The sequence below is a fragment of the Streptosporangium sp. NPDC000239 genome, from assembly GCF_040300765.1.
GTDB lineage: Bacteria > Actinomycetota > Actinomycetes > Streptosporangiales > Streptosporangiaceae > Streptosporangium.
This window is the reverse complement of the sequence record NZ_JBEPEI010000022.1, coordinates 90,022-131,524: the sequence shown is the minus strand read 5'-3', so window position 1 is coordinate 131,524 and position 41,503 is coordinate 90,022. Positions and strand designations below refer to the sequence as shown.

The following is a 41,503-nucleotide window of genomic DNA, read 5'->3' as shown; positions in this document are numbered from 1 at the left end:
GCGTCCTGGAACAACGGTGGCACGCTGTCCACTGCGGTTTATCTCTCTGATGGTTCGCGGTTTCCGGGGTGGAGTCAGTGGAGTAACAGCGATGGCGGTTGGATCGACGCGCCCAGTCAGAAGTGGGTTGCCGGTGACTTCAACGGTGACAGGAAGGCCGATATCGCGGCTATCTGGAACGATGGTGGCACGAATACGATCACGGTGAGTCAGTCGACTGGTTCGAGTTTTACGCGTAGGCATTGGGCGACGCATGCGGGTGGTTGGGCCGACTCCACGGCGTGGCTGGCGGGGGACTTCAACAACGACGGCAAGGCCGACCTCGCCGCGTCCTGGAACAGCGGTAGCTAGTGCGGTGACCGGAAACGTTCACCGGATCGGGTGATCACGCAGCGTGTGGCAGAGGGCGTCCGCCGAGGCGGACGCCCTTTTCGCTGCGGCCCCGGGCGCGTTCGCGGCGCTGGTCGGTCAGCCCGCGCACCCCGAGGGGTTCTGCCACCAGGACTCCCTGCGCCGAGCCGGATCTGATCACTCATGTCCAATCCGCCCAGGCCCTAGCGTCCCTCCAGGGCGTCCTCGACCGAGTCGGCCAGCTCGAAGAACGTCAGCAGTCCCGTGACGGCCAGCATGTGGCGCAGGGTACGGTTCGCACCGGCCAGGACGAGCCGGGTCTTCGCCTCCCTGCTGCGCTGGAGCACCCACAACAGCTCGGCCAGCCCGGTCGAGTCGCAGAAGGTGAGCCCGCTGAGATCGATGACGAGACAGGGGGCGGGGGAGGTGCCCCAGAGCTCGGCGAGCTGCCGCCGGAACACCGGCGCGTAGTCGTAGTCGAGATCGCCGACCGCGCGGACCACCACGGCGTCCCCGTGGGAGCCCGACGATACGGACAGTGCGCTCGTGCTCTCCGGTGACATCGGAACTCCTCTTAGGCCCGCTGCTCACAGGCGGACGTTCCCCCTGTCCTACCAGGTATTCGGAACCACCGCCTCCACGGACCCCGCCCAAGCCCGGACTTCCCGGGATCGGCGGTCCCTGGACGACGAGTCCACTGGTCGACCGTACGGCGGGGCCCGAGCATGGGGGCATGACGACAACGCTGATCACCGGAGCGAACAAGGGACTCGGCCTGGAGACCGCACGCCGGCTCGTCGCGGCAGGTCACACCGTCTACATCGGCAGCCGGGACGCAGGACGAGGACGCCGGGCCGCGGAGGAACTGGGCGCGCGGACGGTTCTCATCGACGTCACCGACGAGGCGTCCGTCACGGCCGCGGCGAAGGTCGTCGAGGCCGAGGGCGGGCTGGACGTACTGGTCAACAACGCCGGTGTCGAAGGGCGGTTGCCGGACGGCGGCGTGGTCGGTACCGCGGACACCACCGGCGACATGACACGGACGGTGTTCGAGACGAACGTCTTCGGCGTGGTGCGGGTCACTCACGCGTTCCTGCCGTCGCTGCGGCGTTCGTCCGCCCCGGTCGTGGTCAACGTCAGCAGCGGCCTGGCCTCGCTGAGCGGCGTCGCCACCCCGGGCACACCGCTGTACGCCTACCCGGGACTCGCCTACCCGGCCTCGAAGGCCGCGGTCAACATGATCACTGTGCAGTTCGCGAAGGCGTTCCCCTGGATGCGGGTCAACGCGGTCGAACCGGGCTACACCGCGACCGACCTGAACGGGCGCACCGGCCACCAGACCGTCGAGGAGGGGGCCGAGATCATCGTCCGCATGGCCCAGGTGGGCCCCGAGGGACCGACCGGCGGCTACTTCGACATCGACGGCCCCCTGCCCTGGTGACGCCGCCCTGGTGACGCTGCCCTGGTGACGCGCGCCCGGCGTCACGTCCGGCAGGGCCGGTGACCGGGGTCTCGGGGATGCCCCGGTCACCGGCCCGCCGTAAGCCGCCGCCACGGCAGGAGCCGCCGTGATGACGGGAGCCGCTGCCACGACGGGGGCGCTGTCGCGGCGGTGAGAGCGAACAGAGCGAGTCCACGGGAAGGCGTCATCGCTTTTCCTTTCGTCCCCCGGAATGTCTTCGTCACCGGAATGGACGTGTCAGGAAAACGAAAAGTTGCGTTGCGGGTGAACGACACGCCATCGAGAAACCGAAACGGTGGATTTGTTCCGGTGCTTTTCCGGTGTCCTTCCGGCGTTCTTTCGGGGCCGCAGAAGGTTCTCCCGGACCGGTGGGACGCTTTCCCGGCCCGGGAAACAAACAGGGAGCGGTCAGCGCAGGGTGTGGGCCCGTTCGAGGACCTCGGCCGGGGCCTTGGCCACAGAACCGGTGTCGAAGGGCGGCTGCGGGTCGTACTCGGTGTAGAGCTGGATCGCCTGGGCGGTCACCTCGTCGGAGAGCAGGGCGGCCAGCCGTACGGCCATGTCGATGCCGGAGGAGACCCCGGCTGAGGTGATCACCCGGCCCTGCCTGACCACCCGTTCGGAGGTGTAGGTCGCGCCGTACGACTCCAGGGCGGCGGTCGCGGCCCAGTGGGTGGTGGCGGTCAGGCCGTCGAGCAGGCCCGCCGCGCCGAGCACCAGGGCGCCGGTGCAGACGGAGGTGGTGAAGCGGGTCCCGGCGTGGATCCGGCGCACCCAGTCGAGGAAGGCGGCGTCGGCCACCATGGCCTGGAAGCTTCCCCCGCCCGGAACCAGCAGGACGTCGCAGCGCTCGACCTCGGCGTATCCGGTCGGGACGTGCACCGGGAGGGATCCCAGCACGTCCCGCACCAGCCCGGGTTCCGCCGTGACGAACCGCACGGTCGCGCCGGGCACGTAAGCGAGGATTTCATACGGTCCAATCGCGTCGAGCGGCTCGAAGCCGTCGAAAAGCGGGATCACGATGTCCATGCGCCGCAGCATAGCCATCACCCGCTCGGGGATTTCCCCGGGGCCGGGTGGCGCAGCCGTAAAAAATCGTTTTTTCGCGGTACGGCGGGAAAGGGAGCGCGGGCCGGGCCGGAATCCAAGCGCGGTATGACAGGGCCGGAGTGTCAACTTTCGTTAGCGGAAACGTCCACTTTCTCGGGCAGACCGGGTGGGACGGCGTCCCTAGCGTGGGGCGGCATGATCACACGATGGATGTCCGGCGCCACGGTCGCGCTGACGATCGCCACGGCGCTCCCGGCCTCGACGGCACTTCCCACGGCGGCCTCGGCGGGGCTTCCTGCGGTGGGCTCGGCGGGGCTTCCTGCGGTGGGCTCGGCGGCGCTTTCGGAGACGCTCCCGACGGCGGCCTCGGTGCGTGGGGCCGCTCTTGAATGGCGGTCCTGCCCCGGTGAGAAGAGCGAACTGGAGTGCGCCGACCTCGCGGTCCCCCTCGACTGGGACGAACCCGACGGACGCAAGATCACACTACGGCTCGGTCGCCTGCCCGCGACCGGCACCGCCGAAGGTTCGGTCCTCATCGCGTACGGCGGGCCAGGCGGCCCCGGCATCGCCACGACCCAGGCCCATGCGGAGATCTGGGCGAACCTGCGCACCCGCATGAACGTCGTCACCTGGGACACCCGGGGGTACGGCGAGCAGTTCGGCGGCCGGAGCGACGGCCTGCCGTGCGTCTGGACCCGCGTTCCCTACCCGGAGTTCCCGGCCGACGACGCCGACTTCGGCAGGCTCTCCGACACCAACCGTGGATACGCCCAGGCCTGCCGCCACGGCGACCCGGAGTTCTTCGCCCACATGAGCTCGGCCGACCACGCCCGTGACATGGAGGCGATCAGGCAGGCCCTCGGCGAGGAGGGACTCAACTTCTACGGCGCCTCCTACGCCGGCCTGTACGCCCAGGCCTACGCCCGCCTTTTCCCCGCCCGGGTACGCACGATGGTGCTCGACGGCACCGTGAACCACAGTGAAGCCGACTGGCTGAAGGAGGTCGGTGAGTCCGCCCGCGACAACCAGGCGGCGATGCGGCGCTTCTTCGACTGGTGTGACGGCGAGGACACCTGCCCCCTGGGTGACGCGGCCCGCGACTGGCGCAGACTGCTCGCGAAGGCGGAACACGCGCCGATCGCGGCCCGCCGGGTCGAGGCGTCCTACGACGCCCAGGACCTGCGGAGCTTCGCGCTCGGCCTCGCCAGGGCGGGGGAGGAGCAGTGGCCCGCCCTCGGCAGGGCCGTCCAGGACGCCCTCAGGGGTGACGCCTCGGGCTTCGCCCCGCTGCGGGGCGCCCGCTATCCGGACCTCACGACCCCCGTCACCGAATGCCTCGACTGGCCACGCTTCCGCGACCGCGCGGAGACGGCGGCGGCGCTGACCAGGCTACGCCGGATCGCACCGGACACCGGGGCTGCCTTCACCCTGGCGGCGGGGGCGCTGGCCTGCGTCGGCTGGCCGGTGGAAACGACCAACCCGCCGAAGCCCCTGCCGAGTGGCCTGCCGCCGCTGCTGGGCGCGGGCGCGTGGGTGGAGTCCGCCATGACCGCCCGGGTCGTACGGCAGGTGCCGGGCAGCGTCACCATCCGCCACGAGGGACCGGGACACACGCTCTACCCCTTCAACGCCTGCGCCCGCGACCACATCGACCGTTACCTCACAGACCGCAGGACGCCCCCGCGGAACACGGTCTGCTGACCTCCTTTCACGGTCCGTTCGCCGGAACCGGGGAGGCACGGAAGGCGAGCACCGCCGCCACGAGCAGCAACACCCCGCACACAGCCTGCTCCACGACCATCCAGGCCGGCAGCGCCAGGAACAGCACGACCCCGCCCAGGGCGACGAGGATCACGACGAGCACGATCCGCAGGCGCAGGAGCGCCCGGCCACCCCCCTGCTGGGCGCGACGGGCGAACACGAAGGTGAGGACCGACGTCGCCGCCACGATGACACCGCGCACCCACGCCTGCGGTGTGACGAGGGACGGGGCCACGGAGGACAGGACGGCGATCGCCGCGACGGTCAGCACGCTCAACACGGCGTAGGCGACGACCAGGAACTTGGCCGTGCGCAGCGGGGAGACAGGCATGGTCATTCCTCCGAATCGGCGGTGGGAGCGGCTGGAACCGGCCTGACAGACCGCAGGAAGAGCGCGACGATCTCGCTGATGTAGTGATCGAGGTCCAACTCGGGACGCGCGAGGAAGTAGAACGCCGCCCCGTCGATGACGGTGCGGATCGACAGGGCGGTGACCTCGGCGTCGAACACGGTGAACTCGCCACTGGCCTGGCCGGACTCCAGCAGCCGCCGAAGCGGGGCGGCGGCGTCCTCGACCTGGACGACCTGGACGGCGCCGGAGTTCTCGATGATCCGCTGGGTCGCTCCGGCGTGCGCGGGATTGAGCGTGATGAAGCGCAGGTTGGTCTCGATGTAGGTGCGGAGCTTCTCGGTCGGGGTCTTCGCGGCCCGCAGCCGCTCCGCCATGAACGCCGCTCCGTCCTCGAACAGCGTCGTGACGACCGCCTGGTAGAGCTCCTCCTTCGAGGCGAAGTGATACAGCGCGGTGCCCTTGCTGGTCCCCGCCTCCCGCGCGATCCGCTCCAACGAGGCGGCCGGGTAACCGTCCTGGCTGATCACCCGGACGGCGGCGGCGATCAGATCCTCCCGCCGAGCCCGCCGCGTACGAGAAGGACTCCCCGATTCTTTCGACCTCATGGTCCAAAGTTAGACCGAACGGTCGAAAAAACCAACAGGACCGGGAAGGAGATCCGAGACGTACTGTCGGCGGAAGCGGTACGGCCCCACCGGTTCCTTCGAGCTAGAGGACGGCCAGCTGGCCGTACAGGACCTCCTCCGACAGGGAGCCGCCGTTGAGCGCGGGCTTGCCGTCGAAGCGGAACACCGGAACGGCAGTGACGTCACGAGCCCAGAGCACGGGGACCGTCTCGTTCCATCGCACACCGAGTTCCGCCGCCAGTGCGCGCAGGACGCCGAGGTCGCCGATGTGGGCTCCGTCCACGAAGTGGGCCTGGAACAGCCGCGCGGTCACGACCTCGGCCAGGCCCTGGTCGGCGGCCATGGCGATCAGGTGGTGGGCGTGGCGGGTGTCGGCCGTCACCGCCTTGGCGAAGGCCAGCGGGACGCCCTCGGCCGCGGCCAGGGCGTTGACCCGGGCCACCCCGCTCTCACCGAATCGGTCCAGGCTCTGGTCGAGCTTGGACCGGCCGCCCACGGCCCCCGGCTCCACCTGCCAGGAACGGATCGTCAGATCGACGTGCCCGCCCTCCGCGCGGAAGCGGGCGGCAGCTCGTCGGTACCGGGTGAAGGCCAGATAGGACCAGATGCAGATGACGTCGAGGGTGATGTCCACACGTGCCGTGTTCTTCATGGTGTTCAGCCTTGTCGCTGCCCTGACCTGCGACAACGACGGCTTTCGCAACGATCGCTAACCTGTGGGTTATGGAACGGCGTGACATCGAGATCTTCCTGACCCTGGCCGAGGAACTGCACTTCGCCCGTACGGCCGAGCGGCTGGGCGTCAGCGGTGCCCGGGTGAGTCAGACGATCAAGCAGCTGGAGCGCCGGTTCGGCGTCGCGCTGTTCCAGCGGACCAGCCGTCAGGTGGCGCTCACACCGGTCGGCAACGCGCTGCGAGAGGACGTGCAGGCCGGATACCAACGCATTCAGGAGGGCATCGCCAAGGCGGTCGCCGCCGGGCGTGGCTTCACCGGCACCCTGCGGGTGGGCTTCTCCAGCCCCCTGGTCGGAGAGGCCATCATGGCCGCCGGGGAGGCGTTCCGCGCCCGCCATCCGGACTGCGAGGTGCGCATCCGCGAGGTGCACCTGTCGGAGGCGTTCCGCGCGCTGCGAGACGACGAACTCGACCTGCAGATCACCGAGCTGCCCGTCCAGGAGAACGACCTGTCCAGCGGGCCCGCGCTGCTGCACGACCCCCGCATGCTGGCCGTCTCCGCCAGGCACCCCTTCGCCCGCCGCGACAGCGTCACCGTGGAGGACCTCGCCAGGGACACCGTGCTCGTGCCCGCCGACGCCCCCGCCTACCTGCTGGACACGCTCATCCCGCCGCAGACCCCCGGCGGGCGTCCGATCCAGCGCGAGAAGGTGCTGACCTCACGGCAGGAACTGCTGACGCTGGTCAGCGGCGGCGCGGGAATGGCCGTCGTGGGCGGCCAGGCCACGCGGTACCACGCCCGGCCGGACATCGTCTACGTGCCCATCGCCGACATGCCGCCGATCGAGTACGGGCCCGTCTGGCCGGTCGGCGGCCAGACCAGCAGGGTGCGGTCCTTCCTCGCACTCCTCCTGGCCGAACTCGATCGCCAATCGTTTCTCCTGACCGGGCTCGATCGATAACCCAGGGGTTAGCGACCGTTTCGGATCTCGTCGTTGTCGCAGGTCGGCGCGGTGCCAAGGATGGAGTCATGACAACGACGAAGCAGAACCCCATCCCCGAGGAGTACAGGGGCGGCGTCCCCTACCTCAACGTGCACGACGCCAAGGCGGCGATCGCCTTCTACAAGGAAGCCTTCGACGCCGACGTGCGCATCGAGATCCCCCGCCAGGGCGGCAAGGTCGCCCACGCCGAGTTCCGGATCGGCGACGCGGTCTTCATGCTGCGTGACGAGTACCCCGAATACCGCTTCCGCAGCCCGAAGACGATCGGCGGCACCCCGATCAACCTGATGGTCTTCGTGACGGACGTCGAGACGTTCGCCGAACGGGCCGTCGCCGCGGGCGCACGCGTCATCCGGCCGGTGGAGATGCAGTTCCACGGCGACCTGCAGGTCGAACTGGAGGATCCCTTCGGCCACTCCTGGTTCTTCACCAGCCGGGTCGCGCACATGGACGAGACGGAGTTGAAGGAGACCGCGTCAGCGGTGAACCTCTGAACGGGCCGAGTACGGCGCGCGACAGGGGGTGGGACCGAGAAGGCCATAGCGCAGCGACGGCAGCCGACGTGGACCATCCCCGCGTGCGCGGGGAGCACAACAGGCCACCACGGGCGCCACCGGCCGGGTTGGGACCATCCCCGCGTGCGCGGGGATTCGGCCAGCAGTGTCAAGGAGATCAGGGCCATCCCCGCATGCGCGGGGAGCACGTGGAGCGGGCCGGCGGCGCGGATCCGGAGGTGGGACCATTTCTGCGCGGGGATGGTTCCAAGGCGCGCGGGCGGTCCGCCGACAGGTGATCGTGCTCCCCGCGTGCGGGGAAGGGCTCAGGGACATCGGCGGTGAGGTGTCATGTCGGGCTGGGGAGTTCGGTGGTTATGGTCAGGCCGCCTTCCTCTCTGGGGCGGGCGGTCACGGTGCCGTCGTGGGCGTCGGCGATGGCGCGGACGATGGACAGGCCGAGACCGCTGCCGCGTTCGGAGCGTAGCCGGTCACCGTGCAGCCTGCGGAAGGGCTCGAAGATCGTCTCGATCTCGTACGGCGGGACCGGCAGGCCCGTGTTCGCCACGACCAGTTCGGCCACGTCCTGACGCTGGCGGGTGGTCACCCACACCTCGCCGCCCTCGTGGTTGTGCCGGATGGCGTTCTCGACGAGGTTCTGCACGAGCCGTTCCAGCAGCACCGGGTCTCCCGCGGTCGGCACGGAGTCCAGCAGCCGGTGCACGGTCACCGAGCGTTCCCCCGCCTCGGCTCCCGCCTGGTCGAGGACGTGCTCGACCACGTCCGACAGGTCGAAGGGACGCCGGTCGAGTACGGACTGCTCACCCTCGGCGAGGGCGAGGAGACCGTCGATCAGCCGTTCGTGTCGGGTGTTGACCAGCAGCAGGGACTCACCGAGTCGTTTGAGGTCGTCGGTCGCGTCGGGTCGTCTGACGGCCACGTCGACCAGTGTCCTGTTGATGGTCAGCGGGGTGCGCAGTTCGTGTGAGGCGTTGGCGACGAAGCGGCGCTGGCCGTCGAAGGCGCGGGCGAGACGGGTGAGCATGGTGTCGAAGACGTCGGCCAGTTCGGCGACCTCGTCGCGTGGCCCGGTGTAGGCGATGCGTTCGGTCAGGTTGTGGCTCTGGGCGACCCGTCTGGCGGTCTCGGTCACCTGCTGGACCGGGCGCAGAGCCCAGCCGCCCACCCACCAGCCGTACCAGACGGCTATCGCGCTGGAGACGACGAGTCCGGCGCCTCCCACGGTGAGGAGGGTGCTCAGCGTGTCGCGCTGGTAGATACGCCGGACCTGTTCGGTCCGTCTGACGGCCACCTGGTACTCGCGGTTGTTCGCGTCGTAGGGCCCTTCGGCCATCGTGATGTACTTGGGTTTGCCCAGGCCGTCACGGGGTTCCAGGCTGTTGCGCACCAGGAGGTAGACCCCGGTGAGCAGCAGGGTGCCGATGACGAGGAACACCGCGCCGCAGGCCACCGCGAGCCGCATTCTGGCGGTCGGCTTCATGGGACGCGGTACCCGACGCCGGGGACGGTCTCGATGACGGGTGGGTCGCCGAGTTTGCGGCGCAGCTTCATCATCGTGGTCCGCACGGTGTTGGTGAACGGGTCGATGTGCTCGTCCCACACCTTCTCCAGCAGGTCCTCGGACGAGACGACCGCCCCGTCGGCCCGCAGCAGTTCGGCGAGCACACCGAACTCCTTGCGGGCCAGCGGCACGTAACGGCCCTCGCGGTAGACCTGCCGGTGGGCGCGGTCGAGCCGTACGCCGGCGCGTTCGAGCATCGGCGGGTCGGCGGGCCTGGCGCGGCGACCGAGGGCGTGCACCCGGGCGAGCAGTTCCTCGAAGGCGAACGGTTTGGGCAGGTAGTCGTCGGCGCCGAGGGAGAGTCCGGCCACCCGGGAGCGGACGTCGGCCGCCGCGGTCAGCATCAGGATCCTGACCAGGGCACCCGAGTCGACCACGGTCCTGCAGACGTCGTCGCCGTGCACTCCGGGCAGGTCGCGGTCCAGGATCAGCACGTCGTAGTCGTGGACGCCGAGCCGTTCGAGGGCGGATTCGCCGTCGTAGGCGATGTCGACGGCCAGTGCCTCCGCGCGCAGGCCCTCGGCGATCGAGTCCGCGAGCATGCGCTCGTCCTCGGCGATCAGAACGCGCAACGATCCTCCCCTGAATCCCCGGCGCGCACGGAGCACATGCTCCGTGAGGTTCGCGGGAACGCGCACCTCGTCCGGTCGAATCCCCCGGCGGGTACGGAACGCGCGCCCGGACAGCATCCCGGAACACGCATAACGCCGCCATAACCAAATTTGGTGACGTTCAGGTTATCGATCACCGGGTCTACTCCACCACCGACGCGGAAGCCGTCCCGCGCGGGAACAGGAGAGTGATCGATGCCGAACCCACGGTCCGCACCCCCGGAGTTCCAGTCCGGATATTCCCCACCTTCGGATACCGAATCACCAGATTCGCCAGTTCAACTGGACACGCCGGTGGACGCTCCACGGGTCAAGCGGCGGAGAGAACACGGACACAGCCCGCCCGCTCCGCCGGAACCACCGTCCGGGCCGCTCCGGAGCCGGCGCATCCGGCTCCCGGGCGGGCCGTACGGCCCGGCGTTGCGGCGGCACCGGCTGTTCGTGCTGGTCCTCGTGGGCGCGGGGGCGCTACGAGGGCTGGTCATGCTCGGCTACCGGCCCGCCCAGCTCTACTGGTACGACTCGTTCACCTATCTCGACACGGCCATGCACATGAGGCCGTCCGCGCAGTTCCATCCGGCCGGGTACCCCTTCCTGCTGTGGCTGCTGCGGCCCTTCCACAGCGTGGTGGTGATCGCGGGCGTCCAGCACGTCATGGGGCTGGGCATCGCGCTGATGGTCTACGCGACGCTGCGGCGCCGGTCGCTGCCCGGCTGGGGGGCGACCCTGGCCACGCTGCCGGTCCTGTTCGACCCCGGGTTCCTACGGCTTGAGCACGCCGTCCTCTCCGACACCCAGTTGATCTTTCTGGTGGTGGCCGCGCTCACGGTTCTGCTGTGGCGGCGGGTGCCGACGGTCCCGGCGGCCGCCTGCGCGGGCCTGTTGGCGGCGTTCGCCGGGCTGACCAGGACCGTCGCGGTGCCGTTGCTCGGCCTGCTGTTGCTCCACCTTCTCGTACGGCGGGCGGGATGGCGTCCCGTGGTGGCGCTGGCGCTGGCCGGGGTCGTGCCGCTGACGGCCTACGCGGGCTGGTACGCCGCCAACCACGGCAGGTTCGCGCTCAGCGGTTCGGACGGGGTGGCGTTGTGGGCGCGCACCATGACCTTCGCCGACTGTTCGGTCATCAGGCCTCCGGCGAGGGAGGCCGTGCTGTGCCCGAACGGCACGGTCGTCGACGCGGCCTCCGAGTACGTCTGGGCGGCGGACGCCTCCCTCAACCGGCTGCCCGGGGACCGGTTCTCCCACAACGACCTGGCCCGGTCGTTCGCGTTGCGCGCCATCGCCGCCCAGCCGTTCGACTATCTCCGCGACGTCGCCGCGGACACCTCGCTCGCCTTCGCCTGGGCTCCGGTCGCCCATCCGAAGCGGGTCGGTTCGGCCCTCTCCTTTCCCCGGGGGAGCTGGCCACTGCCCGACTTCCCGCTGATCGACAAGGTTCGCCAGGAGTACGACCCGGGCATCCGGGGGCTGTCCTCCGTCGAGCCGTACGCGGGGTTGCTGGCGGCCTACTCCTATCCGTCCTTCCTGCACGGTCCGTTGCTGGGGGCGGTTCTGCTACTGGGCGGACTCGGGATGCTGCGGCGGCGCCGTACGGCCCTGCTGCCGTGGGTGGTGACGCTGTTCCTGCTGGTGGCGCCGGTCGCGGCGCTCGACTTCGACAACCGCTACGTCCTGCCCGCCTTCCCGGTCGCCTGCGTGGCCGCCGCCCTGGCCCTCCGTCCGGGCAGGGACGCCTCGGGGAAGAGGGTCCTGGGGAAAGGCTTTCCGGGAAGGGGACGGTCACTTCGTGTGCAGGAGTGAGCGGAGTTCCGCGGTGTCGATGATGTGGGCCACCCTCGGGAAGACACCGGTCATCAGGGCCCGGTGAACCTGTGGGTCCGGGTCGGCGACGCAGTCGGAGAGGACGTGGAGCCGGTAGTCGCGGTCGGCGGCGTCGGTGACGGTGGACAGCACGACGCCGCCGGTGGTGACGCCCGCGATGACCAGGGTGGTGACTCCGCGATCCCGTAGCCGCCGGTCCAGGTCCGTCGTGGACAGCGCGCCGAAGCGGGTCTTGCGGACGACGATGTCGCCGGGCTCGGGAGCGAGCCGGGGGTGGATGTCCGTCGCGGCGTCCGCGTGGTGCATGAGGCGTTGCCATCCGAGGAAGGAGAAGGGTTTGTTGGTCGGCGGGATCGCCGCCCAGTCGGCCTCGGTGAACCCGACCCGCACGTAGGCGACGGCGGCGCCGTACGCCCGCATGTCGGCGATGGCGTCGGCCGTCCGTGACAGCGGTGACTGGGGGTCGGGGAGCGCGTCCAGGATTCCCCGCTGGTAGTCCATGACGAGCAGCGCGGTGGTCCTGGGGTCCAGCGTCGGGGTCGTGTCGGTCATCTTCTCTCCTGGGCGGGGGCTTCGACGGGCGTTTCGGTGGACGCTTGGGCGGGGGCTTCGGGGGGCGATCCGGCGGGGCCTTCGACGGGCGTTCGGGTGGGGGCTGCGGCAGGTGTTTCTGTGGGCGTTTCGGTGAGCGACGGGAGCGGTTCGGTGCGGGGTGCCGCGGGGCGTCGGGGAAGGAACAGGGGGGTCACCAGCAGGAGCGCGCCGGCCAGGCCGATGGCCGTGCGCGGGCCGAGCAGGCTGCCGAGTACGCCCCAGATCGCCGTCAGGAGCGCCGTCGAGGCCTTGGTCGTCACCGCCCAGGCGGACAGCGTGCGGGTGATCCGGTCGTTCGCGGTGCGTTCGAGGCGGTAGGTGGCGTAGACGGGGTTGAAGACCCCGCAGCAGAGGATGAGCCCGAGTTCGACGCCCATCACCAGCAGCAGTCCTCCGGTGCCCGGCCCGAGGAGGACGAGCCCGATGGGCCAGAGCGCGCGTAGTGTCCCGGCCACCACCAGGACGCGGTGCTGCCCGAACCGGGTGACGAGCGGCCGGGCCAGTCGCGAGCCGACCAGCCCGCCGATCGCGGGTACGGCGAAGGCGAGGCCGTACTGCCACGGCGTGAACCCGAGCGGGCCGAGCATCAGGACGGCCAGCAGCGCGTCTGCGGCCATCACCAGGCCGTTGAACAGGGCGGTGTTGAGGAACAACGGCCGCAGCGCCGGGTCGGCGAGGATGTACCGCCAGCCGTCGAGCAGGTCCCCGGCCCGTGAGACCTCCCGGCGTCCGGGCCGTGGCTCCCGACCGTCCGTCGTACGGTCACCCGAAGCGGAGGGGCGGTCGTCTGGGGTGTCGAGGCGACGGTTCATGGTGGAGGAACGACTGCTCAGGAAGGACAGGCGGTTGTTCGGGGAGGACGGGTGACGGCTCGGGGTGGAGAGGCGGATGCCCAGGGCTGAGAGGAGGTAGCTGATCGCGTCGGCCAGTACCGTCGCCACCGGGCCGAGGAGGCCGATCGCGGCACCGCCGAGAGGGGGGCCGACGATCGTGGTCGTCCAGGTCGTGGACTCGAACCGGGCGTTTGCGACGAGCAGGTCCTCGGCGGGCAGCAGCGTCTTCAGGTAGGCACCGGAGGCGGCGCGGAAGGTGATGTCGGCCGCCGCGACGACGACCGAGACCAGCAGGAGCTGGACGAAGGTGAGCACGCCGAGCACGAACGCGGCAGGGATCGTCAGCAGCGCCGCGAACCGCGCCAGGTCCATCCCGATCAGCACCGGCCGTTTGCGGCGGAACTCGACCCACGGGCCGAGCGGCACCGCCACGGCCGCGCCGACCGCCGCCCCCACGGAGGACAGCGCCGCGACCTCGGCGGGTCCGGCGTGCAACACCTGGACGGCGATCAGCGGGAACGCGCCGAAGGCGAGCCAGGTGCCGAGCGCGCTGGTGCCGTACGCCCCCCAGAGCCATCCGAACGACCGTCCCAGCCGGTGTCTGCCTCTCAAGGCCATCCGAACCGCCGCCCATCTCTGGTGGTCGCCGTCGCACAACCGTTCGGCGATCGGGAGTATCAAAGCGAGAGTCACACCCTGCGATCAAACAACCGGAAGGCCACCCGGCCACAACCGATGGTTGTGTCACTAGGGTGTCGGCATGGACCTAGAAGCCGTCCGGACCTTTGTCGCCGCCGCGGAGGCGGGGCAGTTCCAGGAGGCCGCGGCAGAGCTCGCGGTCACCCAGCAGGCCGTCTCCAAGCGCGTCGCCACGCTGGAGCGCGACCTCGGCGTTCGGCTGTTCACCCGCACGCCGCGCGGCGCCGAGCTCACCATCGACGGGCAGGCGTTCCTGCCCCACGCGCGGGAGCTGCTCAGGGTCGCCGAGCGTGCGGTCGCGTCCGTGCGTCCCGGCGGCCGTCCGCTGCGCGTCGACGTGATCGCCTCACGGGGTGCGACGTCGGGCCTGATGCGCGGCTTCCACCAGGCTCATCCCGAGATCGAACTCGACGTGGTGATGCTGTTCGACATCGAGCAGGCCGTCGCGGCGATCAGGTCCGGCGTGATCGACGCGTCCTTCCGCGCCGTCGCCATGCCCGGCCGACCCCTTCCCGAGGACGTCGAGTCCGTCCGGGTGCTCGACGAGCCGCTCCAGCTTCTCACCGGCCCCGCCCACGCGCTGGCGGGCGCCCGTTCGGTGACCGTGGCCCAGCTCGTCGGGCACCGGATCTGGATGCCCGGCATCGTCCCCGGCACCGAGTGGGGCGCCTACTACGACGACCTCGTCGCCGAGTTCGGCCTCACCATCGAGGCGACCGGCCCGAACTTCGGCTCCGACGTGCTCATCGACACCGTCGCCGACACCCCGGCCCTGGCCACCTTCATGAGCGAGCGGACCCGCCTCGTCTGGCCCGCCGACCACGGTCTTCGCCGCATCCCGGTGACCGATCCCACGCCCGTCTACCCGCACTCGCTCCTGTGGCGCCGTGACAACCCCCACCCCGCGCTGGCGACCCTCCGCGCGTATCTCGCCGCCACGGCGGCCGGTCACGACGCCGCCGGAACCTGGGTGCCGGACTGGACGATCCGGCGCTGAACCACACGCGGAATCGGCCAGGCACAATGAGGGAATGTCACGTCGCACCCAGCTTCGCCCCTCCGCCACCTCGTGTCCCTGCGGGGCGGCCGTGCCGTACCGCGACCACTGTGGTCCGCTGCACCGGGGGGAGGCGGCGGCGAGCACGGCGGAGGCGCTGATGCGCTCCCGGTTCAGCGCCTTCAGCGTGGGGGACGCCGGTTACCTGCTGCGCACCTGGCACCCGAGCACCCGTCCCGGGCATCTCGACCTCGGCGGCGGGACGCGCTGGGTGCGCCTGGAGATCCTGGAGACCACCGGCGGCAGCGCCGTGCACACCGAGGGGACGGTGCGCTTCCGCGCCCACTACCTGGAGCGGGGCGTGCCGGGGGAGATGGAGGAGAACAGCCGGTTCGTCAGGCACGGCGGCGCCTGGGTCTACCTCGGAGCGCTCTGAGGGGTCACTCCTCGTTGAGGCGGGCCAGCAGGGCCTGTTTGGCGTAGGTGAACTCGTCCTCGGTGAGCACGCCGGAACGGCGCAGTTCGCCGAGTTCGCCCAGGCGGCGCAGGATGGCGTCGTGGTTCTCCAGCTCGGCCACCCGGCGCACCAGCTTCTCCCGCTCGTCCTTCGGGTCGAGGGCCGGCGTGGGCGCGACGGCCGTACGGCGTGGCAGCCGGGCGAGCACGGCGGCGGCGACCAGGACGGTCGAGCCGCCGTAGCGCTGCACCCCCCACGAGATGCAGTTGGGGTCCTCCTCCGGGGACTTCCCCGAGGGGACGCCGCTGAGGTGGAAGCGGAGTCGTCCGTAGCCGATGCCCGACTGCGGGGCCCATTCGACGCCGGTCACCTCTCGCAGCGGGAACATCCGGGACCCGGCGGACTGCTTGGCGGTCTTGGCGAAGCCGGTCCAGTCGAGCCAGACGGTGTGGCCGTCGAAGTTCACCGTGCCGTCGCCCGCGGTCGCGGAGATCGGTACGGCGGGCCCGGGCAGCAGGAACCCCTCGGGAAGCGCCTCCGGGGTCCGTCCGACCTCCAGGTAGGCGCGCACCTCGTCGGCGAAGTAGCCCGCGGCCCCGGTGCGGTCCTTGGGGATCGACAGCCGGTAGGGGTCGGCGGGGTCGGTGAGCCGTCCGGCGGCGACGTCGGTGAGCGGGTCGGTGCCCGGCCGCAGCCGGAGCTGCAGGTTGCCGCCCTTGCGTGCGGGCTCGAAGGAGACGCTGCTGATCGCGGCGAGCGGTATGGTCAGCTCGCCGACGAGTTTGCGCAGCTCATGGATGTTCTTGTCGCCACCCGGGACGATCCTCAGGGTCTCGCCGTCGAATGTCCACGACCCGTCCGGGACGAAGATCTCCGCCATGCGGCCAGCCTAGTGCCCTGCGGATGGCCACCCGAAATCGATCACTTTTATTGGTTTGCCGCATATTGGGCTGGTCGGGTAGGAAACTCGCATGCTAAGGGGAAGCAAGGTAGGGCTCAGGGCTCGGCACGAGGACGACATTCCGGTCCTGGAGGCCGAACTCCACGGGGATGTGGTCACCACCTCGCGGGCCATGGGCCATCCGTGGCGGCCGATCACGCCCGGTTCGAAGGACTCACAGTTCGTGGTGGACGACACCAACCAGCAGAACGTCCATTTCTCCGTGGTGGAGCTGGACGGCGGCGCGCTGGTCGGCACCGCGGTGCTGTGGGGCATCGACACCCACAACCGGTCCGCGCACGTCGGGCTCGGGCTGCTGCCGTCCTCCCGGGGCAGGGGCTACGCCACCGACGTGGTCGCGGTGCTGTGTCACTACGGGTTCGTCGTGCGCGGCCTGCAACGGCTGCAGGTCGAGACGCTGGCGGACAACGCCGCGATGCTGCGCTCGGCCGAGCGTAACGGCTTCGTCCGTGAGGGCGTGCTGCGCTCCTCGGCCTGGGTGATGGGCGAGTTCCTGGACCAGGTTCTGCTCGGTCTCCTGGCCCAGGAGTGGAAGCCGGAGCCCTAGGACCTGCGAAGCTGCGGTCCGGAGAAACGGATCATGTTGCCGGAGGGGTCGCGGAAGGCACAGTCGCGGACGCCGTACGGCTGGTCGATGGGCTCCTGGAGCACCTCGACCCCGGACACGCGGATCTTCTCGAAGGTGGCGTCGACGTCGTCGGCCTTGAAGAAGACGCCGTTCAGCACCCCCTTGGCCAGCAGGGCTTCGAGCTGCTCGCGGTCGGTCGGGTAGACCGTGCCGACCTGGTTCAGGACGATCTCGACGTCGGGCTGGGAGGGGGTGGTGAGGGTGAGCCAGCGGTACCCCTCGATCACGACGTCGGACTTGACCTCCAGGCCGAGAACGTCCCGGTAGAAGGCGAGGGCCTCGTCCTGGTCGCGGACTTCGAGAAAGACGTGGGAGAGCATGAGTGCCATGGGGGAAACCGTACTCAGGCGTCCTCAACGGGGGCTTCTCGGATTCTGCTCGGCCGGGTGATGATCCTGGCGTAGCAGCCGGGCATGGCGGCGTTCCCGCTGTGGTCGCGTGCCCGGTAGGCGCTGGGGCTCTCGCCGACCAGTTCGGTGAAGCGCGAGCTGAACGAGCCGAGGGAGGTACAGCCGACCTCGACGCAGACCTCGGTCACCGACAGGTCGCCCCGGCGCAGCAGCGCCTTGGCCCGCTCGATGCGGCGCGTCATGAGGTAGTTGTACGGCGTCTCGCCGTAGGCGGCCTTGAAGCTGCGGGAGAAGTGGCCGGGCGACATGAACGCGGCGCGGGCGAGCGCGGGAACGTCGAGAGGGCGGGCGTACTCACGGTCCATGAGGTCACGGGCCCGGCGCAGGTGGGCGAGGTCCTCGGGTGTCACCCGGCCAGCATGCCACGACACGGGCCGCCCCACCCGGGGAGGGCGGGGCGACCGGGGCTCAGCGTTTGACGCCGATGCCGCCGTACATCGAGACCTCGTCGTCCCTGAGGGAGCGCGCCTCGTCGTCGGGGTGCCAGTGGTGCACGGGGACGAGGCCGGGGGGCACGATGTCCAGGCCCTCGAAGAAGAGGTCGACCTCGGCCCTGGTGCGGGTCTTGGAGGCGATGCCGCGGTCGTTGAAGGCCTTGACCGCCGACGTGACGCGCTCGGGGGCGGCGTCGATCGCGATGGTCGACAGGGCCAGGGCGCTGCCGGACGGCAGGGGCCGCATGAGCTGCCTGACGATCTCGTGCGCCTCGTTCTCGTCGGGGATGAAGTGCAGGATGGCGATCAGGCAGAGGGCGACGGGCTTGCTCAGGTCGAGGGTGTCCTGGGTCTCGGCCGCGTTGAGGATGCCCTGCGGGTCGTGGATGTCGGCATCGATGTAGGTGGTCCTGCCGGTCGGGGTGCCGACGAGCAGGGCGCGGGCGTGCTGCAGCACGATGGGGTCGTTGTCGATGTAGACGATCCGGGCGTCGGGGTTGACCTGCTGCACGACCTCGTGGAGGTTCGGCGAGGTCGGCAACCCGGTGCCGATGTCCAGGAACTGGGTGATGCCCAGGTCCGAGGCGAGGTGGCGGGCGACGCGGATCATGAAGTTCCGGTTCGCCCGTACGGATGTCCGCAGGTAGGGCGACAGGGCCATGACCTCCTCGGCGACCTTGCGGTCGGCCGCGAAGTTGTCCTTGCCCCCCAGCATGTAGTCGTAGACCCGGGCGGAGTGCGGCTGGTTGGTGCGCAGGTCGACAGGCTTCGCGCTGTCAGGCGTGAGTCTGGACCAGTCCAAGTTTCCCGACAAGGATGATCCTCCGGTCTTTGGCTCGACATCGAGTCATATAGCTATAGAGCCTGTCGATCATATGCCGACTTCACGCAAAGGGGGCGGAGAGGAGATTGCGGGATGAGAACATTTCATGCCTGTAGGGAAGGGTTCATCTCGCCCGCCATCCCCGGCGGGGACGGGGCTCCGGCTTGTCGCAGATCAGTTCGAATACTCCGCCGGGGGCGGATCTCCGGTAAATCCGGGGGCGTCGGAATTCACCTGACGGGCGAATGCCGGACGGAAATCAATTCGCCTTTCCAGGGCTCGGCGGCACACGGCCCTCCTGGATGGAATATGGCTGTTTGACCATGGGTTGGGACGACTGTGACCACGACATGGGTGGCGGCCTTCAGGTCCGCGGTGATCGACCCCTCGCAGCTCTCGTTCAACCAGCCGCTCTCCTTCACGGGCATGACCCTGCGGCAGATCCTCCACCTCGACGGCGGGGGAACCACCCTGCGCGTACGGCTCAGCAACCGGTACGGCACCGACCCGCTCAGCGTCGCCGCCGCCCGCGTCGCCGTACGGCCCGCCGGTGGGCGGGGCGGGGAGATCGACCCCGAGACCGACACCGGGCTCCGCTTCGACGGGCGGGACGGCACGACGGTCCCGGCGGGCGGCGAGGTCGTGAGCGACCCGGTCGAGCTGGCGGTCGAGGCGGGAACCGACCTGGTGCTGAGCCTGTACCTCCCCGAGAAGACGGGCCTGGCCACCTTCTCCCACCAGCCCGCCGAGACCGGGTACGTGGTCGAGGGCGACGCCGTCTCGGCGACGACGCTTCCCGGCGCGCGGGAGGTCGGCGCGCGTTTCTACGTCACCGGGGTCGACGTGCTCGCCCCCGAGGGCACCACGGTCGCCGTCGCCTTCGGTGACTCCTGGTTCGAGGGGGTCGGCACGACCACGGGGGCCAACCGGCGCTCCCCGAACCTGCTGAACCGGCGGCTGGAACGGGGCTGGGTGGTCAACCAGGGCATCGCGGGCAACCGCCTGCTGGCCGACGGGATCGGCGAACACGCCTTGGCCCGCTTCGAGCGCGACGTGCTCCAAGTGCCGGGTGTGAGCCACGTGCTGGTCAACTTCGGCATCAACGACCTGGGTCTGCCCGGCATGTGGGGGCAGCCGCCCGTGACGGCCGGGGAACTCGTCGCCGGGTTCACCGAACTGGCCCGCAGGAGCCACGAGGCGGGCCTGCGGATCCTCGTGGCGACCATCGGCCCGTTCGCCGACTCGACCTACCCCGGGCTGGACTCGCCCGAGGTGCGGGAGATCCGGCGGACGGTCAACGAGTGGATCCGCGGCACGGACGTCTTCGACGGGGTGTTCGACGTGGCGGAGGCCGTGCAGGATCCGGAGCGGCCCGACCACCTGCGTGCCGAGTTCGACAGCGGCGACCACACGCACCTCAACGACGCGGGCGCCCAGGCGATGGCCGAGACCGTGGACCTCGGCCTGCTCAAGCTCTAGCCTCAGGCCGCCTCCCGGCCCCTCCGGCACGACCTGTCACGATGTGATCCGGTGGCGCGCACCGGTACGGCCCGTCGCCGCTACCCTTGCCGACGGGAAGACATGGGCCGTGGCGCTCTGGCCGGGAGGTGCGATGGGTGACGCGGTGGACGCGTTGCTGGCCCAGTGGGAGCGGGAACGGCCGACCCTTGACGTGTGGCCGATGGGGATCGTCGGCCGGATTTCGCGCCTTTCCCGGCTGTTCGAGCGCGAGCTGAAGGAGTTCTTCGCCGCACACGGGCTTGAGCACTGGGAGTTCGACGTGCTGGCCACGCTGCGCAGGGCGGGCCCGCCGTACGAGTTGACGGCGGTGGCGTTGCTGCGGGCGGCGATGGTCACCTCGGGGGCGATCACCAACAGGATCGACAGGCTTGAGGCCAGGGGCCTGGTCGAGCGGGTCAGGGACGTCAGGGACCGCCGCCTGGTGCCCGTACGGCTCACGCCCAGGGGATGGGAGATCGTCGAGGAACTGGTCGGGCTGCACGTGGCCAACGAGGCACGGCTGCTGGCCGCACTGGACCTCGACGATCGTGAACGGCTCGCCGGGACGCTCCGCGTGCTGCTGGAGTCCCTGGGGGACGTCTCGGTCGAGTGAGACGGCGAAGCGGGTGCGGCCGATCCGGGCCGTGACGCGGGACGGCCCCCGGTCGGGTGACCGGGGGCCGTCAGGAGTCTCGCCGGGGGCGTGCCCGTCGTCAGCCGCTGACGCGACCGTCGGCGGCCACGGCGGCCAGGGACTTCTTCTGGGGGGCGGCCGCGGCCGGAGCCCCGGAACCGGGCAGGTTCCTGCTGAAGCCGTACACCACGGCGGCGGTGGCGATCGCGCCGGTGTTCAGCGCGAGGGCCTTGTCGCTGATGTTGGCGATGGTGTCACAGGCCTGGTGGTAGCACCCGTCGTACGGCTGGCCCGCGACGCCGCCGAACAGCGCGGCCTCCTCGGCCGTCTTGATGCCCTCGGCGCCGGTGAACAGGCCACCGGAGGGGATGCCGACCTCGATGAACGGTCCGTAGTCGGAGCGGCCGTCGAAGTCGGTGCCGTTGTGGGGCTGGCGCAGGGTGTCGAAGTACTTCTCGAAGAGCTTCTCGATCTCGGCGGAACCGGCGGGACCGGCGGGCGAGCCCGTCTGGTCGGAGTCGTCACCGTCGTAGATCTTCAGCGCGTAGTTGGGGGAGGCGACCATGTCGAAGTTGAGGTACAGCTTGACCTTCGCGCGCTGGTCGGCGGGCAGGTTGTCGACGTAGTACTGGGAGCCGAGCAGGCCGAGCTCCTCCGCGCTCCACCAGGCGAAGCGGAGCCTGTTGGTCGTGGGGATCCTGCCGAGCGCCTCGGCGACGGTGAGGTCGGCCGCGCTGCCCGAGCCGTTGTCGTTGATACCGGGGCCGTCGACGACCGAGTCGAGGTGCGAGCCGATCATGACGACCTTGTTCGGGTCGCCCCAGCGCGAGTCGGCGATCACGTTGTGGGTGAGGCGGTTCTCGCTGGTGGTGTCGGTCTTGATGTGCACGACCGTGCCGGCGGGGGAGGCCAGGTCCTCGCCGACGGCGAAGCTCGCCCCCAGCACGGGGATGGTCACACCGGGGCCGGCGAGCCGTCCCAGAACGGTGTTGGTACGGCCGGGCTGACCCTCGTTGAAGATGATGACCGCCGAGGCGCCCGCGGCCAGGGCGTTGCGCGCCTTGACCTCGAAGTCGCAGGTGCCGCGCTGGACCAGCGCGACGTTGCCCCTGGTGAACCCGGCGAAGTCCGACGCCTCACAGCCCGAGGTCGAACTGGGGGCCGGGGACGGCGGCAGCGTCAGGTCCACGGCCTGCACGGTCCCGGTGACGTCACCGGAGGCGGAGTAGGTCATGGTCGAGAAGTCACCGAGGGTGGAGCTGCCCGGCTCGGTCGGGGTGTACGTCCTGGGGTCGGGGGAGATCTGGGCCAGTGTCGCGGCCGAGTTCTCCGTGAAGTAGCCGAACTCGAACGGTTGGAGCGTGACACGCCAACCGGCCTTGCGCAGCTTCGCCGCGACGTACTCGGCGGAGGCGTCGTGCCCCTTCGTCCCCGCGGCGCGGGTCCCGTTGTTGGCGTTCGCGATGTTCTGCAGCGCCCGCAGGTGGTTCTTGACCAGGGGCGCCGTCACAGATTTGACCAGCTGACTCTGTACGGCGCTCACCCCGGGATCGGCCTGGGCCGGTGGGACCAATGCGAGAGGCAGGCCGAAAGCCGAAGCCACGGCGACGAGCCGGATCGCGTTTCTGCGCAGATTTGTGCGCATCTGGACTCCTCCACTGCTCAGAATTACGGAGAAATCTCCTGACGTGTCACCGGTGAGAATCGCGACGTGACACTGAATGGAAACCTAACCGTCTGACGGCATTTGGGAAAGAGTCTTTTTTTCTGAAAGGCGAACGCGGCTTTTCCCCGCAGGTCCGAAGGTCCGTCAGTCGTCGTGGAAGTCGCCGGGGTTGCAGTAGTCGACCTGGTTCGTCGTGGTGAACGGACCATTGATGATCTTCCTGACGAACCGCCCGGTCTCCAGGATCTCCTCGGCGGAGGCCTCGTAGGTGAACTCCTGCCCCGCCTGCAGCCGCCGGTCGCCGACCAGGATCGGCTTGTTCGCCCGGTAGATCGGCGCCCACGGGCAGCAGTAGTAGTGCTGGCTCAGCACCGAGACGTCGCCGCGCTCGATCCCGTCGTTGATGTCCTCCTGGAAACGCAACGTCTGGGCCGGGTTGGGGTCGTGCCGCCACAGCTCGGTGATCGACTCGCGGGCGCGCGCGTCCTTCGTCCACCGGTTCAGCGTCTTGGGGTCGGTCAGGCACCACGGGTCGAAGCCGGGCTGGCCGGGACGCGGCAGCTTCCTGCGCTGCTGCTGCGGGGGCGCGGGCGCGGTCGGGGCCGTGGGGGTGCCGCTCTGGCCGTACGTCCTGAGCAGGGTGGGCATCGCCACCAGTTGTCCCAGGTGGTGGTAGGTCTCCAGGGCGCCGCGCAGCCGTTCCTCGATCAGCTCGTGCAGCTGCGTGTCCGCGTTGGGGGAGTACATGTTGATCGCGTAGTCCGCGGCGGTCGCGGCCCGCGCGGCGACCTGCCGCAGCCGGTCGCGGTCGGCGAGCCGTTCGTCGGGGACGCCCGCCTGTTCGAGCAGGCCGAGCGCCAGCTCCGCGTGCTCCTTGATCGCGGCGGCGGCGGCGATCATCGCCTCCAGGTGGGCGCGCGGGCAGGGCTGGACCTCGACCCAGCCGGGCAGGTCGGCGGGCAGCTCACGCGGGTCGGCGATCTTGAATCCGGGGTTGGCCGCGGCCTGGCGGGCCAGCGAGAGCCATCCCTCGACCTGGCCGAAGAAGGCCCACACCTGCTCGGCGGTGACCTGTGGCAGGTAGCCGACCGTCTTGGCGTCGGCGCGGTAGTCCGCCTCGATCATCTTGTCGCCGAGCGTCTGCAGCACGAACGCGTTCCACGAGTACAGCTGCTGCGCGGCGACCGCCTCGGAGGCGCTCCACGGGTCGACTCCCTCGACCGCCATGCCCCTGCGCAGGACCTCGACCTCGTCGAGTACCTGGTAGACGCCTATCCCCGCCTTCTGCAACGCCTCCAGGGTGGTCGCGGGCACCTCACCCTTGAATCCCGCGATGACACGTGTCAGCAACCCCGGCTTTTCGGGCATTTGTCTCCTATCGTCTCTCCCCGCGATAACAGACGCGTGAACGGTGGGAAAGGTTCCTGTCTGGAGAGAAATAGGACGAGATTTCGGTCATTTCATTCTATTACTGCACTTCGTGGGAATTCCGGCAGTCCGGTATTCGTGGTTTCGGCGTCCCCGGGTCACACGGCGGCCCGGGCGTGCACCCGGGCGAGGAAGGGCAGCAGGGAGCCGGCGAGCACCTCGGGGAACTCGGCGTGCGGGTAGTGGCCCGCCCCCTCGACCAGCGTGAGCGGGGCGTTCATCCTGGCCGCCTGGAGTTCGGCGACGGCCACGGGGTCGGCGAAGTCGGGGTCGGCGGTGCCCATGACGACCAGCGCCGGGCAGGTGACCCGGTCAAGCCAGGCCTCGCTCATCGGGGGCGCGGAGACGTAGGCGCGGGTCGCGTTCCTGCGGGTGCGCAGGGCGGCGACCGACCGGGCGCGGTAGTCGGCGAGGTCGGCGGGCGGCGCGCTGGGGTAGGCGGACCTGAGGTAGGCGCCCCAGACCGAGGGGAAGGCCACGACGACCTTGCCGACCAGCGCCAGCAGCGCCCTCTTGACCGGCCCCGTCGGCAGGTTGGGGACGAAGCTCGCGATCGGCACCACCCCGGCGACCAGGGCGGGAGCCTCGGCGGCGGCGCACATGATGGACCCTGCGGAGTAGGAGTTGCCGACCAGTACGGCGGGCCCGGCGTCCAGGTGCCCGACCAGGGCGGCGATGTCGCGGCCCTGGGCCTCGTAGGAGTAATCGGCCCACTCGGCCGAGGACTCCCCGCAGCCGCGGATGTCCATGGTCGCCACGCGGTATCCGGCCCGCACGAGCAGCGGGCGCAGGAACCGGTAGGACTCACGGCTGTCGAGCATGCCGGGGATCATGACCACCAGCGGGCCGTCACCCTCGACGTCGTAGGCGATCCGGCCATCGTCGACCTGCAGGAACCGGGTTTCCATGTCTCCTCCGTGAGCACTCGTTGTTTTCGAGAGCGGCGCTCTCGATGGGTCAATCGTGCCCCCTTGCGGAATGGAAGTCAAGAGCAGTGCTCTCTTTTCGTTTTGGTGATCTCGTCAAGGGTCGGCCGATGCTCTGGTTGGATGTCTACGCATGGACGTCACGGAGTTGCTCGCGACCCAGCGGGACGTGGAGGGGCTGGACCTCTCGGAGATGGCGCTGACCGACGTGCTGGCGGCCGAGCCGTACAGGTTCGTCAACTGTGACCTGCGGCGGGCCGACCTGAGCGAGGCCGTCCTCGTGGGGTGTGTGTTCGACCGGTGCGCGCTCGACGGCGCCGACTTCCGGGGCGCCGACCTCGACGGCGCCAGGTTCGACGGCGGGGGAGGGGCCGACCTCAGGTTCCTCAACGCGGAGCTGACCGACGCGGTCTTCGTCAACGCCGACCTGTCGAGTGCCCGGTTCGGCAACGCCCTGCTGACCGACGTGAGCTTCACCGGCTGCCGGATGATCGGCGCGACCCTCACCGGGACCCGGGGGACCCCGTTCACCCTCTCGCGCTCCAACCTCACCCTGGCCGACGTGTCCGGCTGCTCCTTCAGGAAGCAGGAGATCGAGGGCGTACGGTTCGACGAGGCCAACCTGTCCGGCTGCGACTTCACCGACGCCGTCCTCACCGACTGCCGGATCATCAGGGCACGGCTGGTGAACACCACGTTCACCAGGACCGACCTGCGGGGAACCGACCTCGGTCAGCCCGACGACCGCGACCTGCGCTCCCTCGCCGGGGCCGTCATCACCTCGGGGCAGGCGGCGGCCATCCTCACCGACCGGGGGCTGACGGTCCTGTGACCCTAGGCCTTCGAGGCCTGGGCGCGCAGGCGGGCGGCCTGCTCCTCAAGCAGGCGCGCCTGCTCCTCAAGCGAGGCGGCCGGGACGGGCCGGGGCTCGTCGTCCGCGTGCGGCCTGGCGGTCTCCGCCTTGAACATGCGCAGCGACCGGCCGACGGACCTGGCCATGTCGGGCAGCTTCCTCGATCCGAAGAGGACCACCAGGACGAGGGCGATGATGAGGATCTCGCCGGTTCCCAGACCAGCCATGACACATCCTTACTGGAAACGGGTGCTTCGCCTTCGATCGTACGCACGCCCCCGAGTGCTCTCACGGCAGGAGGGCGTAGCCGTACAGCGACCCGGCGGGACCGGACCCGTGCGGGCGCAGCCGCCGGGCGGACAGCCCCGGATACGAGCCCTTGCGTACGGCGCCGCCGATGAGGACCACCGTGCCGTGGTCGGGGGAGCCCACGAGGAGATCGTCGGGGGAGCCGTCCGCCCGCCTGACCGGGGCCAGGGAGGCGCCGAAACCGTCGCGTCCACGCGGGATGAGGACGTTGTGGTGCCTGGTCAGCCCACCGGAGCGGGTCCCCGCCAGGACCTGGACCGCGCTCTCGCCGGGAACGCCGATCGCCAGGTCGTCGTCCCCGTCCCCGTTGAAGTCACCGGCCGCGAGCGCGGTGCCGAACCGGTCGGCGTAGCGGGCCCTGCCCACGACGCCCCGGGTGTTCTGGGTCCACATCTCGCTGCCGAGCGCGCTCAGCCCCCGGCGTGAGCCGTACAGCACGTGGACCGCGCCCGCGCCGTAGTCCAGGGCACGAACGTTCGCGTCGAGATCCTCGCCCGGCACACCGATCGCCAGGTCGTCGCGGCCGTCGGCGTCGAAGTCCCCGACGGCGAGGGCGGCGCCGAAGTGGTCCCACTTCTCCGCCGAGCCCTTCACGTTCGGGCTCTCCTGGGTGTAGGCCCCCGCCTGCCGCGCGGCCAGGTCCAGGATCGTCACCGAACCGGCCCCCGAACGCTGCCCGCCGTCCCCCGGCGCGCCGACCGCCACCTCGTCACGGCCGTCGCCGTCGAAGTCACCGGCCGCCACCGTCGCCCCGAACTCGTCGGTGCTCAGCGCGTCCTGGGCGATCCACGGGGTCTCCTTGGTGAGCGTGTACGGCCGGTGCCCCTTGACGCCGTAGACGCCGATCCCGCCCCCGACGCCGAGTCCGGGGACCCCGATGACCAGTTCGTCGGCCCTGTCGCCGTCGAACTGCCCGACCGCGAGCGCGGCGCCGAACCGGTCACCCGTCGCGCGCCGCCCGAACCCCGTGACGTCCAGCGCCTTCCCCGGGCGCAGTCCCCGAGGCGAGCCGTGGAACAGGTACACCACCCCGTCACCGTCCTCCCCCGGCCTCCTGGCGTCGAGGAACTCCTCCGACGCCCCCACGGCGAGATCGGCGCACCCGTCCCCGTCGAAGTCACCGGCCGCGACGGCCGAGCCGAACGAGTCACCGGTCTCCGCGGCGCCGGGCGCGCCCCGGCTCCCCTGGGCCAGCCGTTCGGTCCTGCCGGTGCCGTACCTGACGGTCACCTCACCGGCGCGGAAAACCCCGCCGACCGTGGCGTACGGCGCGGCGACCACGGTGTCGGGACGGCCGTCGGCGTCGAAGTCGGAGGCGACCCCGGAGCACTCCCCGGCGGCGCCCGTGACGGCGTCCGTGGAAGGGCTCGTGACGGCGTTGGCGGGAGGGCTCGTGACGGCGCCGGCGGGGGAGAGGAGGGAGGTGAGCAGAGCGGAGGCGAGGAGGGCGCTCATAGGTCGAACGGTCCCCGGCCAGGACCACGAGCGCGTGAAATCCGCGTGTCCGGCTCACGTAGGGAACATGCCGACCTGGGAAAACGGGACGCGCCCTCCCGGTGTCAGGTACCCGGTTCCAGCACGAAGACGGGGATCACCCGGTCTGTCTTCTCCTGGTAATCCGCCCTTCCCGGAATACCTCATGCTTCCAAGCTTCCATCAGGGCAAACAGCCGCTGTTGGGCACCCGCCCTCGACCACGCCCGCATTTCCAGATCAGTACGGCGAAGCAACGACCGAATTCCAGTTGGGGCGGAAAACATGAGCGACCGCCCCTCCCGCAGGTCGGCTCCGAAATCGGTCCATGATCAGCGGCACATAATCGAAAGCCGAAACAGGCTCTGTGACACACATCACAATGAAGGATTCATCTCCGCCGACTGCCGTGCCACACCCTCGAAACCGCAAGTGACCAGCATCAACGGACCGGCACGGATTCCCTTTTATTCCGCAATGTCGCGCTGTGTCACAGGAGGCATACTTTCCACCTGTTGACCTTCAACGTCAACTGAATCACGATCCACGGTGATCGTCCTTTATTCGCTTCCTGATGTGCGAGGCCCTTTTTCCGGGGTCCGCTTCAGCATGCCCATGAAAGGAGCGAGATGCGCGTTCGGCATAAACAGGTATGGCCGACGGCACTGGTCACGGGAATCGCGATGGTGCTTCTGATATCCGGAACGGGGGTGCCGGACGGCCTGGTGCAACAGGCCGCTGCCGCCGTACCGGATCCCGCGCCCTCCGTCGAGGGACGCGCCGTGCCAAAACCGAAGGCCGGCAAGGGCGCGGAGGCGACCACACCGGTGGCCAAGCCGAAACCGCCGACATGGCCCAGACCAGGCAGCGCCGAGGTCGAGGTGAGGACCGCCCTGACCAAGGCCGGTGAGTTACCGGTCCGCGTGGGGACGGGTTCTGGCAAGGGCGTCGGCAAGGTGAAGGTCCAGACGCTGGCCCCTGACGTGGTCCGCAAACTGGGCGGTGTGGGAGTGGCGGCCCGGATCGAACGGGCCGATGGGAGCACCGCGCCGGGCAAGGTGCGGGTGGAGCTCTCCTATGAGGGGTTCAGAGACGGGTTCGGTGGCAATTTCGCCTCCCGGCTCCAGGTCCTGCGGCTGCCCGCCTGTGTGCTCCAGACGCCGCGTTCGCGCGCTTGTGTGGTACGCCCCCAGGTGGTCAAGGCCAGGAACGACCTGAAGGCGGGGGTGCTGGTCGCCGAGGTGGAGGTCGGCACGACCTCGCCCGCCAAGACTCCGGCGGCGCCGAAGGGCGACAGGAAGGCCGTCGCGAAGGCGGCCTCCGACGCGACGGCGGCCCAGCGGCTGGCCGAGGGGTCGGTGTATCTGCTGGCGGGCGGAATGACCGGTCCGGACGGCAACTTCGGCGCCACCGACCTGAAGCCTTCGGGCACCTGGCAGGCGGGTACCTCGGGCGGGTCGTTCAGCTACGACTACCCGCTGCCCGAAGCCCCTTCCCCCGCCGGTGACGGCCCGGACCTGTCGTTGCAGTACGACGCCTCCTCCCTTGACGGGCAGGGCGACTGGACCAACAACCAGTCCAGTGTGGTCGGTGCGGGCTGGGAGCTGAACGCGGGCTTCATCGAGCGCAGGTTCCACCGGTGCGTCGTGGACAACCTGTACGACGAGGAGTCGAATCTGGTCTGGACGGCCTACGAGATCGGCAGCTACGGCAAGGCGTTGTGCTGGGAGTCTCCGGACGAGAACGACGGCGACTCCTCGACCAACGACAGGACACAGTCGGAGCTGGTGCTGAACGTCGGCGGCCGATCGGCGCAGATCGTCAAGGACCGGGTCTCCGGACTGTGGAAGACGGTGCCGGACTTCGGTTGGAAGATCGAGCAGTTGCCCGGCGGGGCCGACAGCCAGGAGTACTGGAAGATCACCTCCGACACGGGTGAGGTGTCGCGGTTCGGCTACCGCAAGGACGCCCAGTGGCAGGTGCCCTACGTCGGCAACGACCCCGGTGAGCCGTGCTACGACCGCTACTACAACGACGCGGTACCGCCGACCTGTACCGGGGTGTGGCGCTGGAACCTCGACCAGGAGATCGACACCGACGAGAACGTCATCGACTACACCTACAACCGGGAGACGAACTACTTCTGCCTGCCCAGCTGTGCCCACGAGCTCTACCGGGTGCTGCCCTACGACCGGGGCGGGGCGCTGGCCAAGGTGGAGTGGGGGCACAACACCCAGGTGGCCGGCAGTGTGCCGACCGCCCGTACCGTGTTCACCACGGCGGACCGGGGCAGCCCCGACGTGCCGACAGACCTCAAATGCGACACCGCGACCGGGTGCGCCAACGACGCGATCGCGTTCTACACGACGCGCAAACTGGCCTCGGTGCTGAGCGAGTCGCTCAACGCGGCCGGGAGCGGCTGGGACTCGGTGGCCCGGCTGGACCTGAACCACACGTGGGTCTACACGCGCACCGACTTCGGCTCGCCGTACGACCCGGTGTTGTGGCTGGACACCGTGCAGCACACGGGTCTGGCCGGAGGAAGCCAGACGTTGCCCGCGACCGACTTCGACGCCACGCTGCTGGCCGGGAAGATGTCCTACGACGACATGTCGGACTGGACGAACCTGTTGTCGTGGCGGATGGTGCCCCGGATCGGGGCGATCGCCAACGGCATGGGCGGTCGCGTCGAGGTCGCCTACGGGCAGGCCGATCCGTGTTCCGGCGGCAAGGGCCGTGACGGCACCAACTACTTCAACGACCACGTCGGCGACTGCTACAAGATCGACAAGAGCATCGTCGGCAACGAGTACTGGACGGTCTACTACAAGCAGCTGGTGACCAAGGTCACCGAGAAGGACACCGTCGCCGCCTCCCCCGACATGGTCAACAGCTACGAGTACCTGGGGACGCCGGGCTGGGCCTCACCGGTGGAGTACGCCCAGCCGGACCTGTCACCGCCGGCGACCGACTGGCGCGGCTACGCCACCGTGCGCACCACCCAGGGAACCGGTACGAGCCCGGACGACTTCACCGTCACTTCCGCGACCTTCCTGCGCGGCCTGGGCGGGACGGTGACGAACTTCGAGGACACCACGGTCACCGACGTCAAGGCACTGCAGGGCAACGTGCTGCAGGAACAGACCTGGAAGCTGACCTCGCTGAGCCCCCGAACCTTCGCCGAGGACTCCTCGACCCGCTACGAGTACTCGGTCGTCGCGGCCGGGACGGGCCCCGGGATATACGACCCGGTCAAGGTGCTGACCACCCGGAAGCGCAGCCGGGAGGCCGTGAGCGGCGGAGGGTGGCGCTACACCGACGAGAAGACCGCCTACAACGCCGACGGCCTGCCGAACAAGATCAACGACTACGGCCAGGACGGCGTCGCGAGCGACAACACCTGCGTCTCGGTCAGCTACGCCCGCAACACCGACCCCGGCCAGTGGATGATCGACTACCCCTCGGTGACGGAGAAGCGATCCGGCGACGACTGTACGGCGGGCACCCTGATCGGCAGGGCGGTCACGTTGTACGACGGCGGCTCCGACCCCGCCACCAACAAGCCCAGCGACGGCAACGTCACCGAGACCCGCTCGTACGTCAACGCGACCACCCCCTCGGTGGCGAAGGCGACCTACGACGAGTACGGCCGCACACTGACCACCGTCGACCCGCGTAACAAGACCACCACGACCTCCTACAGCCCGGCCGTCGGGTGGCCGCACACCGGCGTCACCGTCACCAACCCGCTGGGACACACCGCGACCAGCAAGTTCTCCCACCTGCACGGCCAGCCGCTGTCGGTCACCGACGCCAACAACAAGAAGGCGGAGACCGACTACGACGCGTTCGGCCGCGCCACCATGCTGTGGGGCCCCGCGCAGCCACGCAGCGGCGGCACCCCGACCGCGACCGTCGCCTACGAACTCACCGGTACGGCACCGAGCAAGACGACCGTCAAGAGGTTGCTGTCGGGCACCGGCTCGGGCGCCAAGTGGCTGACCACGCACACCTTCGAGGATGGCCTCGGCCGTACCCGTGAGGCCCAGGGCACCTCCCCGGCCGGAGGGCGAGTGGTGACGGTCAGCATCTACGACCCGCGTGGCCTGGCCTCGGCGGTCTCCGACCCGGTGCACAACGCCTCGGCGGCCGGGTCCGGTCTGCTGAATCCGGCGTTGACCGACCTGCCGCAGTGGTCGAAGACCGTCTACGACGCCTTCGAGCGGCCGGTCGCCGACATCGACTACCACCTGTCCACCGAGCTACGCCGTACCACCACGAACTATCCCGGGGCCGACCGGATCGAGACGATTCCGCCGGTCGGTGCCAAGACCGTCAGCCTTCAGGACGTCTTCGACCGCACCGTCAAGGTCGAGGAGTGGGTGGACGCCACCGTCCACAACGACACCTCCTACGTCTACGACCTGAACGGCAACCTCACTTCGATCACCGACGCCAAGGGCAAGGTGCGGACCTTCACCTTCGACTGGCTGGGACGGCGCACCGCCGCCGTCGACCCGGACTCGGGAAGCTCCTCCTCCGGCTACGACCTCGCGGGCAACCTGACCTGGAACATCGACGGCAAGAACCAGAAGATCTCCTACACCTACGACGACCTGAGCCGCCGCACGGCGCAGTGGGCCGGGGAGGTGAGCACCGGCACCAAGCTCGCCGAGTGGACCTACGACACTCTGGCCAAGGGCCTGCCGGTCGCCTCGACCCGCTACACCGGAGGCCAGGCCTACACCCAGGCGGCCACCGGCTACGACGCCGACTACCGCCCCACCGGCTCCAAGGTCACCATCCCGGCCTCCGAGGGCGCGCTGGCCGGAGACTACGTCTCCACCTTCGCCTACGACGCCGCAGGCGACCTGATCGAACAGAACGTGCCCGCGGCCGGTGGCCTGGCCGCCGAGAAGCTCACCTTCGGCTACACCGACCTGGGACTGCCCAAGTCGCTCACCTCCGACTACGGCGGTGGCTTCACCTATGTCAAGGACACCACCTACACCGCCGTCGGCCGCCTGAACGAGCGTCTGCACGGCGCCGGAGGCCAGGTCAAGCGGGCCCTGACCTGGGACGGGACGACCGGTCTGCTCAAGCGGGTCTCCACGATCGCCAAGGCCGACACCGCCACCCCGGTCACCGCGCAGGACGACGAGTTCTTCTACGACACCGCCGGTGAGATCACCCGCGTCCTGGACGCCGCATCAGCGATCCCGGGCGGCACCGCCGGGCAGTCGGAGTGCTACACCTACGACTCCCGCCGCCGCCTGAGCGTCGCATGGACCACCACCGGCGCCTCCTGCACCTCGGCCGCCGACGGCCTGGGCGTCGACCCCTACGACCAGACCTACGCCTACGACACCGTCGGCAACATCACCACGCTGACCGACAACGGCCAGACCGCCACCTACACCTACCCCACCGGGACGGTCAGGCCGAACGCGGTCACCTCCATCACCCGCCCCGGCGGCACCGACACCTACACCTACGACAACGCCGGGCAGCTGACCGCCCGCACCGTCGCCGGGAAGTCGGGCACCTTCGACTGGGACGAACTCGGCCAGCTCACCAAGGCCGTCGTGGACGGCGCCCAGACCTCCATGGTCTACGACGCCTCAGGGGAACGCCTGATCCGCCGCGACCCCGACGGCAGCAGCACCCTCTATCTCGGAGGCGCCGAACTCAAACTGGCCGGCGGAGCGGTCGCCGGCAAGCGCTACTACACCGCCGCCGACGGCTCAACCGTCGCCCTGCGCACCTCGACCGGCGTCATCTGGATGCTGTCCGGCCTGCACGGCAGCAACCAGATCGCCGTCAACGACACCACCGGCCAGATCAGCCGGGAACGCTACCTGCCCTTCGGCAAGCGCCGCGGCACCGACGACCTGCCCTTCACCGACCGCGGATTCCTCGGCAAGGTCGAGGACGAGTCCACCGGCCTGTCCTACCTGTCGGCCCGCTACTACGACCCGTCCATCGCCAAGTTCATCTCCACCGACCCACTGCTGGACCTGCGCAATCCACAGTTCGCCAACCCCTACAGCTACGCGGGCAACAACCCCATCGGCTTGTCCGACCCCGACGGCCGCGCCTCCTGCCGCCCCGGCGACTGCCCCACCAAGAGCGCCATGAACTGGACGAGGGCCCACGCCGAGAAGAACAAGAAGAAGAAGGCAAAAGCCCTGAAGGCCGCCCACAAGAGCGACCAGGCCGAAGCAAAGATCACTCAGAAGCACGACAGGGAATACAAGAAGTCCGTAGCGAAAGCAAAAAAGATAAGCAAGTCGAAGAAACCGGCAGCTTCCTGCATCGGGTTCAGCTGCCCGAACGGCTCACCTCCCATAACCGCTACCTTCCTGGGGGAGCCGTCCCTGTACGAAACTCTCCTCGCTCGAGAGAAGGAATATTTCGGCCTCTTCTTCGACGACTACATCAACTGTTACAACGGAGACGCGGGTGCCTGCGCATGGGGATTTGTCGGAGCGCTCCCGATCGGCAGGCTCGGACGAATCGCCGGGAAGTTTTTCAGGAAGGGCGAGAAAGCCGTAGAACTCGGCACAAAGGCCGGAAAATCCTGCCGGCAAAGCTTCATACCGGGAACCAAGGTCCTGATGGCCGACGGCACCAAAAAGCCCATCGAAGACATCAGGGTCGGAGACAAGGTCCTCGCCACCGATCCCGAGACCGGCAAAACTGAGGCCAAGCCCGTAACCGCCCTTATCAGTGGCAAGGGTGAGAAACAACTCGTAACAATCACAACCAGCACCGACGGCGGCAAGTCTTCATCCCTGACCTCCACTGCGATACACCCGTTCTGGGTCCAGTACGGCCCCGGCTGGGTGAACGCCGACCACCTCGCCTCGGGCATGTGGCTGCGCACTTCCACCACTGCCCATACCCGGGTAACCGCAATCAAGCACTGGACCGCCCAACAGCGCGTCCACAACCTCACCATCGCCGACATCCACACGTACTATGTGCTGGCGGGGGATACGCCGGTCCTGGTTCACAACGCTGGACCCTGCGGGCTTGACCCGAATGCAGCATCGTCGTCTGGAATGCTGCCAGATCGCGGCGGATACTCAGTCGCAGGACGCGCACTTCAGAAACATGCAGGGAGGGATGGAAATCCAAATGGGTGGCCCACACCTACTGGACGACAGAACTCTGAAGCATGGAATAAGACTGGCCAAGATATGCTCGACGAGTTCCTTACCAATCCTGGCACTACATCGGTCAACACACGTGGGCGCGTGGGTGGCCAGTGGCAGGATGTGATAGACATGCGCCTTCCCGACGGTCGCGGGGCCAGGTTCACCCTCTCAGGCAGCTTCGTGACGTTCTTGGACTAGGAGAAGAGAGTGCCTCACGAGACATTCGAGGGCAGACTTATAGAGGTCATTGACTTTTTCGATACAAAAATCGAGGAACGCGTAATAGAATTCCGCGATCCAACCCTATGGAAGCACGGGTCCTTCCTCGCCATCTCCCTTCGCGAAGGGAGGGAGTGGCGAGACGCCATGGTAAGCATCGACCCCCAAGTTGGCGATATTCCTGTTCGCCTAATACTCTGGACAGTCAAGATCGCAAAAGAAATAGTTCTTTAGATGTGAATTTGAACACCCCTGGACCCTGATAGGGCTCCAGGGGTCGTTTGACGATTACAATTTAGGAGGCTTATTCATAAGGGGTTTTGTCGTTGTTCTTGATCATGGGGCTGCGCGGGGGCGGTGGTCCGAGTTCCTCTGGATTTGAGTAAAGGATTGATCAGGCGACGAAAAGGCAACGGTTCCTGCCGTGGAATCTCGGGGTGTCAAACAACGAGAGACGGAGGAACCGTTGGACTTCCCGCATATTACCGACCTGAGTCACGCGTAACTGATTGAGCTGCGGAGATTGGTGCGGGAACAGGTCGGTGACGTCGTCAAGCCGGGTGGGAGGGCGGCATGACGTCGGGTATCGCGCGGCAGAGCTGCGAGGCCGTACAGCGGGTCCACTCCGGCTGGCTGGTGTTCCACAAATCGGGGACCGGTCTGTGGAGCGCCTACCGGAGCGTTCTGTTCGGCAGGCCGGGTCCCGGGGACGTGCTGCTGGTGCGGGCCGGGTCGGCCGAGGAGTTGGACCGAAAGCTGGCCGCCCAGGTGTCTCCGGCGGTGCCGTCGAGCATCCGGGCCATGGCCGTCGCCCGCGCCCCCCAGGCCAGGACCGTCCGGCTCCCGGGCCGTTCAGGCCGTTGTCTCAAGCCGGTCTACGGCGTTGCGCAGGTTGCTGCGCTCCTGAAGCCGGTACGGCGGGCGGTGGAAATTCATCCCACCCGCTGCCCGCCGTACTCAAGCGTGCGGCTCAGGTAGGAGGGACCCGGGCCGCACACCTCCGCAGGACGGCTCCCACACACGCCCGGGACATGGCAGGGCGTGTTGGGGAAGGGGGAGTCGTCTGGCGCACCGGCCTCATTCGTGGGGCCGGTCCTCCTCCAGGGTGCCCGGCCGTCGTGCTCCCCGGCGGTGTCCGTGACGGCGTTGGCGGGGGAGAGGAGGGAGGTGAGCAGAGCGGAGGCGAGGAGGGCGCTCATAGGTCGAACGGTCCCCGGCCAGGACCACGAGCGCGTGAAATCCGCGTGTCCGGCTCACGTAGGGAACATGCCGACCTGGGAAAACGGGACACGCCCTCCCGGCGTCACGTACCCGGTTCCAGCACGAAGACGGGGATCACCCGGTCTGTCTTCTCCTGGTACTCCGCGTATGCCGGGTACGCGGCGACCGCGCGCTCCCACCACTCGGCCCGCTCGTCCCCGGTGACCTCACGGGCCGTCATGTCCTGGCGTACGGCGCCGTCCCGGAGTTCCACGCGCGGGTCGGACCTGACGTTGAAGTACCAGTCCGGGTGACGCGGGAAGCCGCCCTTGGAGGCCACGGCCGCGTACCGCCCCTCGTGCTCCACGCGCATCAGCGGGATCTTACGAAGCTTGCCGCTCCGCGCGCCGCGCGTCGTGAGGATGACGACGGGCAGCCCCGTGTCCCAGAGCGTCGTCCCCCGCGTGCCGTCCGAACTCTCGTACAGCTCGACCTGTTCGCGTATCCACTGAGCCGGACTCGGCCCGTACTCGCCCTCAAGAGGCATGATGGCCACCCTGTCGTCGCCTACGGATGATGCCGCGCGGTCCAACTGTCGCATCGCGGGCGGCCCGTTTCGAGTACCCCGCCCCGCGACGTCACCGCCCCGGCCGAGGCGGGGCGGCGGGTTCGAGCCCTCTGCCGATCCGGGCGCGCAGGGAGTGCAGGGCCTGCCGGAGCTCGGCCGGTTCGATGTCCGTGATGTCGGCGTCGAAGGTGAGGAGCAGCCCCGCCAGCCCCGGCCATGACCACGCGCCGAGGGTGAGCCGGCACGTGTTCTCGGTGTCGTACTCGACCGTCGATCCACCGGGGGCGAACCTGGCGACGGTCGAGGCGGGCAGGGCGAGGACGGCCGAGCCACGGCACTGCCATTCGGCGGCGGCGTCCCCACGGTCGTGCGCGGTCATGACGAAGGCGACGGGATCGCCGTGCGGGATGTCACGCCGGACGAAGGGGGTGTGCGTGGGCGTGTGCGGCGTGAAGCGGTCCACGCGCATCGCGCGCCATCGGTCGGCGTCCGGGTCGAAGGCGACCAGGTACCAGCGCGCGGCCCAGACCACGAGGTCGTGCGGCTCCAGCGTGAGCGTGACGGGTTCGCCGTCGCCGGTGTAGTCCACGCGGACGAGGTGCCGCCGGTTGATCGCGCTGCCGACGGCGCGGACGATCTCGGCGTCGATCGGTGGCGCGGGGAACTCCCAGTAGTTGCGGGCCGAGGAGACGGTGAACGCCTCCGCGTGCAGGCGGCTGCGCGTGGGCATCGCCTGGTGCAGCGTGGCGAGGGCACGGGCCGCGTTCTCGCGGATGCCGGACAGGACCGTCGGCACGGTCTGGAGCGCGACGGCCACGGCGACGGCCTGGTCCTCGTCGAAGACGACCGGCGGCAGGCGGGTGGCGTGGCCGAGCCGGTACCCGCCACCCGCTCCACGGACGGCCTCGATCTCGTACCCGAGGTCCCGGAGCGTGTCGATGTCGCGCCGTACGGTTCTCACCGACGCCCCGAGCCGGGCGGCGAGCTCCTCGGCGCTCAGGGTCGCGCCGATCCCGAAGATCGACAGCAGCTTGAGCGCCCGCGCGGAGGTGGTGGCCATGATTCCTCGATTCTCCCCCGATAGCGGCCACTCGATGGCAACTACGCCGACGACGGTGGTCGACATGACCCATTCCCCGAGCCCCCGAAAGGGCATTCGCACCATCGGGGCCGTTCCGGCACCCGTCTCCGGCGCCGCGCTGTTGGTGGTGCTCTTCGGTTCCTTCATGGACCTTCTCGACGCGACGATCGTCACCGTCGCGGCCCCGGCGATCGCCGAGGACCTGGGTGCCGGCGACGCCCAGATCCAGTGGACGATCGCCGCCTACGCCCTCGCCTTGGGCGCGGGCCTGATCACCGGTGGACGGCTCGGTGACCGTTACGGCCGCAGGCGGCTGTTCATGATCGGACTGGCCGGGTTCATGGTCACCTCGGCGCTGTGCGCGCTGGCCGCCGATCCGGGGACGCTCATCGGCATGCGCGCCGGGCAGGGACTGACCGCCGGGATCATGGTCCCGCAGGTGTTCGGGATCATCCGGGCGTCGTTCGCCCCGGCTGAGCGTGCCAAGGCGTTCGGCGCCTACGGGGCGGTCCAGGGCCTCGCCTCGGTCGCCGGCCCGCTGCTGGGCGGGCTGCTCGTCGACGCCGACCTGTTCGGCCTGGGCTGGCGCACGATCTTCTGGATCAACGTGCCCGTCTCGATCCTGGCGCTCGTCGTCGGCGCGAAGGTCCTGCCGGAGTCCCGCTCCGCCTCGACCGCCCGGCTGGACCTCCCCGGCGCGCTCCTGGCGGCCACGGGCATCCTTCTCCTGCTGCTGCCGATCGTCCAGACCGAGGCATGGGGATGGACCTGGGTCAGCTACGCCCTCCTGGCGGCCGGAACCATCGTGCTCGCGATCTTCCTCGTCCACGAGCGCCGCCTCACCGGACGCGGGGACGAACCCGTCTTCGACCCGGCTCTGCTGCGAATCCGCGCCTTCACGGTCGGTCTGGCCGCTTCGGTGCTCTTCTTCGGCGGCATCGGGTCGTACTTCCTCACCCTCTCGGTCTACCTCCAGAACGGAACCGGCCGAACCGCGTGGGAGACCGGCCTGGTGATCCTTCCGTACGCGCTCGGCTCGATCGTCACCTCCGGCCTCGGCGTCGCCCTCGCCGCCAGGGCGGGCAGAACGCTCCTGGTCACCGGCTCGCTCACCGTCGCGGCCTCCCAGCTCGTCCTGTGGTCCTTCGTCAGGGACGGCGACGATCCCGGGTACTGGCTGCTCGCCCTCGCACTCCTCATCGGTGGCCTCGGGCTCGGTCTCGCCGCGCCCATTCTCGTCAACGTCGTCCTCGCGGGCGTCCCCGGCCGCGACGCGGGCGCGGCGGGCGGGGTGCTGTCCACCGTCAACCAGATCGGCGGCGCCGTCGGCATCGCCGTACTCGGCACGGTCTTCTTCACCTCCGTCACCGGTTCGGCCACCGGAGCACCGGGGCTGCCCGAGTACGGCCACGCGCTTGGCGTCGTCCTGATCGTCTCCGCCGCGCTCTACCTGGTCACGGCACTCGTGATGCTCGCCCTCCCGAAAACCACGGTCGAGCACGCCGAGTAGGAACCCCACGCCATCCACGGCGGGGGACGGTCGGGTCAGCCGCAGCAGCCGCCGCCCTGGGAGGCTCCGGCGGTCGCGCTCACGGTGGCGAGGGGAAGCGGGGTGGGCAGCAGGCCGCCGCTGATCCCGGTGGCCAGGCCGACCCGCTGTTCCTGGGCCTCGGCCAGGCCGGAGGAGCACACGCCGGTCTCGGGCAGGTCGAGTTGGACGTCCCGGGCGGCCTGCCAGTCGCCGGCCAGCGCCGCGACCACCGAGCGGGCCTGCTCGTAGCCGGTGGCCAGCAGGAAGGTCGGGGCACGGCCGTAGCTCTTGACCCCCACGGCGTAGTAGCCGTCCTCCGGGTGGGCCAGCTCGTCGGCGCCGTGCGGCGGCACCGTGCCGCAGGAGTGCGCGTTCGGGTCGATCAGCGGCGCGAGGGCCCGGGTGGAGCCCAGGACCGGGTCCAGGTCGAGGCGCAGCTCACCGGCGATGGTGTGGTCGGGGCGGTAACCGGTCGCGCTGACGATCCGGTCCACCGTGACGCTCCGTTCGTGGCCGGACGGGTCACGGCTGATCACCCGCACCCGCTCGCCGTCGCGTTCGACGGCGTGGGTGAAGAAGCCGGTCACCAGGCGGATGCGGCCGCTTTCGACGTGGGCGTGCAGGCGGGTGCCGAGCGCTCCCCGCGCGGGCAGCGCGTCCGCCTCGCCGCCGCCGTACGCGCGGGTGGCGTCGCCCGCGCGGATGGCCCAGGTGATCGGGGTGTCGGCCAGCTGGGCGAGGGCGAGCAGCGTGGTGGCGGCCGAGTGACCGGCGCCGACGACCAGGACGTGCCTACCGGCGTAGCGGTCGTGGTCGGCGCCGAGCACGTCGGGCAGCGCGTGGTCGACCAGGTCGGCCGCGTCGGCCTCGCCGTACGCGGGCAGGCCGGACGCGCCGAGCACGTTCGGGGTGACGTAGGTGCCGGAGGCGTCGACGACGGCGCGGGCGTGCAGTTCACCGCCGTCGGCCAGCCGGATGAGGAACGGCGCGGCCTCACGGCCGGCGGTGCGGACCCGGTCGTAGCCGAGCCTGCTGATCGCCGTCACCTTCGCGCCGGTGCGAACCCGGTCACCGAACAGCTCGGCCAGCGGCGCCAGGTAGTCCTCGATCAGCTCAGCCCCGGTCGGCAGCCACTCCGGGTCGGGGGCGCTCCAGCCGCTGGCCTCCAGCAGACGGCGCGCGGCCGAATCGATGTCGTACTTCCACGGGCTGAACACCCGGACGTGACCCCACCGGGCCACCGACGCGCCCACCCGCTCGCCCGCCTCCAGCACCACGAAGTCGAGGCCCCGCTCGGCTAGATGAGCCGCCGCGGCCAGCCCGACCGGCCCCGCACCGATGACCACGACGGGCAGGTCATCGAGCCGTACGGCCTGGCGACCGGCCTCCAACTCGACGGTGGTGGGACCGCAGCATCCACTCATGGTGCCTCTCCTCATCGTTCACACGGGCCGTACCGGTCCGCGCTGCTTCGAAGCCTGTCTAAGTAGCCTCGTCGACAGGATGCCCGAACACTTAGAGGCATGTCAAATTAGAGGTGTGTCTAATCAGGAGATGTGTGAAGGTGGTGCCACTCAACCCCGGGCGCGCAGATTGCGGGTGAGCGCGGCGATGGCCAGGAAGGCGGCAGCTGACCTGAGCGAACGCGTGTGCTTGATCGCTTGCGGCGGGCCGGTGATCACTGCCGCTACGTTCCGAGCAACCACTCCATGACAGCTAGGGACTGCTCCAGTGCGGCCTGGTACAACGCGGGCCGGACCTTGGCCAGGTCCCGGCGAATCGCGACAGCTTCTTCGATGGCGGTCAGGCCTTCCGCACGCCGCTCCAGATCTCCCAGGCGGACCGACAGGTTGTTCAGGCTCGTGGCGAGGTCGGGTAGGTGGGCGTCGGGGTGTGTCCGGGCCAGCTTCCGGCGGATGGCGGTGGCTTCTTCGATGGCGGCCAGGCTCTCCGCACGCCGCTCCAGACCCCCCAGATCAACCGACAGGTTGTTCAGGCTCGTGGCGAGGTTGGGCAGGTGGGCGTCGGGGTGTGTCCGGGCCAGTTCCCGGCGGATGGCGGTGGCTTCTTCGATGGCGGTCAGGCCCTCTTCCCGTCGTCCTAGACCCCCCAGATCAACCGACAGGTTGTTCAGGCTCGTGGCGAGGTCGGGTAGGTAGGCGTCGGGGTGTGTCCGGGCCAGTTCCCGGCGGATGGCGGTGGCTTCTTCGATGGCGGTCAGGCCTTCCTCGTGCCGTCCGAGATCTCCCAGCCGGATCGACAGGTTGTTCAGGCTCGTGGCGAGGTTGGGCAGGTAGGCGTCGGGGTGTGTCCGGGCCAGTTCCCGGCGG

At 69.5% G+C, this 41,503-nt stretch carries 38 protein-coding genes; 16 read left to right on the top strand and 22 right to left on the bottom strand.

Annotation, left to right across the window (positions count from 1 at the left end; genetic code table 11):
* Positions 1-351 (top strand): FG-GAP repeat domain-containing protein (locus tag ABT340_RS36610; protein ID WP_352015500.1); only part of this gene is annotated, 351 nt, incomplete at its 5' end.
* Between the two features lie 203 nt (positions 352-554).
* On the opposite strand, the gene ABT340_RS36605 is transcribed toward ABT340_RS36610, so the two are convergent.
* Entirely contained in the window at positions 555-914 is a 360-nt protein-coding gene (locus tag ABT340_RS36605) for an STAS domain-containing protein (protein ID WP_352015499.1), read from the bottom strand.
* A 170-nt stretch (positions 915-1,084) separates the two neighbouring features.
* On the opposite strand from ABT340_RS36605, the gene ABT340_RS36600 reads away from it, so the two are divergent.
* A complete protein-coding gene (locus ABT340_RS36600) occupies positions 1,085-1,792 on the top strand; it encodes an SDR family NAD(P)-dependent oxidoreductase (protein WP_352015498.1) in 708 nt (235 codons plus the stop codon).
* A gap of 429 nt (positions 1,793-2,221) precedes the next feature.
* Here ABT340_RS36600 and ABT340_RS36595 read toward each other — a convergent pair whose 3' ends face one another.
* Complete coding sequence (locus ABT340_RS36595) at positions 2,222-2,842, bottom strand: DJ-1/PfpI family protein (protein ID WP_352015497.1); 621 nt, start codon at positions 2,840-2,842, stop codon at positions 2,222-2,224.
* A 216-nt stretch (positions 2,843-3,058) separates the two neighbouring features.
* Between ABT340_RS36595 and ABT340_RS36590 the strand changes: the two genes are divergently transcribed.
* Positions 3,059-4,564, top strand: coding sequence for an alpha/beta fold hydrolase (locus tag ABT340_RS36590; RefSeq protein ID WP_352015496.1), 1,506 nt, complete (start codon positions 3,059-3,061; stop codon positions 4,562-4,564).
* 7 nt (positions 4,565-4,571) lie between these two features.
* Here ABT340_RS36590 and ABT340_RS36585 read toward each other — a convergent pair whose 3' ends face one another.
* From ABT340_RS36585 to ABT340_RS36575, 3 genes are all read right to left on the bottom strand, one after another.
* On the bottom strand, positions 4,572-4,955 hold the full coding sequence (locus tag ABT340_RS36585; RefSeq protein WP_352015495.1) for a hypothetical protein: 384 nt from the start codon (positions 4,953-4,955) through the stop codon (positions 4,572-4,574).
* A gap of 2 nt (positions 4,956-4,957) precedes the next feature.
* Positions 4,958-5,581, bottom strand: coding sequence for a TetR/AcrR family transcriptional regulator (locus ABT340_RS36580; protein WP_352015494.1), 624 nt, complete (start codon positions 5,579-5,581; stop codon positions 4,958-4,960).
* Between the two features lie 103 nt (positions 5,582-5,684).
* Positions 5,685-6,254 carry a DsbA family oxidoreductase gene (locus tag ABT340_RS36575; RefSeq protein WP_352015493.1) on the bottom strand — a complete coding sequence of 190 codons (570 nt, stop codon included), beginning with the start codon at positions 6,252-6,254 and terminating at the stop codon, positions 5,685-5,687.
* Positions 6,255-6,325: 71 nt separating this feature from the next.
* On the opposite strand from ABT340_RS36575, the gene ABT340_RS36570 reads away from it, so the two are divergent.
* On the top strand, positions 6,326-7,240 hold the full coding sequence (locus ABT340_RS36570) for a LysR family transcriptional regulator (protein WP_352015492.1): 915 nt from the start codon (positions 6,326-6,328) through the stop codon (positions 7,238-7,240).
* Positions 7,241-7,308: 68 nt separating this feature from the next.
* Entirely contained in the window at positions 7,309-7,776 is a 468-nt protein-coding gene (locus tag ABT340_RS36565; protein ID WP_352015491.1) for a VOC family protein, read from the top strand.
* 349 nt (positions 7,777-8,125) lie between these two features.
* Here ABT340_RS36565 and ABT340_RS36560 read toward each other — a convergent pair whose 3' ends face one another.
* Both ABT340_RS36560 and ABT340_RS36555 read right to left on the bottom strand, forming a co-directional pair.
* The gene (locus ABT340_RS36560; RefSeq protein ID WP_352015490.1) at positions 8,126-9,277 is read right to left on the bottom strand and encodes a sensor histidine kinase; all 1,152 of its coding nucleotides are present in this window, start codon (positions 9,275-9,277) and stop codon (positions 8,126-8,128) included.
* Positions 9,274-9,930, bottom strand: coding sequence for a response regulator transcription factor (locus tag ABT340_RS36555; protein ID WP_352015489.1), 657 nt, complete (start codon positions 9,928-9,930; stop codon positions 9,274-9,276). Before ABT340_RS36555 ends, ABT340_RS36560 begins: the two co-directional genes overlap by 4 nt.
* 459 nt (positions 9,931-10,389) lie before the next feature.
* Here ABT340_RS36555 and ABT340_RS36550 point away from each other — a divergent pair, with 459 nt between their 5' ends.
* Complete coding sequence (locus ABT340_RS36550; protein ID WP_352015488.1) at positions 10,390-11,769, top strand: hypothetical protein; 1,380 nt, start codon at positions 10,390-10,392, stop codon at positions 11,767-11,769.
* Here ABT340_RS36550 and ABT340_RS36545 read toward each other — a convergent pair.
* Together ABT340_RS36545 and ABT340_RS36540 are read right to left on the bottom strand one after the other, a co-directional pair.
* The gene (locus ABT340_RS36545; protein WP_352015487.1) at positions 11,749-12,342 is read right to left on the bottom strand and encodes a cysteine hydrolase family protein; all 594 of its coding nucleotides are present in this window, start codon (positions 12,340-12,342) and stop codon (positions 11,749-11,751) included. The genes ABT340_RS36550 and ABT340_RS36545 overlap by 21 nt on opposite strands.
* Positions 12,339-13,829: an MFS transporter gene (locus tag ABT340_RS36540; protein WP_352015486.1), complete on the bottom strand. Its 1,491-nt coding sequence runs from the start codon at positions 13,827-13,829 to the stop codon at positions 12,339-12,341. Before ABT340_RS36540 ends, ABT340_RS36545 begins: the two co-directional genes overlap by 4 nt.
* 148 nt (positions 13,830-13,977) lie before the next feature.
* Between ABT340_RS36540 and ABT340_RS36535 the strand changes: the two genes are divergently transcribed.
* Entirely contained in the window at positions 13,978-14,913 is a 936-nt protein-coding gene (locus ABT340_RS36535; RefSeq protein ID WP_352015485.1) for a LysR family transcriptional regulator, read from the top strand.
* Between the two features lie 34 nt (positions 14,914-14,947).
* Complete coding sequence (locus tag ABT340_RS36530) at positions 14,948-15,349, top strand: YchJ family protein (protein WP_352015484.1); 402 nt, start codon at positions 14,948-14,950, stop codon at positions 15,347-15,349.
* Positions 15,350-15,353: 4 nt separating this feature from the next.
* On the opposite strand, the gene ABT340_RS36525 is transcribed toward ABT340_RS36530, so the two are convergent.
* Positions 15,354-16,250: a DUF4429 domain-containing protein gene (locus ABT340_RS36525; RefSeq protein WP_352015483.1), complete on the bottom strand. Its 897-nt coding sequence runs from the start codon at positions 16,248-16,250 to the stop codon at positions 15,354-15,356.
* Between the two features lie 91 nt (positions 16,251-16,341).
* Here ABT340_RS36525 and ABT340_RS36520 point away from each other — a divergent pair, with 91 nt between their 5' ends.
* Positions 16,342-16,878: a GNAT family N-acetyltransferase gene (locus ABT340_RS36520; RefSeq protein ID WP_352015482.1), complete on the top strand. Its 537-nt coding sequence runs from the start codon at positions 16,342-16,344 to the stop codon at positions 16,876-16,878.
* On the opposite strand, the gene ABT340_RS36515 is transcribed toward ABT340_RS36520, so the two are convergent.
* From ABT340_RS36515 to ABT340_RS36505, 3 genes are all read right to left on the bottom strand, one after another.
* Positions 16,875-17,288 (bottom strand): VOC family protein, encoded by a 414-nt coding sequence (locus ABT340_RS36515; RefSeq protein ID WP_352015481.1) that lies wholly within the window; start codon positions 17,286-17,288, stop codon positions 16,875-16,877. The genes ABT340_RS36520 and ABT340_RS36515 overlap by 4 nt on opposite strands.
* A gap of 14 nt (positions 17,289-17,302) precedes the next feature.
* Positions 17,303-17,674, bottom strand: a complete 372-nt coding sequence (locus ABT340_RS36510) for a helix-turn-helix transcriptional regulator (protein ID WP_352015505.1) — start codon at positions 17,672-17,674, stop codon at positions 17,303-17,305.
* Positions 17,675-17,777: 103 nt separating this feature from the next.
* Positions 17,778-18,605: an SAM-dependent methyltransferase gene (locus ABT340_RS36505; protein WP_352015480.1), complete on the bottom strand. Its 828-nt coding sequence runs from the start codon at positions 18,603-18,605 to the stop codon at positions 17,778-17,780.
* A 360-nt stretch (positions 18,606-18,965) separates the two neighbouring features.
* Here ABT340_RS36505 and ABT340_RS36500 point away from each other — a divergent pair, with 360 nt between their 5' ends.
* Together ABT340_RS36500 and ABT340_RS36495 are read left to right on the top strand one after the other, a co-directional pair.
* Positions 18,966-20,105 (top strand): SGNH/GDSL hydrolase family protein, encoded by a 1,140-nt coding sequence (locus ABT340_RS36500; protein WP_352015479.1) that lies wholly within the window; start codon positions 18,966-18,968, stop codon positions 20,103-20,105.
* A gap of 133 nt (positions 20,106-20,238) precedes the next feature.
* The gene (locus ABT340_RS36495; RefSeq protein ID WP_352015478.1) at positions 20,239-20,739 is read left to right on the top strand and encodes a MarR family winged helix-turn-helix transcriptional regulator; all 501 of its coding nucleotides are present in this window, start codon (positions 20,239-20,241) and stop codon (positions 20,737-20,739) included.
* 100 nt (positions 20,740-20,839) lie between these two features.
* On the opposite strand, the gene ABT340_RS36490 is transcribed toward ABT340_RS36495, so the two are convergent.
* The 3 genes from ABT340_RS36490 to ABT340_RS36480 all read right to left on the bottom strand — a co-directional run bounded on the left by ABT340_RS36490 (position 20,840) and on the right by ABT340_RS36480 (position 24,762).
* Positions 20,840-22,405: a M28 family metallopeptidase gene (locus tag ABT340_RS36490; protein WP_352015477.1), complete on the bottom strand. Its 1,566-nt coding sequence runs from the start codon at positions 22,403-22,405 to the stop codon at positions 20,840-20,842.
* A 165-nt stretch (positions 22,406-22,570) separates the two neighbouring features.
* A complete protein-coding gene (locus ABT340_RS36485) occupies positions 22,571-23,794 on the bottom strand; it encodes a hypothetical protein (protein ID WP_352015476.1) in 1,224 nt (407 codons plus the stop codon).
* A 158-nt stretch (positions 23,795-23,952) separates the two neighbouring features.
* Positions 23,953-24,762, bottom strand: a complete 810-nt coding sequence (locus tag ABT340_RS36480; RefSeq protein WP_352015475.1) for an alpha/beta fold hydrolase — start codon at positions 24,760-24,762, stop codon at positions 23,953-23,955.
* A 151-nt stretch (positions 24,763-24,913) separates the two neighbouring features.
* Here ABT340_RS36480 and ABT340_RS36475 point away from each other — a divergent pair, with 151 nt between their 5' ends.
* Positions 24,914-25,612 (top strand): pentapeptide repeat-containing protein, encoded by a 699-nt coding sequence (locus ABT340_RS36475; protein WP_352015474.1) that lies wholly within the window; start codon positions 24,914-24,916, stop codon positions 25,610-25,612.
* A 2-nt stretch (positions 25,613-25,614) separates the two neighbouring features.
* Here ABT340_RS36475 and ABT340_RS36470 read toward each other — a convergent pair whose 3' ends face one another.
* Both ABT340_RS36470 and ABT340_RS36465 read right to left on the bottom strand, forming a co-directional pair.
* Positions 25,615-25,860: a twin-arginine translocase TatA/TatE family subunit gene (locus ABT340_RS36470; protein ID WP_352015473.1), complete on the bottom strand. Its 246-nt coding sequence runs from the start codon at positions 25,858-25,860 to the stop codon at positions 25,615-25,617.
* 61 nt (positions 25,861-25,921) lie between these two features.
* Positions 25,922-27,397: an FG-GAP and VCBS repeat-containing protein gene (locus tag ABT340_RS36465; protein WP_352015472.1), complete on the bottom strand. Its 1,476-nt coding sequence runs from the start codon at positions 27,395-27,397 to the stop codon at positions 25,922-25,924.
* Between the two features lie 700 nt (positions 27,398-28,097).
* Between ABT340_RS36465 and ABT340_RS36460 the strand changes: the two genes are divergently transcribed.
* The 3 genes from ABT340_RS36460 (at position 28,098) to ABT340_RS36450 (ending at position 35,771) form a co-directional block, all read left to right on the top strand.
* Positions 28,098-34,772 (top strand): polymorphic toxin-type HINT domain-containing protein, encoded by a 6,675-nt coding sequence (locus ABT340_RS36460; RefSeq protein ID WP_352015471.1) that lies wholly within the window; start codon positions 28,098-28,100, stop codon positions 34,770-34,772.
* Positions 34,773-34,781: 9 nt separating this feature from the next.
* Positions 34,782-35,027 (top strand): hypothetical protein, encoded by a 246-nt coding sequence (locus tag ABT340_RS36455; RefSeq protein WP_352015470.1) that lies wholly within the window; start codon positions 34,782-34,784, stop codon positions 35,025-35,027.
* A 339-nt stretch (positions 35,028-35,366) separates the two neighbouring features.
* Positions 35,367-35,771: a hypothetical protein gene (locus tag ABT340_RS36450; protein WP_352015469.1), complete on the top strand. Its 405-nt coding sequence runs from the start codon at positions 35,367-35,369 to the stop codon at positions 35,769-35,771.
* 325 nt (positions 35,772-36,096) lie between these two features.
* On the opposite strand, the gene ABT340_RS36445 is transcribed toward ABT340_RS36450, so the two are convergent.
* Together ABT340_RS36445 and ABT340_RS36440 are read right to left on the bottom strand one after the other, a co-directional pair.
* The gene (locus ABT340_RS36445) at positions 36,097-36,540 is read right to left on the bottom strand and encodes a nitroreductase family deazaflavin-dependent oxidoreductase (RefSeq protein WP_352015468.1); all 444 of its coding nucleotides are present in this window, start codon (positions 36,538-36,540) and stop codon (positions 36,097-36,099) included.
* A gap of 91 nt (positions 36,541-36,631) precedes the next feature.
* Positions 36,632-37,621 (bottom strand): helix-turn-helix transcriptional regulator, encoded by a 990-nt coding sequence (locus tag ABT340_RS36440; protein WP_352015467.1) that lies wholly within the window; start codon positions 37,619-37,621, stop codon positions 36,632-36,634.
* Between the two features lie 64 nt (positions 37,622-37,685).
* On the opposite strand from ABT340_RS36440, the gene ABT340_RS36435 reads away from it, so the two are divergent.
* Positions 37,686-39,152 carry an MFS transporter gene (locus ABT340_RS36435; protein WP_352015466.1) on the top strand — a complete coding sequence of 489 codons (1,467 nt, stop codon included), beginning with the start codon at positions 37,686-37,688 and terminating at the stop codon, positions 39,150-39,152.
* A 35-nt stretch (positions 39,153-39,187) separates the two neighbouring features.
* Here ABT340_RS36435 and ABT340_RS36430 read toward each other — a convergent pair whose 3' ends face one another.
* Both ABT340_RS36430 and ABT340_RS36425 read right to left on the bottom strand, forming a co-directional pair.
* Entirely contained in the window at positions 39,188-40,597 is a 1,410-nt protein-coding gene (locus tag ABT340_RS36430; RefSeq protein WP_352015465.1) for an FAD-dependent oxidoreductase, read from the bottom strand.
* 263 nt (positions 40,598-40,860) lie between these two features.
* Positions 40,861-41,503 (bottom strand): tetratricopeptide repeat protein (locus ABT340_RS36425; RefSeq protein WP_352015464.1); only part of this gene is annotated, 643 nt, incomplete at its 5' end.

Coding starts and splice junctions, on each gene's coding strand:
- ABT340_RS36605 (WP_352015499.1), bottom strand. CDS start 914: ATGTCACCGGAGAGCACGAGCGCACTGTCCGTATCGTCGGGCTCCCAC.
- ABT340_RS36600 (WP_352015498.1), top strand. CDS start 1,085: ATGACGACAACGCTGATCACCGGAGCGAACAAGGGACTCGGCCTGGAG.
- ABT340_RS36595 (WP_352015497.1), bottom strand. CDS start 2,842: ATGGACATCGTGATCCCGCTTTTCGACGGCTTCGAGCCGCTCGACGCG.
- ABT340_RS36590 (WP_352015496.1), top strand. CDS start 3,059: ATGATCACACGATGGATGTCCGGCGCCACGGTCGCGCTGACGATCGCC.
- ABT340_RS36585 (WP_352015495.1), bottom strand. CDS start 4,955: ATGCCTGTCTCCCCGCTGCGCACGGCCAAGTTCCTGGTCGTCGCCTAC.
- ABT340_RS36580 (WP_352015494.1), bottom strand. CDS start 5,581: ATGAGGTCGAAAGAATCGGGGAGTCCTTCTCGTACGCGGCGGGCTCGG.
- ABT340_RS36575 (WP_352015493.1), bottom strand. CDS start 6,254: ATGAAGAACACGGCACGTGTGGACATCACCCTCGACGTCATCTGCATC.
- ABT340_RS36570 (WP_352015492.1), top strand. CDS start 6,326: ATGGAACGGCGTGACATCGAGATCTTCCTGACCCTGGCCGAGGAACTG.
- ABT340_RS36565 (WP_352015491.1), top strand. CDS start 7,309: ATGACAACGACGAAGCAGAACCCCATCCCCGAGGAGTACAGGGGCGGC.
- ABT340_RS36560 (WP_352015490.1), bottom strand. CDS start 9,277: ATGAAGCCGACCGCCAGAATGCGGCTCGCGGTGGCCTGCGGCGCGGTG.
- ABT340_RS36545 (WP_352015487.1), bottom strand. CDS start 12,342: ATGACCGACACGACCCCGACGCTGGACCCCAGGACCACCGCGCTGCTC.
- ABT340_RS36535 (WP_352015485.1), top strand. CDS start 13,978: ATGGACCTAGAAGCCGTCCGGACCTTTGTCGCCGCCGCGGAGGCGGGG.
- ABT340_RS36530 (WP_352015484.1), top strand. CDS start 14,948: ATGTCACGTCGCACCCAGCTTCGCCCCTCCGCCACCTCGTGTCCCTGC.
- ABT340_RS36525 (WP_352015483.1), bottom strand. CDS start 16,250: ATGGCGGAGATCTTCGTCCCGGACGGGTCGTGGACATTCGACGGCGAG.
- ABT340_RS36520 (WP_352015482.1), top strand. CDS start 16,342: ATGCTAAGGGGAAGCAAGGTAGGGCTCAGGGCTCGGCACGAGGACGAC.
- ABT340_RS36515 (WP_352015481.1), bottom strand. CDS start 17,288: ATGGCACTCATGCTCTCCCACGTCTTTCTCGAAGTCCGCGACCAGGAC.
- ABT340_RS36510 (WP_352015505.1), bottom strand. CDS start 17,674: ATGGACCGTGAGTACGCCCGCCCTCTCGACGTTCCCGCGCTCGCCCGC.
- ABT340_RS36495 (WP_352015478.1), top strand. CDS start 20,239: ATGGGTGACGCGGTGGACGCGTTGCTGGCCCAGTGGGAGCGGGAACGG.
- ABT340_RS36490 (WP_352015477.1), bottom strand. CDS start 22,405: ATGCGCACAAATCTGCGCAGAAACGCGATCCGGCTCGTCGCCGTGGCT.
- ABT340_RS36485 (WP_352015476.1), bottom strand. CDS start 23,794: ATGCCCGAAAAGCCGGGGTTGCTGACACGTGTCATCGCGGGATTCAAG.
- ABT340_RS36480 (WP_352015475.1), bottom strand. CDS start 24,762: ATGGAAACCCGGTTCCTGCAGGTCGACGATGGCCGGATCGCCTACGAC.
- ABT340_RS36475 (WP_352015474.1), top strand. CDS start 24,914: ATGGACGTCACGGAGTTGCTCGCGACCCAGCGGGACGTGGAGGGGCTG.
- ABT340_RS36470 (WP_352015473.1), bottom strand. CDS start 25,860: ATGGCTGGTCTGGGAACCGGCGAGATCCTCATCATCGCCCTCGTCCTG.
- ABT340_RS36465 (WP_352015472.1), bottom strand. CDS start 27,397: ATGAGCGCCCTCCTCGCCTCCGCTCTGCTCACCTCCCTCCTCTCCCCC.
- ABT340_RS36460 (WP_352015471.1), top strand. CDS start 28,098: ATGGTGCTTCTGATATCCGGAACGGGGGTGCCGGACGGCCTGGTGCAA.
- ABT340_RS36450 (WP_352015469.1), top strand. CDS start 35,367: ATGACGTCGGGTATCGCGCGGCAGAGCTGCGAGGCCGTACAGCGGGTC.
- ABT340_RS36445 (WP_352015468.1), bottom strand. CDS start 36,540: ATGCCTCTTGAGGGCGAGTACGGGCCGAGTCCGGCTCAGTGGATACGC.
- ABT340_RS36440 (WP_352015467.1), bottom strand. CDS start 37,621: ATGGCCACCACCTCCGCGCGGGCGCTCAAGCTGCTGTCGATCTTCGGG.
- ABT340_RS36435 (WP_352015466.1), top strand. CDS start 37,686: ATGACCCATTCCCCGAGCCCCCGAAAGGGCATTCGCACCATCGGGGCC.
- ABT340_RS36430 (WP_352015465.1), bottom strand. CDS start 40,597: ATGAGTGGATGCTGCGGTCCCACCACCGTCGAGTTGGAGGCCGGTCGC.